At 50.7% G+C, this 57,671-nt stretch carries 49 protein-coding genes, 6 tRNA genes, 1 pseudogene and 1 riboswitch (1 of these 57 running past the window's edge); of the genes and pseudogenes, 16 read left to right on the plus strand and 40 right to left on the minus strand.

The features are described 5' to 3' along the window. Positions 1 to 1,239: pseudogene (locus SJI19_RS17035) on the minus strand (hypothetical protein); the annotation flags it as partial. A gap of 446 nt (positions 1,240 to 1,685) precedes the next feature. Here SJI19_RS17035 and SJI19_RS17040 point away from each other — a divergent pair. The 5 genes from SJI19_RS17040 to SJI19_RS17060 all read left to right on the plus strand — a co-directional run bounded on the left by SJI19_RS17040 (position 1,686) and on the right by SJI19_RS17060 (position 7,564). Further along, positions 1,686 to 2,759 (plus strand): DUF1176 domain-containing protein, encoded by a 1,074-nt coding sequence (locus SJI19_RS17040; protein WP_323479474.1) that lies wholly within the window; start codon positions 1,686 to 1,688, stop codon positions 2,757 to 2,759. A 387-nt stretch (positions 2,760 to 3,146) separates the two neighbouring features. Then, positions 3,147 to 4,079 carry an autoinducer 2 ABC transporter substrate-binding protein gene (locus SJI19_RS17045; RefSeq protein ID WP_416347558.1) on the plus strand — a complete coding sequence of 311 codons (933 nt, stop codon included), beginning with the start codon at positions 3,147 to 3,149 and terminating at the stop codon, positions 4,077 to 4,079. A 74-nt stretch (positions 4,080 to 4,153) separates the two neighbouring features. Then, positions 4,154 to 5,635 (plus strand): sugar ABC transporter ATP-binding protein, encoded by a 1,482-nt coding sequence (locus tag SJI19_RS17050; protein ID WP_323479476.1) that lies wholly within the window; start codon positions 4,154 to 4,156, stop codon positions 5,633 to 5,635. Further along, complete coding sequence (locus SJI19_RS17055; protein WP_323479477.1) at positions 5,628 to 6,605, plus strand: ABC transporter permease; 978 nt, start codon at positions 5,628 to 5,630, stop codon at positions 6,603 to 6,605. The genes SJI19_RS17050 and SJI19_RS17055 overlap by 8 nt, the downstream gene beginning before the upstream one ends. Beyond that, positions 6,602 to 7,564, plus strand: coding sequence for an ABC transporter permease (locus tag SJI19_RS17060; protein ID WP_323479478.1), 963 nt, complete (start codon positions 6,602 to 6,604; stop codon positions 7,562 to 7,564). Before SJI19_RS17055 ends, SJI19_RS17060 begins: the two co-directional genes overlap by 4 nt. A 108-nt stretch (positions 7,565 to 7,672) precedes the next feature. Here the strand turns inward: SJI19_RS17060 and SJI19_RS17065 are convergent, their stop codons facing one another. After that, positions 7,673 to 8,260 (minus strand): MT-A70 family methyltransferase, encoded by a 588-nt coding sequence (locus SJI19_RS17065; protein WP_323479479.1) that lies wholly within the window; start codon positions 8,258 to 8,260, stop codon positions 7,673 to 7,675. Between the two features lie 779 nt (positions 8,261 to 9,039). Here SJI19_RS17065 and SJI19_RS17070 point away from each other — a divergent pair. After that, on the plus strand, positions 9,040 to 10,005 hold the full coding sequence (locus SJI19_RS17070; protein WP_323479480.1) for an acyltransferase family protein: 966 nt from the start codon (positions 9,040 to 9,042) through the stop codon (positions 10,003 to 10,005). On the opposite strand, the gene SJI19_RS17075 is transcribed toward SJI19_RS17070, so the two are convergent. The 5 genes from SJI19_RS17075 to SJI19_RS17095 all read right to left on the minus strand — a co-directional run bounded on the left by SJI19_RS17075 (position 10,000) and on the right by SJI19_RS17095 (position 17,697). After that, the gene (locus SJI19_RS17075; RefSeq protein WP_323479481.1) at positions 10,000 to 13,104 is read right to left on the minus strand and encodes an efflux RND transporter permease subunit; all 3,105 of its coding nucleotides are present in this window, start codon (positions 13,102 to 13,104) and stop codon (positions 10,000 to 10,002) included. The two genes, SJI19_RS17070 and SJI19_RS17075, sit on opposite strands and share 6 nt — an antisense overlap. A gap of 11 nt (positions 13,105 to 13,115) precedes the next feature. Continuing rightward, on the minus strand, positions 13,116 to 14,207 hold the full coding sequence (locus SJI19_RS17080; protein WP_323479552.1) for an efflux RND transporter periplasmic adaptor subunit: 1,092 nt from the start codon (positions 14,205 to 14,207) through the stop codon (positions 13,116 to 13,118). Positions 14,208 to 14,528: 321 nt separating this feature from the next. Further along, positions 14,529 to 16,025 (minus strand): alpha/beta hydrolase, encoded by a 1,497-nt coding sequence (locus SJI19_RS17085; RefSeq protein ID WP_323479482.1) that lies wholly within the window; start codon positions 16,023 to 16,025, stop codon positions 14,529 to 14,531. 67 nt (positions 16,026 to 16,092) lie between these two features. Further along, positions 16,093 to 16,560, minus strand: a complete 468-nt coding sequence (locus SJI19_RS17090) for a glycine zipper 2TM domain-containing protein (RefSeq protein ID WP_323479553.1) — start codon at positions 16,558 to 16,560, stop codon at positions 16,093 to 16,095. A gap of 549 nt (positions 16,561 to 17,109) precedes the next feature. Beyond that, positions 17,110 to 17,697 carry a trypsin-like peptidase domain-containing protein gene (locus tag SJI19_RS17095; RefSeq protein WP_323479483.1) on the minus strand — a complete coding sequence of 196 codons (588 nt, stop codon included), beginning with the start codon at positions 17,695 to 17,697 and terminating at the stop codon, positions 17,110 to 17,112. A 906-nt stretch (positions 17,698 to 18,603) separates the two neighbouring features. On the opposite strand from SJI19_RS17095, the gene SJI19_RS17100 reads away from it, so the two are divergent. The 6 genes from SJI19_RS17100 to cspE all read left to right on the plus strand — a co-directional run bounded on the left by SJI19_RS17100 (position 18,604) and on the right by cspE (position 23,371). Further along, entirely contained in the window at positions 18,604 to 18,903 is a 300-nt protein-coding gene (locus SJI19_RS17100; protein WP_323479484.1) for a hypothetical protein, read from the plus strand. Between the two features lie 490 nt (positions 18,904 to 19,393). Next, positions 19,394 to 19,606 carry an RNA chaperone/antiterminator CspA gene (gene cspA, locus SJI19_RS17105; protein WP_323479485.1) on the plus strand — a complete coding sequence of 71 codons (213 nt, stop codon included), beginning with the start codon at positions 19,394 to 19,396 and terminating at the stop codon, positions 19,604 to 19,606. Positions 19,607 to 19,856: 250 nt separating this feature from the next. Beyond that, on the plus strand, positions 19,857 to 20,345 hold the full coding sequence (locus tag SJI19_RS17110) for a hypothetical protein (protein ID WP_323479486.1): 489 nt from the start codon (positions 19,857 to 19,859) through the stop codon (positions 20,343 to 20,345). Positions 20,346 to 20,695: 350 nt separating this feature from the next. Further along, the gene (lpxP, locus tag SJI19_RS17115) at positions 20,696 to 21,619 is read left to right on the plus strand and encodes a kdo(2)-lipid IV(A) palmitoleoyltransferase (RefSeq protein WP_323479487.1); all 924 of its coding nucleotides are present in this window, start codon (positions 20,696 to 20,698) and stop codon (positions 21,617 to 21,619) included. Positions 21,620 to 22,249: 630 nt separating this feature from the next. After that, positions 22,250 to 23,014: a DUF481 domain-containing protein gene (locus SJI19_RS17120; RefSeq protein ID WP_323479488.1), complete on the plus strand. Its 765-nt coding sequence runs from the start codon at positions 22,250 to 22,252 to the stop codon at positions 23,012 to 23,014. Positions 23,015 to 23,158: 144 nt separating this feature from the next. Beyond that, positions 23,159 to 23,371, plus strand: coding sequence for a transcription antiterminator/RNA stability regulator CspE (cspE, locus tag SJI19_RS17125; RefSeq protein ID WP_323479489.1), 213 nt, complete (start codon positions 23,159 to 23,161; stop codon positions 23,369 to 23,371). Between the two features lie 64 nt (positions 23,372 to 23,435). Here the strand turns inward: cspE and crcB are convergent, their stop codons facing one another. Next, the gene (crcB, locus tag SJI19_RS17130) at positions 23,436 to 23,828 is read right to left on the minus strand and encodes a fluoride efflux transporter CrcB (protein WP_323479490.1); all 393 of its coding nucleotides are present in this window, start codon (positions 23,826 to 23,828) and stop codon (positions 23,436 to 23,438) included. 75 nt (positions 23,829 to 23,903) lie between these two features. Next, positions 23,904 to 23,966: riboswitch (Fluoride riboswitch) on the minus strand. 154 nt (positions 23,967 to 24,120) lie between these two features. On the opposite strand from crcB, the gene SJI19_RS17135 reads away from it, so the two are divergent. Continuing rightward, complete coding sequence (locus SJI19_RS17135; protein ID WP_323479554.1) at positions 24,121 to 24,915, plus strand: deaminated glutathione amidase; 795 nt, start codon at positions 24,121 to 24,123, stop codon at positions 24,913 to 24,915. Positions 24,916 to 25,069: 154 nt separating this feature from the next. Continuing rightward, positions 25,070 to 25,276 (plus strand): twin-arginine translocase subunit TatE, encoded by a 207-nt coding sequence (tatE, locus tag SJI19_RS17140; RefSeq protein ID WP_323479491.1) that lies wholly within the window; start codon positions 25,070 to 25,072, stop codon positions 25,274 to 25,276. Between the two features lie 194 nt (positions 25,277 to 25,470). On the opposite strand, the gene lipA is transcribed toward tatE, so the two are convergent. From lipA to leuS, 13 genes are all read right to left on the minus strand, one after another. After that, a complete protein-coding gene (gene lipA, locus SJI19_RS17145; RefSeq protein ID WP_323479492.1) occupies positions 25,471 to 26,436 on the minus strand; it encodes a lipoyl synthase in 966 nt (321 codons plus the stop codon). Between the two features lie 167 nt (positions 26,437 to 26,603). Continuing rightward, on the minus strand, positions 26,604 to 27,272 hold the full coding sequence (gene lipB / locus SJI19_RS17150) for a lipoyl(octanoyl) transferase LipB (RefSeq protein ID WP_323479493.1): 669 nt from the start codon (positions 27,270 to 27,272) through the stop codon (positions 26,604 to 26,606). Between the two features lie 15 nt (positions 27,273 to 27,287). Further along, complete coding sequence (gene ybeD, locus SJI19_RS17155; protein ID WP_323479494.1) at positions 27,288 to 27,551, minus strand: DUF493 family protein YbeD; 264 nt, start codon at positions 27,549 to 27,551, stop codon at positions 27,288 to 27,290. Positions 27,552 to 27,737: 186 nt separating this feature from the next. After that, a complete protein-coding gene (gene dacA, locus SJI19_RS17160; RefSeq protein ID WP_323479495.1) occupies positions 27,738 to 28,949 on the minus strand; it encodes a D-alanyl-D-alanine carboxypeptidase DacA in 1,212 nt (403 codons plus the stop codon). Positions 28,950 to 29,283: 334 nt separating this feature from the next. Further along, positions 29,284 to 30,465 carry an endolytic peptidoglycan transglycosylase RlpA gene (gene rlpA / locus SJI19_RS17165; RefSeq protein ID WP_323479496.1) on the minus strand — a complete coding sequence of 394 codons (1,182 nt, stop codon included), beginning with the start codon at positions 30,463 to 30,465 and terminating at the stop codon, positions 29,284 to 29,286. Positions 30,466 to 30,474: 9 nt separating this feature from the next. Then, on the minus strand, positions 30,475 to 31,587 hold the full coding sequence (gene mrdB / locus SJI19_RS17170) for a peptidoglycan glycosyltransferase MrdB (RefSeq protein WP_323479497.1): 1,113 nt from the start codon (positions 31,585 to 31,587) through the stop codon (positions 30,475 to 30,477). A gap of 5 nt (positions 31,588 to 31,592) precedes the next feature. After that, a complete protein-coding gene (gene mrdA / locus SJI19_RS17175; protein ID WP_323479498.1) occupies positions 31,593 to 33,497 on the minus strand; it encodes a peptidoglycan DD-transpeptidase MrdA in 1,905 nt (634 codons plus the stop codon). A 37-nt stretch (positions 33,498 to 33,534) separates the two neighbouring features. Further along, positions 33,535 to 34,005 (minus strand): 23S rRNA (pseudouridine(1915)-N(3))-methyltransferase RlmH, encoded by a 471-nt coding sequence (rlmH, locus tag SJI19_RS17180; RefSeq protein WP_323479499.1) that lies wholly within the window; start codon positions 34,003 to 34,005, stop codon positions 33,535 to 33,537. A 3-nt stretch (positions 34,006 to 34,008) separates the two neighbouring features. Then, positions 34,009 to 34,326 (minus strand): ribosome silencing factor, encoded by a 318-nt coding sequence (rsfS, locus tag SJI19_RS17185; protein ID WP_323479500.1) that lies wholly within the window; start codon positions 34,324 to 34,326, stop codon positions 34,009 to 34,011. A gap of 161 nt (positions 34,327 to 34,487) precedes the next feature. After that, the gene (nadD, locus tag SJI19_RS17190) at positions 34,488 to 35,162 is read right to left on the minus strand and encodes a nicotinate-nucleotide adenylyltransferase (RefSeq protein WP_323479501.1); all 675 of its coding nucleotides are present in this window, start codon (positions 35,160 to 35,162) and stop codon (positions 34,488 to 34,490) included. Next, the gene (gene holA, locus SJI19_RS17195) at positions 35,159 to 36,196 is read right to left on the minus strand and encodes a DNA polymerase III subunit delta (RefSeq protein WP_323479502.1); all 1,038 of its coding nucleotides are present in this window, start codon (positions 36,194 to 36,196) and stop codon (positions 35,159 to 35,161) included. Before holA ends, nadD begins: the two co-directional genes overlap by 4 nt. Next, entirely contained in the window at positions 36,193 to 36,759 is a 567-nt protein-coding gene (lptE, locus tag SJI19_RS17200; protein WP_323479503.1) for an LPS assembly lipoprotein LptE, read from the minus strand. Before lptE ends, holA begins: the two co-directional genes overlap by 4 nt. 14 nt (positions 36,760 to 36,773) lie before the next feature. Beyond that, positions 36,774 to 39,356 carry a leucine--tRNA ligase gene (gene leuS / locus SJI19_RS17205; RefSeq protein ID WP_323479504.1) on the minus strand — a complete coding sequence of 861 codons (2,583 nt, stop codon included), beginning with the start codon at positions 39,354 to 39,356 and terminating at the stop codon, positions 36,774 to 36,776. A gap of 342 nt (positions 39,357 to 39,698) precedes the next feature. On the opposite strand from leuS, the gene SJI19_RS17210 reads away from it, so the two are divergent. Next, positions 39,699 to 40,178 (plus strand): zinc ribbon-containing protein, encoded by a 480-nt coding sequence (locus tag SJI19_RS17210; RefSeq protein ID WP_323479505.1) that lies wholly within the window; start codon positions 39,699 to 39,701, stop codon positions 40,176 to 40,178. Between the two features lie 104 nt (positions 40,179 to 40,282). Here SJI19_RS17210 and SJI19_RS17215 read toward each other — a convergent pair whose 3' ends face one another. From SJI19_RS17215 to miaB, 10 genes are all read right to left on the minus strand, one after another. After that, positions 40,283 to 41,008, minus strand: coding sequence for an amino acid ABC transporter ATP-binding protein (locus tag SJI19_RS17215; RefSeq protein ID WP_323479506.1), 726 nt, complete (start codon positions 41,006 to 41,008; stop codon positions 40,283 to 40,285). Next, the gene (gene gltK, locus SJI19_RS17220; protein ID WP_323479555.1) at positions 41,005 to 41,682 is read right to left on the minus strand and encodes a glutamate/aspartate ABC transporter permease GltK; all 678 of its coding nucleotides are present in this window, start codon (positions 41,680 to 41,682) and stop codon (positions 41,005 to 41,007) included. The genes SJI19_RS17215 and gltK overlap by 4 nt, the downstream gene beginning before the upstream one ends. Continuing rightward, a complete protein-coding gene (locus tag SJI19_RS17225) occupies positions 41,682 to 42,422 on the minus strand; it encodes an amino acid ABC transporter permease (RefSeq protein WP_323479507.1) in 741 nt (246 codons plus the stop codon). The genes gltK and SJI19_RS17225 overlap by 1 nt, the downstream gene beginning before the upstream one ends. Positions 42,423 to 42,779: 357 nt before the next feature. Further along, positions 42,780 to 43,676, minus strand: a complete 897-nt coding sequence (locus SJI19_RS17230) for an amino acid ABC transporter substrate-binding protein (protein WP_323479508.1) — start codon at positions 43,674 to 43,676, stop codon at positions 42,780 to 42,782. Between the two features lie 397 nt (positions 43,677 to 44,073). After that, positions 44,074 to 44,664 carry an MSMEG_1061 family FMN-dependent PPOX-type flavoprotein gene (locus SJI19_RS17235; RefSeq protein ID WP_323479509.1) on the minus strand — a complete coding sequence of 197 codons (591 nt, stop codon included), beginning with the start codon at positions 44,662 to 44,664 and terminating at the stop codon, positions 44,074 to 44,076. Between the two features lie 136 nt (positions 44,665 to 44,800). Then, entirely contained in the window at positions 44,801 to 46,330 is a 1,530-nt protein-coding gene (gene lnt / locus SJI19_RS17240; protein ID WP_323479510.1) for an apolipoprotein N-acyltransferase, read from the minus strand. 7 nt (positions 46,331 to 46,337) lie between these two features. Further along, positions 46,338 to 47,216 carry a CNNM family magnesium/cobalt transport protein CorC gene (gene corC, locus SJI19_RS17245; protein WP_323479511.1) on the minus strand — a complete coding sequence of 293 codons (879 nt, stop codon included), beginning with the start codon at positions 47,214 to 47,216 and terminating at the stop codon, positions 46,338 to 46,340. Between the two features lie 76 nt (positions 47,217 to 47,292). Next, a complete protein-coding gene (gene ybeY, locus SJI19_RS17250) occupies positions 47,293 to 47,763 on the minus strand; it encodes an rRNA maturation RNase YbeY (RefSeq protein WP_323479512.1) in 471 nt (156 codons plus the stop codon). Beyond that, positions 47,760 to 48,851 (minus strand): PhoH family protein, encoded by a 1,092-nt coding sequence (locus SJI19_RS17255; RefSeq protein ID WP_416347557.1) that lies wholly within the window; start codon positions 48,849 to 48,851, stop codon positions 47,760 to 47,762. The genes ybeY and SJI19_RS17255 overlap by 4 nt, the downstream gene beginning before the upstream one ends. Before the next feature lie 368 nt (positions 48,852 to 49,219). Further along, the gene (gene miaB, locus SJI19_RS17260) at positions 49,220 to 50,644 is read right to left on the minus strand and encodes a tRNA (N6-isopentenyl adenosine(37)-C2)-methylthiotransferase MiaB (protein ID WP_323479513.1); all 1,425 of its coding nucleotides are present in this window, start codon (positions 50,642 to 50,644) and stop codon (positions 49,220 to 49,222) included. Positions 50,645 to 50,814: 170 nt separating this feature from the next. Between miaB and ubiF the strand changes: the two genes are divergently transcribed. After that, the gene (gene ubiF, locus SJI19_RS17265; RefSeq protein WP_323479557.1) at positions 50,815 to 51,996 is read left to right on the plus strand and encodes a 3-demethoxyubiquinol 3-hydroxylase; all 1,182 of its coding nucleotides are present in this window, start codon (positions 50,815 to 50,817) and stop codon (positions 51,994 to 51,996) included. A gap of 240 nt (positions 51,997 to 52,236) precedes the next feature. On the opposite strand, the gene SJI19_RS17270 is transcribed toward ubiF, so the two are convergent. The 9 genes from SJI19_RS17270 to nagC form a co-directional block, all read right to left on the minus strand. Next, complete coding sequence (locus tag SJI19_RS17270) at positions 52,237 to 52,797, minus strand: PH domain-containing protein (RefSeq protein WP_323479514.1); 561 nt, start codon at positions 52,795 to 52,797, stop codon at positions 52,237 to 52,239. Between the two features lie 497 nt (positions 52,798 to 53,294). Beyond that, a tRNA-Gln gene (locus SJI19_RS17275) sits at positions 53,295 to 53,368 on the minus strand. Between the two features lie 6 nt (positions 53,369 to 53,374). Continuing rightward, positions 53,375 to 53,451: transfer RNA gene (locus SJI19_RS17280), tRNA-Met, on the minus strand. A 59-nt stretch (positions 53,452 to 53,510) separates the two neighbouring features. After that, a tRNA-Gln gene (locus tag SJI19_RS17285) sits at positions 53,511 to 53,585 on the minus strand. An 82-nt stretch (positions 53,586 to 53,667) separates the two neighbouring features. Beyond that, a tRNA-Gln gene (locus tag SJI19_RS17290) sits at positions 53,668 to 53,742 on the minus strand. 21 nt (positions 53,743 to 53,763) lie between these two features. Next, a tRNA-Leu gene (locus SJI19_RS17295) sits at positions 53,764 to 53,848 on the minus strand. Positions 53,849 to 53,854: 6 nt separating this feature from the next. Beyond that, positions 53,855 to 53,931: transfer RNA gene (locus SJI19_RS17300), tRNA-Met, on the minus strand. A gap of 707 nt (positions 53,932 to 54,638) precedes the next feature. Further along, positions 54,639 to 56,300 (minus strand): asparagine synthase B, encoded by a 1,662-nt coding sequence (asnB, locus tag SJI19_RS17305; RefSeq protein WP_323479515.1) that lies wholly within the window; start codon positions 56,298 to 56,300, stop codon positions 54,639 to 54,641. A gap of 389 nt (positions 56,301 to 56,689) precedes the next feature. Next, positions 56,690 to 57,671: the 3' portion of a DNA-binding transcriptional regulator NagC gene (gene nagC / locus SJI19_RS17310; RefSeq protein WP_323479516.1), read on the minus strand. Its footprint extends 242 nt past the window's final position; 982 of the gene's 1,224 nt are visible here — the last part of the coding sequence; its start codon lies beyond the right edge, outside the window — the gene reads right to left on this strand; its stop codon occupies positions 56,690 to 56,692.

Here is a 57,671-nt window from a genome sequence, read left to right on the forward strand (position 1 = left end):
TGTATGCTTGAATTGTTTACCGCCAGGAACCTTATCACTATTGATACCAATAGATTTTGAGTAGAAAAGGGTGGCGCCAGCCAATACCATAGGCCCCGCTTTCAAATAGGCAAGACGGTTTAATTCGGCTAATACTTTTGACCCTTCTACCAACGATGCTGATGGTGCCAATGTGGTGGTTCCCGCGATGGCGAGCGCTTGGCTGGAGGAAAATGCCACATTCTGACTGACCTGACTGGTTATCTGCGTGACTTCTTTCCCGACTTCACATGTTAATGTGTCGCAAACCTTCATCTCTTTTGCTTTGGCCGCTTGCTGAGACGTGCTTAAAAAACGCATTTTATCGGCTAAATCGCTGGCCTGTTTAGCCGCTTCATTAGCTATTCTTGCCGCCTCTTGTATCTGCTTTTGTTGTTCAATTTCTTTCACTCGAGCTAGATGATTTCTGACATTGACTACGTGATTTGCTGTCTCCGTCTTTCTGAATACAGCCTTACTGAATTGTTCAGCCCGCGTATCGGCAGCTTGTACGAGTAAGACCCGCCTATGCTTATCGAGGTTGAGTTGGTGTGCCCTACGGTAATAAGGTTCGTTAAATTCGGTAATATGTGTAGACCCCCGGGCTTTGTCTAATGCGGCCACTTCATGACTAAGGTTTTCAATGTGTCGGTCCGTATCAATGACTAATTGGTAGGCAATATTTCTTTTATGCTGAATATGTAAAATTTGGAGTCGCGTAAATTCGTCATTTGCTAAAGCACCTTCCACGGTCGTCGCACCAGGCACAGCATAATACGCATCATGTTCTTGTTGGCACTCGGCTTGGGCTTCATTTATTAATGCCTGCGCTGCATCTATTTGAGGCTGAAACCCTTGGCTAAGGGCATTCAAATCATTAATTCTCACAGATTCGAATTGTTGTACCCGAGCAGCAGCACTATTATTATAATTTGAGGGATATGTACTACTAGAACCATGATTTGGTTGCCCCGGCCCTCCGTTCCCACCATGAGTCATTTGGCTATGCGCACGAGATGTTGAGGAACCTGAACCGCCAGATCCGCCTTTATCACAGCCACCTCCTATACACAAGCGTGCTTGATTATTGCTAACAGACCGTGTATCGCTAATGCCACTGCTATTCCCTCCACCACCACCCCTATTACCACAATTGTTATTTGAATTCGTCTGACGCCCGCAGTTATTCCCTGGTGAAGGTCCACAAGATCCTATATTCATACCATCTCTTTTGTATTTAAATTTATATTATTTGAATTGAAATTAGATAGGTGTTCACATTTATATGGTGTTGAGTTTCATTTCATTTATGAATAAATAGAACATGGATAAAGTAAATGAATATTAAATGGTAATGTAATGGTCGGGTTATTTTAGAGTGTGAAAATATAATTTATTATTTAATGATTGCGGTATTTTACTACTATATTAATTAACCCCGCTGGTGCCGATACATAAAATTTCATCGTCCCTGCTTACGTATTATAGATGATTGAGCCGTGTTTTTATGAAGTCATATTTGAGATGTGATGCATTGTATCAACGGTATGCGAAGAAGGAAAGTCGATGATAAATCGGGAATTTTAGGGGTTCCCCTCCTTTAATGGTGCGCTTCACGTTAAAATGTAAATAATTTTGGCTCTTTCATATAGTTAAATGGATGAATTATGAAGAAATGGAATCATACTCCAGCAGTGTTCAGTAAACGCAGTGTCCAGTTACTTATGGCCGGTCTGGCGTTGGTGGTATCACCGGGCGTTCACGCCATCCCTTCTGAGCAATCAGTCAGTTTCTCTCACAAAGACTGGGATCTGATTTGCGATAACACCCTGACCTGTCGTGCGGCGGGTTATTCAACATCAGACAGTATTCCCGCAGCAACGGTCCTGCTGACCCGAAAGGCCGGTCCGGCTACCCCGGTAACAAACCAGGTCATGCTCGCAGACTATGATGGAGACACTGCCAGTAAACCCCCTGGTGTGCCACTTTTGCTGATAGATAACCATTCATTGGGCACGTTGCTGTCGGCCGATGAAGATGCCTGGAAAATGAACCGTGCTCAATTCACTGCGTTTATGCAGGCGCTGCGTCGGGACAGCGACATCAGGTTTAAAGACAATGTTAATGAATACATTTTTTCGGGTGCCGGCTCTAGTGCAGTATTGCTGAAAATGGATGATGTGCAGGGCAGAATAGGCACCACCGGCGCCCTGGTGAAGAAAGGGCACAACAGTGAGTCTGGCGTCAAACTGCCGGTACCAGAGCCCATTATTATCAAGGCTCCGGTACGTGATAAAAAAAGTCGGGATATGACCGCTCAGGAAACGGCGCGGATAAAACCTGTTTTAATGAAACTTATCGCAGGCGGTCATGATAGTTGTGATGAAGAACGACTCAAGGAAACTTGGCAAATTGCCAGGCTTGATGAAAAACAATCTTTGGTGAGTGCCTCATGCTGGATGGGGGCCTATAACAGTGGTGACGTGTATTTTGTCATTAATAACGATATGTCATCCATCCCGGTGATAGTGACGGACAGTGCAACATCCTACGACGATGGCATGGTTGATTTTGCCATGAAGGGGAGAGGGTTAGGTGATTGCTGGAGCTACAAATATTGGACATGGGACGGTAAACGTTTTGTACCGAGTGCTATCGGGGATTCGGGGCGTTGCATGCTGATTCGTGCGGGCGGTGCCTGGAACCTGCCGACACTCAAGACAAAAGTAATAACACACTGACAGGCTACAGATTGTGGGATGATATATGCTTTTCCCGCAGTCTGAACTAACTTTTTTGTATGAGATTTTGCATAAATTTTGAAATATTGTTTTGTTTTAACGTTTGATTGTGACCGTTATCTCAATTATCAATTTTATTAACGTTATCCATACCATATAGCCAATTTGTACATGGATTATATTCCATTTCCCCTCAATATTAACTTCAGTTGCGGCATAACTCTGTGCTCAACCGTGCATCGCTGCCAAAACCATCGCCATTTGGCGTGGTAGCCGCTAACGACCAATACCTGTTCCCTACAAATAACAATATAAATCGATTACGCGAGGCAACAAATGAATAAACATACCTTGCAACACTGGCTCACCGCGAGCTGTCTGGGGCTGATGATAAGCACATCGTCGGCATTCGCGGCTCCTCCCGAAATTGTCAATATCTCTAAAGTCGCTGGCATGCCGTGGTTCAACCGTATGGGCGAAGGTGTTACCCAGGCCGGTAAGGACTTTTCCGTCAATGCTTACCAGGTTGGCCCCGCCAGTACCGATGCTCCGCAGCAGGTCAAAATCATTGAGGATCTGATTGCCAAAAAAGTTGCTGCGATCTCTATCGTACCCAACGATGCGGATGTGCTTGAGCCTGTTTTCAAGAAGGCACGGGACGCCGGCATTGTGGTACTGACCAACGAATCGCCAGGACAGCCCAGCGCCAATTGGGACGTGGAAATCATCGACAATGAAAAGTTTGCCGCTGACTACGTGGAAGATGTGGCCAAGTCCATTGGCGGCAAAGGGGGATACGTTCTGTACGTGGGTAGCCTGACGGTGCCGCAACATAACCTATGGGCCGACCTGTTTGTGAAGTATCAAAAGGCACATTATCCCGATATGCATGAAGTTACCAATCGTATGCCGGTCTCGGAAAGCATTGATGACTCGCGTCGCACCACGCTGGATCTGATGAAAGCACATCCGGATTTGAGAGCCGTTGTTGCCTTTGGATCGCAGGGTCCAATAGGCGCCGGCCGCGCCGTGAAGGAAAAACGAGCCAAAGAAAAAGTGCATGTGTTCGGCATGATGATCCCTTCCCAGGCGGCGTCGTTGATCAGGAGCGGTGACATTACCATGGGCATCACCTACGATCCGGCGTCGGCGGGTTATGCGTTGGTCGCCGTAGCTGCCAAGTTGATCAAGGGTGAAACCATCGGTCAGGGGCTGGACATCCCGGGTATCGGTAAAGCTGACGTCGACACCGCACAGCGGGTGATCCGTTTCCACAAGGTGTTGCGTGTGACCAAAGATAACATCGATAGTCTTTATTAATTAATCGCGTATCGGGCGGCCGTTTTTTTTGGGCCGCCCGTCTTTGCCTGCTAACGTGGTAGTAAGAGGTGGCAATGAAGCCCTTAATTATTCTTGAAAACGTCAGCAAGACCTTCTATGGCGTCAAGGCACTAAATGCTGTCGAACTGACGCTGTTACCCGGTGAAGTCCACTGCCTGGTTGGCCAGAACGGTTGCGGCAAATCCACACTGATTAAAATTATCTCTGGCGTCTACCAGCCCGATCCCGGTGCGTCGATTAATATCGAGGGCAACCTCGTCAGTCATCTGACGCCCGGTGAATCAGTGCGACGCGGTATTCAGGTTATCTATCAGGATCTGTCGTTGTTCCCTAATTTGAGCGTGGCTGAGAATATCGCTATTAATCTTTATCATCAGCAGTTCTGGGTTAACCGATCGCAATTGCACGAACTGGCCGCGCGTACCCTGCGCGACATCGGTATCACGTTGGATCTGGATGCCACGTTGGAAAATCTCTCTATTGCTCAGCGCCAACTGGTGGCGATCAGCCGCGCACTGGCACAGGATGCGCGGCTTATCATCATGGATGAGCCTACCGCGTCACTCACCATGGCCGAGGTCAAAGGGCTTTTACGTTTGGTGCATCAGCTTAAGGCGCGCGGTATTTGTGTGGTGTTTGTGAGTCATCGGCTCAACGAGGTGATGGAGGTATCCGATCGTATTACCGTACTGCAGGACGGAGAGAAGATAGGTACCTTCCCGGCCGCGGATATGGGCAGCAAGCAGTTAGCGTTCCTCATGACCGGGCTGGCATTTGATTATCAGGTGTTGCCTCCCCATCCCGGCGACACGCCGGTGGTGCTCAAGGTTGAACAGCTTAGCCGTCAGCGTCAGTATCATGAGGTCTCTCTACAGGTTCGGCAAGGAGAGATCGTGGCAATTACCGGGCTACTTGGTGCCGGTCGTACCGAACTGTGCCTGAGTTTATTCGGCCTCACCCGGGCCGATAGCGGCCAGATTCAGATCGATGGTCATCCGGTCAAGCTACGCAGTAACCGGGACGCGATAGCTGTCGGCATCGGTTACGTGTCGGAAGATCGGATGAGTACCGGGTTGGTCATGGAGCAGTCCATCGCCGACAACATTATTTCTACGGTACTGCCGCAACTGCGCACGGCGATCCACTTGATTGACGAGCAACGCGTTAGCGAACTGGTTGATGAAATGATCGTTCGGCTGACGATCAAAGCCGATAACACCTCTCTGCCGGTCAATACTCTATCCGGCGGTAATGCCCAACGGGTTGCCATTGCCAAGTGGCTAGCCATCCGCCCGCGGTTGCTGATCCTGGATTCGCCCACGGTTGGTGTTGATATCGCCAACAAAGCCGGTATTTACCGTATTATTAATGAACTGGCGGCCCAAGGGCTGGCGGTACTGATGATTTGCGATGAAATAGAAGAAGCCTATTACAACAGTCATCGCATATTGGTGATGCGGGCGGGCCATCTGGTGGCCGAATTTCTGCCCGCACAGACCAGTGAAGCGCAGTTGGCGGAGGTGGTTAATGGTTAGCAACAAAATCCTGCGACCACATGAATGGCTGCTGGCGGTAACGATTATTGTGCTCGCGGCGGTATTTTCGAGCAGAAGCGCTGATTTTTTGACCTTGGGCAATCTGTACGATTTGGTCAATAACTACGCCATGCTGCTGATCCTTGCCTGTGGGTTGTTTATCGTGTTGATTTCGGGCGGCGTTGATATCTCATTTCCCGCGATCACCATCATTGCCCAGTATGTGATGGTGACGCTGTTGATGAAAGTGGGTGGCAACTTTCTGGTGGCATTCATGATTGCCGGAGGGGTCGGCATGATTTTAGGTTTGGTGAATGCGGTGCTGGTCAATCGTTTGCGGGTGCCCAGTATTATTATCACTATTTCCACGCTCAATATTTTTTATGGTTTGCTGCTGTATCTGTCAAAAGGCGTGTGGTTGTACCAATACCCCCGCTGGTTTGAGGGTGGTTTGGTACTGATGAATTTCAACGTTAATGGCTACGACTACCCGATCGGATTGCCGATGTTGACATTGCTGGTGGTATTGGTGGCGACGGGCGTACTGATGAACCGCACCCGCATTGGCCGACAGATCTATGCGATGGGCGGTAACCCTGAGGCGGCTTCGCGGCTGGGATTTAGTCTTTTCCGGCTGCAGTTATTTGTGTATGGCCTTATGGGACTGTTGTCCGGGGTTGCCGGCGTGGTGCAGTCCTATACCGTGATGACGGTGGCGCCCGATTCGCTGCTGGGCTATGAGTTAACGGTACTGGCCGCGGTGGTGCTTGGCGGCACCAGCATCGTCGGTGGTCGGGGCACCCTGACCGGCACCGTGCTGGGCGTGGTACTGCTGGCAATACTGCAAAACGGTCTTAACCTCCTGGGCATCTCCTCCTATTGGCATACGGTCATCATCGGTTTGGTCATAGTGGTTAGCATTAGCACCACTGCGTGGAGTCAGCGCAGTAAATTAGAGGTACTGTCATGAGCGGGGCAAAAATTAAAGACAATGTGGAGCGTTATCTGTTGCTGTTGATTGCTGTGGTGATCGTGGTATTTAGTCTACAGATCCCCGGTGTGTTCTGGTCGATCGCTAACTTTCAGTCGGTGGCGTCACAGATGCCCGTACTTGGGGTGCTGGCGTTTGCGATGGCTATCACCATGCTAACCGGCGGCATTAACCTGTCGATCATCGCCACGACTAACTGTTGTGCCCTGGTGATGGCTTGGGTAGCCACGCATATGGCGCCTTCGCTCGGCAGCGTATTATTGATGCTGTTGGCTGGTATGGCGATGGCGGTACTTATTGGTAGCGTTAACGGTGTCTTGATTGCCTTGATTCGGGTCTCGCCGATCTTGGCCACCCTCGGAATGATGACATTACTCAAGGGGGTGACCATTGTGTTGTCAAAGGGCAGTGCTATTTCCAATTTTCCGGAGTATGTGTTGTGGTTAAACCAAAGCAGTTGGCTGGGTATTCCGTTACCGGTGTTTCTGTTTGCCGCCGTGGCGCTGGTGCTTTGGGTGGTCCTGGAACGCTCTGCGTTGGGCCGACGTATCTATCTGATGGGTTCTAATCCGCGCGCGGCTCACTATAGCGGAATTAATACGCCGCGCACGCTGATCATGGTGTATATCATTTCCTCATTGCTCTGCGTGGCGGCGGCCTTACTCATGATGTCTAAGTTGAATTCGGCCAAGGCCGGCTACGGTGAGTCCTATCTATTAACCAGCATTCTGGCGGCGGTGCTGGGCGGCATCAATCCGGATGGGGGGTTCGGGCGGATTATTGGCATGGTGTTGGCGCTGGTGCTGCTACAGTTATTGGAAAGCGGACTGAATATGATGGGGGTCAGCAGTTATCTCACCATGGCGTTATGGGGAGGATTGCTGTTGGCGTTTTTGTTCCTAAAAGGGGAGCGGCTGCCATTTTTGGCGCGCGACTGAGTTGGATGACGCGCAGGTAGCCGGAAATGTAGCCAATATCATGACCTCCAGGTCGCAGATAAATAAACACCACGTTATCTATCCACGCCTTTTTAATCGTGGTGATAATCAATACCTGGCGTCATATTCCCTGGCGCCGGAGCGTGCTTGCCATAACTCTATGCTGTTTTCACACACATTACCCCACTGGGCCCAGCCGTCGTTACAGCTCCTGGCGAACAGTTCAATGCGTGGGACGTCGCCAAGCAACAGTTCCAGCATGTGGCGGGCCATCGGCGGTTTCGCACTATGTTCCATGCGCGGTGCAGTAAAATGTTGGCAAATTGATGCATCCATTCGTGCGGGCAACTGTCCGCGTACCCCAAATAGGCAATCCTCACTATTGGCACGCGTCATATGACCCATACCGATCGCTGAGTTACCTTTGTACTTATTGGTTTTGTGCCAGGTAAGCCCTTTCATGGTCATCAGCCTGAAGCCCCAAGCGTCAAGCACTTTTAGTGCCTCGGTGGGCATTGTTGGAACCCACCACATGGCCAGCAGGCACGCATGTGGGTCGGCTAAATCCCATACCGGAATCCGGCAGATTTCTTGTGTTGTCAACACCGGGTATTTGAACTCAACGCCTCGAGCGCCGTCCTTACATTTATCACGGTACCGCCACGGCGGGTCAGCAAGTATCAACGTATATTTCATGGCGGCTTTCCTTAAGCTCGTTTAAATGGCTTTATAATCATCCTTGGTTAAATATAGACAAGATTTGTCGCGGCGACCCCTGGTTCGAATCTTGTTTCTCTCCAGAGTGTGACTTGAATTCGGTTGGGAATATTACAGGGACGCTGCGGACCATACGTTGTAGATTGCGGAGATGGGACAAAAAAATGCCCGCAAGTGGATATACGGGCAAATAAATCAATACAATGAACGGCTTCATAGGGGAAGCCACAGCTAGAATAACAAAAATTAGGTTAAGTGAGTGTAGTAAAAACGTACCAAGTTGCTACAAAAGCTTGCTTGAGGAGATGACTCAAACCCGGTGCGAGTCAAACCTGCCCGTAGGACTCTTAAGGCTGAAGGAGGGCTGTTGTTGGTGTTGTTATCAGACTTGCATCCAGCACATGGCAATGGCTAACACAAAAAAAGCAGCAAAGCACAACGTTGTCACTTGGGAATAGCTTAACTCGCCGGTTTCACATGCCATATCGTAGCCTTGAGATGCTGGTAAAATCAATGTAATTATCTCTAGCATACATTTATTAAAATAGTGGGACTATTCGTGCTATTTTGCAAAATAAACGGGGTTTTATTCGCTGTGCCGGATCATTAAGCCAGTTTAGCAGAAGTAGATTCTTTATCGTTTGCCTGCAATGATAAAACTATGGGGGCGAGTTTAGCGGATCTAAATCACACACATTGCCGCTTCATCTGTGTTATGTTTATTGCTATAACTGGCCAATTAATGCGCATTGATAATTATGAACAATGTTAATCTTCATGCACTGAAAAGCTTGAGCTGTTTCACGGCGGTGACCTATTATTCTACGAGTCACATTTGTGGTTATGAGTGTTTCTTGCATGAAAAAACGCTTAGCGCATTCTATTACTTGTCAATGATAGCAAAACCGTTATTTTTCATTATCGTCGGTTACATTGATGAGGAACGTAAAATCACGTCGCGGTATATTTTTTTAAAGATAAAATCCATTTTTTTAATTGTAGCATTCTGGAATATATTATTTTTATTTGTGGATACCAGTTTGTTCAAACAAGGGTATTTGTTGCAAAATGGCATTCTATTAACTATTGCCATCATTTATATATGCCATCCTATAGTAAAAAAGATGTTGCATAATCTGATCACCACCTCCCTGGCCATGATGTTTTTGGTGGTGTTATCCGTACTATTGCATTTATCAACCGCATCGCGTGAGGCGTTTTATGCTATTCATCTTTATGATTATTATGGTATTTTTATCTCAATATCCTATTATTTATTTGGGCGTATTCTCGGTGGAACAAGAGGGCAGTGGTTAACAAAAAACCATGGCATGTTATGGGTAGCGAGAATGGGCATTGCACCCGCGGCGTTTTTGCTTATCATGTATGAAAAATTCATCTCAAATGATATGACTGGCCGCCCATTACCTTGGTACTTCCTTGAATCGTTAATTATTTTAATGCTATGTCTGTTACTGTTTGTGATTTTTGATAATCTCATTATTCGCCGGGCTTTTATTATAAAAACGGTCACTTTTATCAGCCCGACTATGGTGGGTGTCTATATAATACACTATAGCGTGTTTTATTTACTGTCGACCGCATATGATATTAACAACGTCAGCTTGAGTTTTACGTTATTAGTGGCCGTATTCATGGCCTCGGTCATCGTTTCGCGATTGCTGTTATTGAACAAATATACCTCTCAAGTGATTTCATTATAGCGGTGCTTTGGTTTTAATCCATTCCCGCAGTCGCTGAATATGCAAATACAATGCGGGGATCAAAATGATGCCTACCACCGTGGCCATCAGCATGCCGCCGAATACCGTTATGCCAATAATACGACGACTCATTGCACCGGCACCGGTCGCCAGTACCAGTGGCATCACCCCAAGAATAAATGAAATCGCCGTCATCATTACGGCGCGAAAGCGCTGTTGTGCGCCTTCGCGCGCCGCGTCTTCGATGCTAGCCCCTTCTTCGCGACGGGTTTTGGCGAACTCGACAATCAATATGGTGTTTTTGGCTGACAGCCCTATGAGCAGCACCAGGCCGATTTGCGCATAAACATCGTTGGCAAATCCCATTATACGCAATCCGGCTACGGCGCCGGCGATGGCAAAAATGACCGATAGCATCACCACCATCGGTATGCTCCAACTTTCATATTGTGCCACCAAAAACAGGTAGGCAAACACCAATGCGGCGGCATAAATCAACAAGGCCTGATCGCCGGCATGTTGTTCTTGCCACGACATACCGCTCCAAGAATAGCCGTATCCCGGTGGTAACTGTTTGGCCATTAAACGTTCCATCTCATTCATTGCCTGGCCGGAACTGACGCCTTCCACTGCTGATCCACTCACTGATACTGCAGGGAATTGGTTAAAATTGTTGATAAATGGTGCGCCCAAGGCGGGTGATAACCGCACCAAATTGCCCAGTCTTACCAACGTGCCGTTATCACTGCGAACAGTAATCTGGCGGATTTGTTCCTGACGTTGACGAAAATCCATATCATTTTGCAACTGTACATTATACATGCGATTGTTACGGATGAAGTCACCAATGTTGACCCCTCCCATGGCAGTTTGCAGGGTGGAAAAAATACGGCTGATAGGAATGTTCAGTAATGCGGCACGATCGCGGTCGATAGACAAGCCCACTTCCGGCACCGACGCACTAAAGGTGGTAAAGACTCGCGTTAGCAGCGGGCTCTGATTGGCTGCCAGGATCACTGCACCGGTCACCTGCGCCAGCGCCTGAGGCGATTGTCCATCCAGCGCCTGGATGCGTAAATCGAAACCGGAAGCATTGCCCAGTCCGCTAATGGCCGGTGGATTGAATGCGATGATCATCGCAGAGGGAATGGCGGAAAGCCGCGCTTGAATGTCCGTCAGCACGTGATCGATATGTTGGCGCTCACCCCAAGGTTTGAGCAATACAATAGCAAAGGCGCTATTGGTGGCACTGCCGCCGCTTAACAAGCTAAAGCCGGTGACTTTAATCACATCTTCCACGGCGGGATTTATCCTGATTACGGCATAAGCCCGATTGACCACCTGTTGGGTACGCTCAAGGGATGCGCCATCTGGCAACTGAATGTTAACGAAAAAGAATCCCTGATCTTCGTTGGGCAAAAATGAGGTGGGCAACCGGCTATAACCTAGCCAGGTCGCCGTGCCCACTATCAGCAAAGCGATTATGCTGACCATGGCGCGCCGGCTAACGTGTTGCGTGAGCCTGACATAATCATCCCTGACGCGATCCAATCCACGGTTGAACCCGCCAAAAAAACCGGTGGTGGCAAGAACACGGCGTTTGAGTAATACGGCACATAACGCCGGAGTCAGGGTCAGGGCGTTGATGCTAGAGAGCACCACCGCCGCTGAAAGCGTCACCGCGAATTGCCGATATAATTCGCCGGTTATGCCCGGCAAGACGGCGATGGGTACAAAGACCGCCATCAAGACCAGTGTGGTGGCGATGACCGGCCCGGCAATTTGCGTCATTGCCTGGGCTGTTGCCGCCGCCGGGGTTAAGGATGCGTCCTGGGCCAATATGCGTTCCACGTTCTCCACTACCACAATAGCATCGTCCACCACCACCGTCAGCGCCAGGATAATAGCGAATAAACTTAGCGTATTGGCGGAAAATCCGGCCATCAGCAACACAGCAAACGTACCGAGCAGAGAAACCGGGATGGTGAGTGCAACGATAAGCGTCGCGCGTAAGCTTTGCAGAAATAAATAGACCACCAAAAGCACCACGACCAGCGTCAGGGCCAGGGAAATGGCAATTTCATCGAGCGTCGCAGTGACGGTGACAGTGGAGTCATATTTGATTTCGTAGGTTAAATCATTGGGAAAGGCGAGAGCCTGACGTGCCATTTCCGCTTTTATGGCTTTGGCCACGTTCAGTGCGTTGGCACCCGGCGTGGGATAGATGCCCATAAACGCCGAGTCGGTAAGATTAAGTGCCGCATTAACCTGATAGTTTTGCGCGCCAAGATCGATTCGCGCCACATCTTTGAGGCGTACCATGCCGCCTTGTGCATTGGTCCGTATTATCACCTGGGCGAATTGTTGCGGGTCCTGCAGTCTTCCTTGACCACTTATCGTCAGGGTACGCTGCTGCTGGGCGGGGGCCGGTGGAGAACCGATTTGTCCGGCGGCAGCCTGAATATTTTGCTGTCGCAGTGACTGCACAATATCATCCACGCTGACGTTCAGCGACTCCATGCGGCGCGGATCAAGCCAAACTCGCATACTGTAATCCCGAGCGCCGAATATTTGCACATCTCCCACGCCATCGATCCGTGCCAGAGCATCGCGGATGCGCAGGCTGGCATAGTTACTGACAAACAACGGGCTGAGGGTTTGTTTCGGTGAAAAAACGCTAATGCCCAATAGGATATTCGATGAGCGCTTACGCACGGATACGCCGTTGTTATTGACCTCCGCCGGCAGTTGAGCGCTTACCTGGGAGATTCGATTCTGGACCTCCACCGCCGCCATATCCGGATCGGTGCCACTGGCAAAGGTGATGTTTAGCTGATAAGCGCCACTGTTGGCGCTATTGGAGTCCATATAAAGCATATGGTTGACGCCATTTACTTGAGCTTCAATGGGCGATGCCACCGCCTCAGAAACATCCCGGGCGCTGGCACCCGGATAGAGTGCGCTGACCGAGACTACCGGCGGCGCGATATCGGGAAACTGTTCAACCGGGATAATTTTCAGCGCGGTAAAACCCACGATAACGATCACTACCGCGATAACCATGGCGAATTTCGGGCGCCTAATAAAAAAATGCAGCATGTCCGCGCCCCTTATGGTGTTGACGTGGTGTTAGCGGTGGTGAGGGTTACCTCAACCTCCATGCCTGGGCTTACGCGCTGCAACCCTTCAACCATCACCCGATCGCCGGCGGTCAGACCGCGCTTAATCTCATATTCCTGGTCAAATTGAGTGCCTATCGTCACGCGTCTTATTTCAACCCGGTTTTGTTTATCGATTAATAAAACGAAGTAGCCGTCTCGGTCTTGCTGCAGGGCGGCGATAGGTGCCATAACCACCGGCTCGACCTGGTTGGATACCAATGAGACATTGACCACTCCGCCGGGGAGTAGAAGATGGCGTGGATTGGGAAAGCGCGCGCGCACCGTAACCGTGCCGGTCTGGCTATCAATATGGTTATCCACGGATTCAAAACTGCCCGGTTCCGGATACGCCTGTCCATTGGCTAAGCGTATTCGAGGAACATAACCCTGTGCGGAGAGATCGGCGAGTTTGCCGGCCTGGCGGTAGGCTGCAGCGATGTAATCCTGTTCATTGATGGCGATGGCGACCCGGATAGGATCCAACTGCACGATATTCGCCAACGAGCCGCTTGCGGGATTGATCAGGCTACCAACATTGAAATTGCTATGGCTAATCTGCCCGCCTATCGGCGCGGTAATCCGGGTAAAACCCAGTTGTAACTCCTGCATCTGCAGATTGGCCTTCGCTTGCGCCAGCGCTGCATTTGCGGTATCTCGCTGGGCGATTGCCGTATCGACGTCGGCTCGGCTGACGGTGCGCTGATCGCCCAGACGCTGAATGCGCGTTAAATTGACCTGCTTAAGACGGGCGGTGGCGGTGGCGCTGTCCACCTGGGCCTGCGCCTGGGCAACCTGAGCCTGATGCACTGCGGGATCAATATTGAACAGCAGGTCGCCGGCCTTGACCTTTTGCCCATCCGCGAACCCTCGGCTGGCAATAAAACCTTCTGTGCGGGTTGTCACGTCTACTGACTGGATGGCTTCTATGCGACCAAGGTAAGACAGCGCACGCTGTGGAATGCGTTGCTCGATAACCGCAGCGGTAACGGCAGGGAGCGGTGCCGCGCACAGGAGTGCGGGATAAAAAATAACACCCGCCATGAGTGCGGCATATCGGAACAATGATGATAATCTATATTCGGCTATCATAAGCCAACCCATTTATTATGAATCTTAATGTAAACTACATTCGCCTATTAACCTGCAGATTGAAATCATGTAGGCTCGCTTTTATCGCAATGTTTAACGACATGCGGAAGTCTTCATCATTCAGATATCTGAACATAATTAATAGACCTGTTCCATTGGTTAGCATTTGGATCTATACATAATAAATATTTTACTCATCGACCTTAGGATAAAATGACATGTTAAAACTCGATCGATTAATTCTATTAATGTGCTGACGTAAACCATAATGCGTTATTTCACTGGCAGTAACGTAGGCGTCGCCTGTTTTGGCGTTTCGTCGCCAATTTTGCTGTCGATCCTTTTTAGCATATAGGGATAAAAAGGATTGGACGAAAGACGCATCAGGGAATCCAATCCAACCACCAGTACTGCGCGCTCGCCGCGGGCGGCAAACGCGCCCAGACTAATACCATATTGATTGCGAGGTGCGGGATAACGTCCATAGAGCGAGTCGTTCATTGGAAATGGCAGCGCAACATGGGATAAGGAAAAAATATCGGCTGGATAGTCAATGCCTAAGCGCTCGGTGTGTTCCTCGGTTTGTCCGGCAGGGGTGGTTCTTGCTTCAGTGGCCAGACTGTCTGCAGCGATATTGGTGACGATAGTGAGCACGTAATGACGGGGTGGGGGCGTCACCAGGCGCGCGAGTGCCGTATACGAAGAGGTTCTTAACAGCGGGCCAAAGCTTTCCGCTTGATTTAAGTCGAATAACACCAGTTCGCTGCCATTCGCGGGCAGTCGATCATAAAGCGCGGTAATCACCGCCCGGGTGCTGACGGTAGAATCCATTACCGACTGAAAAGTGAGTATCGGTGGTAAGGCATCCAGTTTATTTTCATTGGCGTAGGTGGTAATTTGCTGTTGTAGCGCCTGGGTCAGTAGGAACGACTGACGTCCGCCGTTAACCGGGAATGAGTTATATTTAAAGGGGTTAAACTCCGGCACAATGCCCAGCCAGGCCGACTTGGCAAAGGCCGGAAAAAACGATGGCCAGCCAGCAACACCGGCGAAGCGCGCAAACCGGGTAACGCCGATCATCGGGGAAATCAAAACAATCCGGCTAGGTTTAGCCAGTTGAGGCGTGCTTAATGCGTCAAGGGCGTATTTCATCGCCAGCGCGCCACCGTTGGAAAATCCCACGATGTGCAACGGTAAATCTTCACCGATCAGCTGCTTAGCTTCACGTACCGCGAGCCGGGTGGCCGCCAACCAATCCTCCCATTTGACGTCGGTTAACGCCCCAGGGACTGTGCCATGAGCCGGCAGCCGGATGCCTAGCGCAACAAAACCGCGCTGGCGGTAGTTTTCGGCAATATGACGCAGGCTATAAGGGGTGTCGGTCAGGCCGTGCAGCAATACCACTGCACCTTTAGGCGTTCCCTCCGGCATCAGAATGTAGGAACGATTCCAATTGGTGGCAAAGTTATCTGGATAGATGACACTGCCAGAAAAATAGCGGTTCAACGGGGTTTGTTGTGCCGGGGCCAGCTTATCGGTAACATTTTCACGTACTGATTTGAATAGCAGATCTTCCGCTGCAAGATAACCGGCCCAATCGGTTTTATCAATGTCCTCTGCATGCATATCGTGGGGAACGTAGGTATGCCATAACTGAAGGTTTGGCCCGCGTTCAGTTTCTATTATCCTTAGTGTAAATGCACCGGCTGAAAAAAGTATAATAAACAATAAAATCCGTTTTAACCATCTGCGTATGCCGCTAAGTGACATAGGGCTTTACCTCGTAACATATACCCTGCAACGTGCTTCGTTTTTCCACAGCATCGGCTACCCGCGACTAGCGGGGCGAAACCGTAACCCTGCCGCCGCCTGAGGCGATAGCGACCCGTTGTCCAGGATGAAACTGACTGGTACCTAGCGCTTGGGCGACGATAATCGTGGAACCATCGTCCCGCCGAATCTCCAGCTCAACGCCGGCGCTACGATTGGCGGCGCTTTGGATACCACTGCCGGCAGCGGCCCCACCTACCGCGCCAGCGGCGGTTGCCAGACTGCGGCCCGACCCCCCGCCGATCGTATTGCCCAAAAATCCCCCTACGACCCCGCCGCCTATGGTGCCGGCAACATTTTGACCATTGCCGCCCTGAATGGTGATGGGACGAACGGAAACTACCGTACCATAGGTGACAGTTTGAATCTGTCGTGCCTCGGCAGCAGTAAACGTATCACCGGACGATGTTCGGTTATTAGCACACCCGTTTATCAGAGTGGCTACAATAGCTATAGCGATATAGGTTCTGATCATCATGGTCCCTCATTTATGTTATTAATAACAGAGGGCGCAAGCTTTTGGCCTGGCGCGTTATAATCACATTAAATAATAAATCGAGTGGGATAACGATATATTATTTAGGGTGTCCAGGTCGATTTAATTAATTTAATCATTGTTAAATATGGCCTGTTTGGGGTTGTAAATATGTCGCGTTACGCGGAAGTGAGATCAGGATCATGATTACAGAACTATATAATGCTAAAAATGAGCATTGATATTTTAACAGAGGAGAATTGATACTAATCTAATTGCAGGCTTATCATGTGCAGTAAACCGTGCTGGCGGGCAGTGCCGTTTGAGCGCCAAGCGCATCATGCAGTATTTTAGCATATGCCCAGAATAACTTGTGTTGCCCGACAGTGGCTGACGCCACGAATTCCCAGACGCTGGTTCAGGTAAAAAATTGACCTGAGCGAAAAAACCAGCGTTTCAGCAACAGGACCTAGGGGGTTCGCGGTCTGGATTAATCCGTACCAGATGAAGAACCTCGAATGGGTAACGAGCCTAGCAAAACGGGTAGCGTTAGCTTTTGATCTCGTTGTTAACCCAACCGGCAATTTCTTGGTAAGGCACAAACATGGTCTGGTTCCTTTTAGGATGTGTTGCGGTAAATACACCGACCACTGCGCCATCGTGACCATAGACCGGGCCACCGCTCATTCCCGGTACGCCGCCAGCGTCGCTTAGGCCGACTAGACAGCTGGTGCCAGGTTTATCCCACCAACCAAATTCTTTCAACACGCCAGTGGACGAGGTTGGCATGGCAGTATAGGCATTGTAGCCGTATAAGCTAAGGGTGTCCCCTTTATCGGCCGTTTCCATTTTGGGAAGTTTTCGTCCGGTATTGTCATGATAAATGATAGCCACATCACACACGGGATTGTAGGCTTTGACCCGTACCATCATCATTTTTGCCACATGACCTGCGGTGAGGCTGTATTTCCGGGTCAAGGGGAAACTTGAGCCGATAGCGCCGGCCAGCACCGGAATACCGATAAAATGAATATCTGCTTTCGATTCTGCAGTTTTATCCACTTTGTAATGTCCGACACCGGTACAAGCGGTTAAAAAAAATAAGGGTAGCAGGGTAAATAAACATTGAATTTTCATTTTTTTCCGCTTGGGTTAGTGTCTTTTATCAAATTGATCGCTTGTGAGATCAAACCCAGCTAATAGGGTTAGCTAGTAAAGTTAACGGACAAAAGTGAAAATTCTTTAGCCTTTATGGTGAAATTATTCACAAATAAATGATGTAGCGAATGGAGGCATTCTGTTCTTAACTGAAATTAGTAATGTATTATTTGTACTTAACGTAAATTTTATAGTTTATGTGATGGTTTGGGTTTGCATGTTCAAAATATTATTTTTTAAATTCAATAATATCAATAAGTAAGGATAATTATCTCATTGTCATGTGACTTTAGTGTTGTTCAATAAGCTTGATTTTAACCAAACGATGACAATCTCTGGTCGAAAGGCATGAATGAACATGAGTCAATACAGATGAGATAATTAAACGTAATGGTTAATTATTAAAGAATTTTTTATTATTACGGTAGTGAGGGTTATCACAGACACATTTATATAAATCACTGCCGCTTAAAAATAGAAACGAATATTACAAGGTTATAACAAATTGATAATATCTACGCATGGTCCAAGTGGATGATGGTGTACCAGTTCTTAACCCCTTTTCCGGCATCTTTCCGGCATCTTGGCATGTTTCACTATTCCCACCACAGGGTCAACTGTTCCACTATCCAGATACATTTTAGGGCGGATGATTTTCCGGTGCGGCCGATGCTGAAACCGAGGCGATTGTCCTCGGCCTGATGGAAAAATATCGCACTTAAGTGCAATTGGCGCGGCGGGTGTGTGCTGCCAACTGCTGGCGTTGTCCGTGCTATTACCCTAAATTGCGCGATACTTAAACAATTCCTCGCACAAAAGGTCAATAATCAGGTAAAATAGGAGATCGTTTCAGGCGATAATGAACAAAGCGGAGGTATACCTGTCATGAATTCGAGTCATCAGCAACGCACCGAAACCAACAGTAACCCGATAACAACAACGTTATCAGGTGTAATAACCAAGTCTCCAAGCCGGATTAAAGGCAATACCGGGCGGCCAATGGTCAAAGCAACCATTTTGGCTGAGAGCGACAAGCGCAGTTCTTATCCTCTCACCGTCGTCGGTTTCGACATTATGGCGCTTGAATTGATGGCGCATCTTCGCGGTGAACGCTTAACGATCACTGGGCGAATGGAATGGAATGGTGGGTATTCCATTGTAGCGGATCAAATTATCGCAGTTTAGTGTGTCGGCCTTCCTGTGGCCTTTTCCAGGTTTGCAAACAAGTTCTGTCGTGCCTACTGCGTCTGATTTTCCCGCAGCATTCTCAGTTCTACACTGCTAAAACATCGTAATCCGCTAAACGAAAGAAGCCGTCATTTCACGCCGGTCACCGAGTGCACCGGGATACGTACAGATAACGTATCTTGAATATCAATGAGTTATACGGCTTCTTTTCGATATCTATAGTACAAGTTGCGGCGTTTGTGAAGTTAACAAGATGAAAAAAAATTATAAAAATAAACCTTGCTATAACAATCTTCCTATGTGTAAATAGCGTCACCGGTTTGTAGTACAGACCTATTTATGAATGTCATTTTAGTAAAGTTGTTCCGGAAAGTGGTATATCAAGATATCATTTCCCTATGAATTTCCTTCTCTAGTGCTCCCATAAGTAAATCCTGACAAGCAGACCACAATCGCCTTATGGCGGCCCTATTAAAAGGAAACAACAATGTCTAACAAAATGACCGGTTCAGTAAAATGGTTTGATGCTGGTAAAGGTTTTGGTTTCATCACTCCTGCTGACGGTAGCAAAGACGTGTTTGTTCATTTCTCCGCTATCCAGAGCAATGATTTCAAAACCCTGGACGAAGGCCAACAGGTTGAGTTCACTATCGAACAAGGCCAGAAAGGCCCATCTGCAACTAACGTTGTAGCTCTGTAATATACAGATAAGGCAGATTAAGGCACCTGTGATAGCGACAATGGCCTAGGCCTAAGCAATCAAAATCCTCAATCTGACCTAAAAATTCTAAGCCTCGACCTAGTCGGGGCTTTTTTTTGGCTTTTTTTTGCCTGTGGGTGGCCACTATCGGCCTGCAATTCGGCATCTGTTGTGTATATCCCCAATATGCTTTTAACCCTTGTCAGGTTTTAATGTTAAAATTGCGCATCGACTGAATAAGGATATGGGTATGATAAAAAATATTTTCACTGGTTTGTTAGTGATTAACCTGGTCGGGTGTGCCGGTTACGCCGATTTCCCTCAGGTAGCACAAACGCCAGCCCCAGTGAATGTTGTCGGTGTCTGGATGTCTGATGGTCCACAAAAAAGCTTAGTAAACCCGGCGGTTATCGCCAGTTTAGTGGTGAATCGGGCCGGAGATACGCTGGATTGCCGTCAATGGCAGCGGACTATTGAACGACGGGGAAAATTGACCTGGCGCGGTGAGCAGCTCTACAACGTTAATGTTAAAAATGAATATCGGAAAATCACCGTAACCGACGATAAAATGCAGTACGGTAGCCTCACCATGCGCCGTGTAGCCAAGCCAACGCAGGCGTGTCAGGCATTTGTGGTGTATGCCAACGGTGATTATACTTTTACCGATAGACCTGTGCCGACAACAGTGCCGCAGGCCAATACCCACAAACAATCCAGCGTGATAAGCACTAATAAATAATACTATCGCCTTCGTTGCGTTTAAGGGTGAACGGGTAAAGCCATTTACCGGAGTTGATGGCGGTTGTACTGTTCCTTATGCCGGGCTGCGTACACTGGCTGCTTCCCGGTTTTCTGCCATTGAGACATCATGTCTTCCTTCCCGCAATCAATAATGTCACCATACACGAGTGATATCAACGCGCGGGACTCTCAGTATGTGAGAGTACGAGTGTCTACCCAGGCAAGTGATTCAGGTGAAAAGTCATGATGTCACATCAGCCGCCTGAATGAGTATGGGTAAATTGCCTAAATACCGGATGGTGAGTATCATCCCACCGCGCTTACGCGAATTTTATGAAGAATTGATAAATGGCACACCCTCAAAAATTTTCCCTAAAGTTGTTGCATCCCCGTTATTGGCTTACCTGGTTCGGTCTGGGTGTGCTGTTCTTGTTGGTTCAGTTACCCTATCCATGGTTACACGCTTTAGGCGGTTGGTTGGGGCGTCACTCCATGCGGTTTCTCAAACGCCGCGTTGCCATCACCCGCCGCAACCTTGAACTGTGTTTTCCTGATATGGAGAAAGGAAAACGTGAGCGCACAATTCTCAATAATTTTACCTCTGCCGGTATGGGATTAATGGAGACCGGTATGGCTTGGTTTTGGTCCGATGCGCGAGTTAGACGTTGGTTTGATGTCTATGGATTGCATAATTTGCAGCGGGCCAATGAGCATAACCAAGGCGTGATGGTTATCGGTATTCATTTTATGTCCTTGGAATTGGGGGGACGTGCGATGGGGTTATGTCAGCCCATGATGGCAATGTACCGGCCTCATAACAATAAAGTGATGGAGTTGGTACAAACGTGGGGCAGGATGCGCTCGAATAAAGCCATGCTGGATCGTAAAGATTTACGTGGCATGGTTCAGTCATTAAAACAAGGTGAGACGGTCTGGTTTGCCCCTGATCAGGACTATGGCCCAAAGGGCAGTATTTTCGCGCCTTTTTTCGCGGTTAATCAGGCGGCAACGACCCGTGGAACCTACACTCTGGCCAGACTGGCCAAACCCAAACTGGTCCCGGTGGTATTGATTCGTAAAAAAAATGGCAACGGTTATCGCCTATTGATCCAACCTCAGCTTGAGGGCTATCCGTTGGACAACGAGATGGCAGCAACCTGCTATATGAATAAAATAGTGGAACAGGAGATTATGCGCGCCCCGGATCAATATCTTTGGATGCATCGACGTTTTAAAACCCGGCCAGTGGGTGGGAGCTCTTTATACGTGTAGCCAGGTTACACCGAGTATGAGGTCTTTCTCTTCGTGGAGGGTAATCGGATGAAATAGGACTATTAATCGCTCTTGATCCAATGATCGTGCTATTGAATGTTTTTTATACTATCAGCCGTGAATGTATTTATATAGGATTCCTCGGAAATGAGTATAACCAGACATCAGGCTTGGATGGGAACATTCCTGTTAAGCAGTCTCTTTTGGATTGGGTTGGCCTATTTCATCACCCGGTTAATATAATGTTAAATTTACCCTGAGCCGTGTTTATGTCCATACCGCTAGCGGTGGCTATAAAGCAGTCATAGTTCAAGGTTTCGATCATCGTAGTATCAAACACAATTTTCAGAATAATCTTAAAATGTGTTTTTTGAGGCTTGTAAGGTTTTTTGCGGGAAAAGATGAGTGTTTTTTATCAAACGTGTCTTAAAAAATCATTGAAAAAAAACAGTATTTTTAATTTATCCCTCGATGCGTAGCAATACAGTGGCGCAGAACAGTATGATTTATTAAATCTTGTTACCAATATTACAAAAAATTACCAGTACACCGCCTGTCCCGATTCGCTACACTAACAGCCGTTCTATTTTCACTTGTTTAATAACCCCAAAATTATTTTATAGGCAAACTATGTTACGCAATGGCCGCTCTCGGGCAGTATCGCTTTTAGCTATCCTGGGAATGTCCCTGGCTAGTTTTTCGACTTTTGCTGATACCGATATCTTCACCGCGTTAGATGATCCGTCCACCGCAAAGAAAAGTTTCGATGGCAATGTCCTCGGTAGCTACAATGCCCAGCACGGCAACTCCACCAGTTCCGCGCTTGCTGCCAGTAGCACCATGACTTGGTTTCAGCCAACCAATGCGTACAGCATTTGGGGGGAAGCAACCAATAACTCGACCAATGATGAACGCTCGGCAGAAAAATACCAAGCCGGTGCCCGTGCCCGCCATAATATGGATGCTAATAACTTTCTGTTTACCCAAGGCAGTTGGTTGAGTGACCGTTATAATGGTTATCGCTCGCGCTCCACGCTAACCGCCGGTTACGGTCGTCAGGTTTTAAGTGGCCCGGTTGCCCGCTTGCGGTTGGAAGCCGGTCCTGGCGTTCGTCACGATGAGTTCTCAGATGGTGGACGGCAGACCAAAGCCTTGGCCTACGCAGCAGCGTCTTATTCCTATCAACTGACCGACTCTACAGAGTTTATCCAAGGTGTCTCGTTGCTGGGTAATAATGATTTGACGGCTAACTCCGAGACGGGTTTGAACGTGAAAATCAACAACCATTTCTCGTTGAAAGTGACCTATGACGTCACCTACAACAGTAATACACCGTCTACTGCGCCTAAACATACCGATACTAAAACGGCTGTTTCGCTGGTGTACGGCCTGTAATTACCGAGTGATTTTAGGCTAAAATATTATTTTAGCCTAATTTGTCACGTTTTAACGATCTTACACTGGACAAAGAGCTTACCAATTGCTGTACTAGTACCCGACACAGAATTTGTGTCTATCATTTATAGAAAGGTAAGTTTGATGTCTAAGATTAAAGGTAGCGTTAAGTGGTTCAATGAATCTAAAGGGTTCGGTTTCATTACTCCTGAAGATGGCAGCAAAGACGTTTTCGTTCATTTCTCCGCCATTCAGAGTAATGGTTTCAAAACGTTGGCAGAAGGTCAACGTGTGGAATTTGAAATCACTAACGGCGCCAAAGGCCCTTCAGCCGCTGACGTTATAGCTATACAATAGCATAGCCAGGTCTCTGAAAAACCCGCTTAAGGCGGGTTTTTTTTGCGCTGGATTGCCGGTTGTCTTACAGTATAACCGGGGGACCAAACAGATTCACCAGCCCCATGGCTAACATCGTCATGGCTAGCGAACCTACAAGGTTCAGCACAATATTCAGCCCTGCCCACAGCATTTGTCCACCCATCATCATGGTAACCGCTTCAGCGGAAAAGGTGGAAAAGGTGGTTAATCCGCCGCAAAATCCCGTAGTAATAAGCAATTTCCAGGCAGGATCGATATGCGTTGTGCGCATAAACAGCGCCAGGAACAGGCCAATAATAAATGCCCCGATGAGATTAACTGTCAACGTACCGATAGGGATAGGCAGACCGCTGCCACTTAACTTCAGACTAATGAACCAACGTAGCACACTGCCAAGCCCACCACCGATAAAGACCGCCGAAAATAAGTTAAACATAAAAACCTTTCGCTTTAAATAAGAGACAAAAACTCAGAAAGGCGAACATGATGCCACGTTCCCCTTGCCAAGCAGGATCACGTAGACATCATCAGCCAAAACGGCGGTTAAAGGAGGAATGCCATCTCCTATAATCATTATACAATATTTTGGCTTAACGCAAAGTGTCGTCATTTTGGTAGGTTAGTCGTAGCGTGTTGGCAAGGTATATTCTTGGGTGGTTTTATGCGCGATCATACAAGTGAGCGGCTGTTGCTGTCTTCCATAACCATAATGAACAGGAGAATCGATGATGAAAGTCGCATTAGGACAATTTGCCGTAGACCGGGACTGGGAAGTCAATTTGACCACTTGCCTCGATCTTATGGTGCGCGCCCAGAAGGGCGGGGCTGATTTGCTGGTATTGCCGGAGGGTATTTTGGCGCGGGATATTGCCGACCCCGATCTGGTGCTAAAAGCGGCGCAGCCTTTGGATGGCCCCTTTGTTAGCCGGTTGCTCGCCGCCAGCGCTGGCACAAACCTGACGACGATGATGAGTATCCATACGCCAACCGGCGATGGGCGAGCGTTCAACGTGCTAATAGCGATACGTAATAGTGAGATTATCGCTCAGTATCGCAAGCTACATCTTTACGATGCCTTTGCCATGCAGGAATCCAAAAATGTGTCCCCGGGTCACGACGTGCCACCTTTAGTGGAGGTGGCGGGAATGAAGGTGGGGATGATGACCTGTTATGATGTGCGTTTTCCCGAATTGGCCCGCCGGCTAGCCCTGGATGGCGCGCAGGTACTGGTTCTGCCCGCTGCATGGGTCAAAGGGCCGTTAAAGGAAATGCATTGGGACGTACTGGTCACTGCACGGGCACTGGAGAACACCTGTTATCTGGTGGCGGTGGGGGAGTGTGGCGAGCGCAGTATTGGTAATAGCATGGTGGTGGATCCGCTGGGCGTGGCTATAGCCCGTGCGGCCGAGGCTCCCGCACTGATATTTGTTGAACTTGACGCTGAGCGTGTAGCCCATGCCAGACGCGTATTGCCGGTTCTGGACAATCGCTGTTTTGCCACGCCGCAGTTGTTTACCAAGTGACGAGGCTGATTTGACCGATGCATTGGCTCAATTCCGGGCGCGGCAGGTAAAAGTGTTACAGATATCGTTTGTAATGCTGAGGGAATCGCGGTAAAAAGCGGTAAATGTTAATAACCGCTGTTTTTATCAGCAAGCGTTAATCAAGAAGGTGAGTATGGAAGGTTTAAGCATTACCAAACTGTTAGTCATCGGCGCCTTAATCGTGCTGCTGTTTGGCACCAATAAATTGCGTAGCCTCGGTGGTGACTTGGGTGCGGCCATCAAGGGTTTTAAAAAGGCCATGGCCAGTGATGATGCCCCAGTTCAGAAAACGCAAACTGACGATGCGCTAGCGCCAAAGATTACAGAACACAAAGACTAGTTTTGCTGCTCTGTCCGTTGGACTTGCTGCTGGGCTTGTAATATCAACGGATTTATCTGGCGATGGGGTGTGAAGGTGCCCCGCACAGGTTCGTTACGACTATAGCGAGAAATGGCTAAATAAAAAAAGGATGGTCAATAACACCATCCTTTTTTGCTGCACCGCCGTAAACATGTAACTAAATGTGTTAATGGTTATTTAACTTCAATTCCTTTTGCCTGCAGATCTGCGTGGTACGACGAACGGACAAACGGGCCGCAGGCGGCATGGGTAAAGCCCATAGCCAGCGCTTCGCCTTTCATATCATCAAACTCTTGCGGACTAACATAGCGTTTTACTGCCAAATGATGGCGACTCGGTTGTAAGTACTGCCCCAGTGTTAACATGGTTACACCGTGCCGGCGTAGGTCGCGCATGACCTCGACGATTTCGTCGTTGGTTTCCCCGAGTCCCACCATTAGCCCGGATTTGGTTGGCAATTCAGGATTGTCTTGCTTGAAACGCTCAAGTAATTTCAGCGACCATGCATAGTCGGCTCCTGGGCGCACCTGACGGTAAATCCGCGGTACATTTTCCAGATTGTGGTTAAATACATCGGGCGGTGCGCTGTTGATAATCTCCAAGGCCCGATCCATTCGACCACGAAAATCCGGTACCAGGGTCTCAATTTTAATTGAAGGACTCTTGAGACGGATGGCGCTGACGCAGTCGGCAAAATGCTGGGCGCCGCCGTCACGTAAATCGTCGCGATCTACCGAGGTTATCACGACGTAACGCAGCTCCATATCGGCGATGGTCTGGGCCAGTTTTTCCGGCTCATTGGCATCGGGAGCATTGGGGCGGCCATGGGCAACGTCGCAGAACGGGCAACGGCGAGTACAAATGGCGCCGAGGATCATAAAGGTGGCGGTGCCGTGATTAAAACATTCGGACAGATTGGGACAGGATGCCTCTTCACATACCGAGTGCAGGCCGTTTTTACGCATTGCAGCCTTGATCCCTTGAATACGCGTGGAATCCGACGGCAGTTTGATCTTCATCCATTCAGGTTTGCGCAATATATCTTGACGCTCAACCGCCACGGTTTTGATGGGTATCAAAGCCATTTTATCGGCGTCGCGGTATTTAACCCCGCGTTCCATTTGTATCGGTTTGCTCATAAGCTTGCTGGTCCTGTCCCGAATTGGACAAAATGAAGCTGAATGCCTTCACTTTGTTACGTGATTGTTCAATATATTTGATAAAACATCAAAAATTATAACATGTTTACTCTGCGCTTTTCAGCCCAAAAAAGCGATTATTACTAAAGCTTCACTGGCGGATCGCTTCACGGTTGAACTGAATAATCCTCTGCGTGCCAGGGTAATGGCTGATGTGGTGGGTTACCCAGTAAATCGAGCAGCGCCGTCACCAGTACTGGAGTCACGTCGTTCAGACCGGTGCCTGGGCGTAACGCGCTGACCTGAGTCATCCGCAGGCCGGCGTAGCCACAAGGATTGATACGCAGGAAGGGTTCAAGGTCCATCTCGATATTCAGCGCCAGTCCATGGAATGAGCAGCCCTTGCGAATGCGTAATCCCAACGAGCAAATTTTATCGTCGCCCACATAAACCCCCGGCGCGTCGGCGCGAGCACGGGCGTCGATCGCAAAGTGCCTGAGTGTGGTCACCACGGTTTGTTCGAGTAGCGTGACCAGTTGTCTGACGCCGAGTTTACGACGTTTGAGGTTCAGCAGCACGTACATAATCTGTTGCCCGGGGCCATGGAACGTAACCTGGCCACCGCGATCGCTCTGGATCACCGGAATATTGCCGGGTGCGAGGATATGTTCGGCTTTACCCGCCTGGCCTTGGGTAAATACCTGCGGATGCTGGACCAGCCAGATTTCATCCGCCGTGTCGGCGTGCCGTTGGTCGGTAAAATTATGCATGGCCTGGGAAACCGTGCTGTACGGTTGCAATCCAAGCTGGCGAATGATCAGTATATCGTGTGGCACCTGTGAACCTCCGGCTTAGAGAACCATGCGAACCCGTTCAATATTGCCCAATTCCTCATACAGCGTTTCAACTTGCTCGATATGCGTTGCGGTAATGGTGATGGATACTGCCTGGTAGTTGCCTTTGCTACTGGGTTTGACCTGCGGGCTATAATCACCGGGGGCATGGCGTTGTATGACTTCGACCACTTGATCGACCAGTTCCGGGCCGGCCATGCCCATCACTTTATAAGTGAACTCACAGGGAAATTCGAGCAGTTCATTAAGTTTGGTTTTCATTAGCGCTCCGGATAACTTGCGGACCCGGGCTTGGTGAGGATTGCGGGGCCGTAAAGATCACTCCCGCCTGGGCGGGAGTGATGATGGATGGGGTATTATAGGGGGGTGGGTTTACCCCTGACAAGCATCGGCTGCACTATGCTTCACTATGCTGCACTATGCTTCACTATGCTTCACTATTTAGCACTAGGCGAACCAATGATGGAACATCAGTTTAATATAATCAACCAAACGGCTGAAGATATTGCCTTTCGGCACTTCGTTTAATACTACCAGCGGGCGTTGATCTATGGTCTTGCCATCGAGCTGGAAATTAATCGTACCCACCTGCTGGCCCTTGGCCAAAGGTGCATGCAGCTCTTGGTTGTTAAGCGTGTAGCTGGCTTTTAGATCTTTCATCCGACCGCGGGGGATGGTCAGATAGACGTCGGCATCAACTCCCAGTTTTACGCTGTCGGTATCGCCAAACCATACCGGTTCAGTGGCAAAGTCTTTGCCGGCTTTAAGTGGCTCCACGGTTTCGAAAAAGCGAAAACCCCACGTCAAGAGCTTACGGGATTCATTTTCGCGTCCCTTGGCTGAATGCCCACCCATCACAGCGGAAACCAGGCGCATTTGGCCTTCGGTGGCTGACGCGACCAGGTTGTATCCCGCAGAACTGGTATGGCCAGTTTTGATACCGTCCACATGCAGGTTGGTATCCCACAGTAATCCATTGCGGTTCATCTGGCGGATATTATTGTAGGTAAACTCTTTTTCTTTATAGGTGGCGTACTCATTCGGAACATCACGAATAAGCGCTTTACCAATCATTGCCATATCATGGGCGGAGCTGAATTGGCCCGGCGCATCCAGACCATGGACGGTTTCAAAATGTGTGTTGGCCAGGCCCAGCGCCTTGACGTAGTTGTTCATCAGACTGACAAATGCGTCTTGACTACCCGCAACATAATCGGCCATGGCGACACAGGCATCATTGCCTGATTGCAGAATAATGCCGCGGTTAAGTTCCGAAACCGGCACCTTATCCCCGGGTTTGAGAAACATCAGTGACGAGCCTTTGAATACCGGATTGCCGGTCGCCCATGCGTCTTTATTTACCGTGACAATATCGTTCGGCGTGATCTTGCCCGATTTGATGGCCTGGCCGATGACATAACTGGTCATCATTTTGGTCAGGCTAGCGGGGTCACGGCGAGCGTCAGCATTCTGCTCTGCCAGCACTTTGCCGGAATTATAGTCAACCAGGTAATAGGCTTCAGCATCAATTTGCGGCACGCCGGGGATCATCGTCTTGATATTGACATCTTCAGCATGGCTATAAGATAAGGGAATTAGCGCGATAAAAGTGCTTAAAACTAAGCGCTTGAATAAAAGGTGGCTCATTACTTTATTCATGTCAGGACAATAGCATCCGTAGGAGTAAGTTGAAATCGTGCCACACTATAGCAGAACTAAAAAAGCGTCACATTAGGCAATCCGTTACCTAATGTGGGTTAACCTTTTAATAATGTTTCAGCGTGGCCGTGAAAATATACCTTAAATAATTCGAATTGCCGCCAGGCGGCAAACCCGTGACAAATCTGTCAGCAACAGATTTGTACAGCCCTCGCGCAGGTCCGCAGGGTGAACCTCAAGATGATGTTCATCAATTCCTGGCAGCAGAGATGACTATGTGACCAGGTGAGCGGGCGCAGCTAAGCTACCTGTGGCTTGACGTATGACGGGTATATCAGTTCGTCGCCGTGGTAATAAAGGATTGTTGCTGCTTGTCACTGAGTAAACGTTGCTGCAAGGTGCTCGCCTGCTGCTTGGAAGCGAACGGCCCTAGCTGTACCCGAAACAGGCTACCGTTGGTGGAGACTTTGCCCGGTACGCCGAAATGCTGGCTTAGGGTTTTTTGCCAGGTCAGTGCACGCTGTTTGTCACCCAGTGCACCGACTTGTACCATATAGTGGCCGGAAGCTGAAACGGCGGCGGTAGAGGCCACCACCGCGGGTGCCACCGCGCGGTTCGGGCTGGAGTGAACCCCCGTAGGCGGCACGGTATGGGCCGGTGTAGCGTGAACCACCGCCGGTGAAGGGGGGGGTTGTGAAACCGTGGTCGTGGGCTGACTGCTTTCAATCACCCCTGCCGGCAGCGCCGACGGAGCACCGAGAAAACCGCCACGACGAGTCTGGGTGTCGCTTGGGGCGGGTACCGGTGCTGCGTCGTCATCCAAGGCTGACGGTTGTGGCGATGGATCGGCCACCGGGCGTACCGACTCGCTATTTGGCGTCGGTGCCGACTGCAGCTCCGGTGTGCCCATGCCACCAGTGTCTAACGTGGGTCGGGACGGCAGGGCGTAGCTCTGCTTGGCCACCACAGTACCAACGGTACCCGGTCCCGATAGCGTGCCGTCCGGCGCAACCTGAATAAAGTCTACCCGCACCTTGGTGTTGTTGGAGATATTCAGCCGATCAGCAGCGGCACTGGAGAGATCAATAATACGGCCGGGCACGTAAGGACCGCGATCATTGACCCGGACCACTAACTGGCGACCGTTACTCAAATTGGTTACCCGCACATAGCTTGGCAACGGCAATGTCGGATGCGCGGCACTGAGTGTGCCGGCATCAAACGTCTCGCCAATTGCGGTTTTGTTGCCGCTGATTTCCGAGCTATAGGTGCTGGCAAGCCCGGTTTGCGAGAAATTTTGCGGGTCTTTAACGATGTGGTAGGTGTTACCGTTGACCTCATAATCCTGGCTGGTAGCCGGGTTATAAGGTTCATAGCGCGGTTGGACACCACTGATTTCCACTACCGGCCCGTTATAGGGCGCGGCCGATGTTGTTTGCGCCGGGGTGTTTTCCGTGGTGTTACATGCGGTGAGTGACAGCACCATGACGCCGACCCAATACCATTCCTTACGCATCGCTCACCTCTATAAATTTTTAGACAACATTTTCCGATGAGTATGTATCGACATTACGATACCAAACCCCGCCATCAGCACAATTAACGCTGATCCGCCATAACTGACCAAGGGTAGCGGGACGCCGACCACCGGTAAGATACCACTTACCATGCCGATATTCACGAAGACATAAACGAATAGAATCAGCATTAAACCGCCCGCCATGACCCGCCCAAAGGTCGTTTGCGCCCTGGCGGCGATCAATAGACCGCGCGTAATCACGCACAGGTATAGACCTAATAGCACCAGAACGCCAATCAGACCGAGTTCTTCAGCCAACACGGCGAAAATAAAGTCGGTATGCCGCTCCGGCAAAAACTCTAATTGAGATTGCGTGCCGTGCAGCCAACCTTTGCCGCTTAGTCCCCCGGAGCCAATAGCGATTTTGGACTGGATAATATGATATCCGGCACCTAGAGGATCGGTTTCGGGATTGAGTAACATCATGACGCGATCACGCTGGTAATCATGCATCAGGAAAAACCAGAGGATCGGTATAAAGGCGGCCACCAGCAACGCCGCCACGCCAATCAGCTTCCAGCTCATGCCCGACAAGAACAGGACAAACAACCCCGATGCCGCAATAAGAATAGCGGTGCCAAGGTCGGGCTGTGCCGCCACCAACAACGTGGGCAGGAAAATCAGTAGCAGGGCGATAGCGGTATTCTTTAGTGAAGGGGGGCAACTGTCCCGGTTGATAAAACGTGCCACCATCAGCGGCACCGCGATTTTTGCTATCTCCGAGGGCTGAAAACGCACAAAACCCAAATCCAGCCAACGCTGCGCACCCTTACTGACCTGGCCGAAGGCATCCACTGCCACCAGTAATATTATGCTAACAATATAGAGATAAGGTGCCCATGCCTCATAGACTCTGGGCGGAACCTGCGCCAGCACCAACATCACCATCAGCCCCATGAGTATCTGGCCGATTTTGCGCTCCATCATACCGACGTCCTGACCGCTGGCGCTCCACATCACTATGGCGCTATAGACTAATAGCAGCGTGATAAGAAAAAGAAAGGGTAAGTCGATATGGAGCTTATTCCAAAACGTGCCGTTTTGCTGATTATCGGTCATGATAGTTAATCACCCTCAACGCCGGGAGGAGCGGGTTGCTCGGCCGGTAAATCGGTTTTATTGTCACCCAGCATAATATGGTCCAGGATCTGGCGGGTAATCGTGCCCACAGACGGACCTACACCGCCGTTTTCCAGGATAACCACGACCGCCACAGTGGGTTTGTCATAGGGGGCGTAAGCCGTCATCAGTTTATGGTCGCGCAGGCGTTCGGCGATCTTATGCGCGTTATACACCTCGTTGGCTTTCAACCCGAAGACCTGAGCAGTACCGGACTTGGCCGCCACTTTATAGGGGGCGTCAGCAAAACTTTTCCGTGCGGTACCGTTGTTGCGATTGGCTACGCCATACATACCATCCTTGGCGACGTCCCAATAACCCGAATGTGGATCGCCAATTTGGGTACGTACCGGCGGAGAGTAAGGAACCAACTTGCCGTTTTCCCGTGTGCTATCGAGCAAATGTGGTATCCGCACCGCACCATCGTTTATCAGCGACATCAGCGCTTTGTCCATTTGGATTGGCGTGGCCGTCCAGTAGCCTTGACCGATACCTACCGGTATGGTATCGCCCAGGTACCAAGGTTTTTTAAAGCGTTTAAGCTTCCATTCCCGTGTTGGCATCACGCCGGCACGTTCTTCAGAGAGATCGATGCCGGTATAGGAGCCGTAGCCAAATTTGGACATCCATTCCGATAGCTTGTCGATTCCCATATCGTAGGCGACCTGATAGAAAAAAGTATCCGCCGACTCCTCCAGCGCCTTGGTAACATTGAGCTTGCCATGGCCCCATTTTTTCCAATCGCGATAGCGTTTTTCCGTACCCGGCAATTGCCACCAGCCGGGGTCGAACAGGGTAAAACTACGTGTGATGGTTCCCTGCGTCAGGGCCGATACCGCGATATAGGGTTTTACCGTGGAGGCCGGAGGATAAACCCCCTGAGTGGCGCGGTTGATCAGTGGCCGATCCGGATTCTGTAACAGGCTGCGGTAATTCTTTGAGGAAATTCCATCGACAAACGGGTTGGGATCGTAACTGGGGTTGGACACCAATGCGAGGATCCCGCCGTTACGCGGATCGCTTACCACGACCGCAGATCGGCTACCGACCAGTAGTTTTTCAATGTAGATTTGCAGTTGCAGGTCCAGCGTCAGGTAAATATCCTTGCCGGCCTGGGGAGGTTGCTCGTGGAGCTGGCGTATCACCCGACCGCGGTTATTGACTTCCACCTCTTCATAACCGGTTTTACCATGCAGGGTATTCTCATAGTAGCGTTCGATACCCAATTTGCCGATATCGTTGGTGGCGGCATAGTTGGCCAGTATACCTTCCTTATCAAGCCGCTCCACGTCCCTATCATTGATCTTGGATACATAGCCAATCACATGGGTTAACGCCGAGCCATACGGATAATATCGCCGCTGGTAACCTTTCACTTCCACGCCGGGAAACCTGAATTGATTCACCGCGAAACGCGCCAGTTGAACTTCGGTCAGGCCAACTTTTAGCGGCAGTGAGGTAAACCGGCGCGAGCGCTTACGCTCTTTTTGGAAGTTGGTTATATCCTCGTCGGTAAGATCGACAATGGGTGTCAGTGCTTTGATGGTGGCCGCTAAATCATCTACTTTTTCCGGTACCAGTTCGAGCTGGTATATGGTGCGGTTTAGCGCCAGCGGTATACCGTTGCGATCATAGATGATGCCGCGGCTCGGTGCGATGGGCACCAGCTTGATGCGGTTATCGTTGGAACGTGTGCGATAGTCTTCGAAACGGGTGATCTGCAGATGATACAGGTTAGCGACCAGCACTCCGCTCAACGCCAGGATACCGATAAACGCCACCAGTGCCCGGCGAACAAACAGTGCCGATTCAGCTGAATAGTCGCGAAAGGGGTTATGATCTATTTTCATTCCGCGGGATTATTTCACTCTGTATATCTTCACCGGTTTATTCCCGGTGATAAGGATGATTAGTAGTAATACTCCAGGCACGATACAGGCTCTCCGCGACTAACACCCGAACTAAAGGGTGAGGTAAAGTTAACGGCGATAACGACCAGCTTTGCTCAGCCGCCGCTTTACATGCTGGTGCCAGCCCTTCCGGACCACCGATCAGCAAGCTGACATCGCGCCCGTCCTGCTTCCAGCGCTCCAACTGTTGCGCTAGCATCGGTGTCTGCCAAGGGATGCCGGGAATATCCAGCGTCACGATGCGGTTAGCTTTGCCAACGGCAGCCAGCATCTGTTCACCCTCTTTTTCCAGAATACGTGTTATGTCAGCATTCTTTCCCCGTTTACCGGCAGGGATTTCAATTAATTCCAACGGCATATCTTTTGGAAAACGACGCAGATAATCCATAAATCCGGATTGCACCCACTCCGGCATGCGGGTGCCTACAGCAATCAGCTGAAGTCTCACCGGCTAACTCCAGAGCTTTTCCAATTCATAAAGCTGGCGGCTGTCCGCCTGCATAACGTGTACAATGACATCACCTAAATCGACCACGATCCAATCGGCGACTTTTTCACCTTCGACACCTAAAGGCATCATTCCGGCAGTACGGGATTCCTGTACAACGTGATCGGCAATGGACATCACATGACGACTAGAGGTGCCGGTGCAGATCACCATGCAATCCGTAATGCTGGATTTGCCGCGTACGTCGATGGAAATAATATCCTGGCCTTTCAAATCATCAATTTTATCAATGACGAACTCTTTGAGCATGTTACCTTGCAAAGATTCCTCCTTCGGTATGCTTTGCATGCGCGGACTGGGATGTCCACGCAAATATATGTGGGTTAGCGGACTGAATGAGCACCACCGGAATTGTTCAGGCTATTCCGCCGCAGGCGTCTCAACCGAAGAAATAAGCGGCGCAGTATAGCATGGGCCGCACACTAGCGATATAAACCCTGTTCGTCAATATAACGTTGTACTGATGGTGAGATCATATCATCGCACCGCCTGCCGGCGTGGCGGCGCTCGCGGATTGAGGAGGCCGAAATATCCAGCAGTGGCGTTTGCGCCAGATAGATAAGTCCGGCAGGTTGTCGGTGTAGCTGGCGCGCATCGCGCGTCAGCCTGGCTTCTAACCAGGATTGCAGCGCCGGGGTAGCCATAGTAGCGCCATATCCCGGTCTAGCGCAAACCAGTAGATGGCAGATATCCAGTAACTCCAGTCCCCGGTGCCACTGCGGCAGGCTGAGCAGCGAATCCTGTCCGATAATAAAACCCAAGGGTGCGTTTGCCCCCCGTTCGCGGCGTAGTGTTTCAAAGGTTTCTACGGTCCAGGAGGGGTTGGCGCGTCGAAGCTCCCGATCGTCTATATCTAACAGTGAACTCCCAACATCGTCGATGGCCAACTGGACCATGGTCAGCCGCTGTAGCGCAGTGGCTTCAGGCTGTGGGCGATGGGGAGGCACGTTATTGGGCAGCAAGGTTACGCGTTGTAAACCGACCAAACCGGCAAGGGCTATTACCGGTTTAATATGTCCGTAATGTATCGGATCAAATGTTCCGCCGAACAATGCGGCCAGCGCATTCTCTCGGGGTGAGGTGATGATTGTAGTCATTCCAGGGTCTCAAACAGGACACTATCATCCATTTTGTTACACAATAGCAGCGACAGGGCATCAAAATCGGTCCAAACCGGATAACCGTAGTCCTGTTTTAGCGTAATTTCCATTCGGGTCATTAACGCCACCGCCTGGTGGAGTTGCCGGGGTGACAGATGTTGTAATGCCAGGGTCAGCAATGAACGGCGATTTTGCCAAACCTTATGCTGATCGAACAAGGTGCGCAGCGGCACTGACGACGTTTGTCGTTGCAAGGTCAGCAGCATCAGGACTTCACGTTGCACGGTACGCAACAGGATCACCGGTTCGCACGCTTCTTGGCGCAGTTGTCGAAGAATATGTCCGGCTCGTTTACCCTTGGCCGCCAGCAGCGCATCAACCCAATGAAAGGGGGTAAAGTGGGCTGCATCATTGACTGATGTTTCCACCCGAGGCAAGGTTAGACTGCCATCGGGGTAAATCAGCGATAATCGTTCCAGCGCCTGGGACAATGCCAGTAGGTTGCCCTCATAGCAATAACACAACAGCTGATTGGCCGCATCGTCAAGCGTAAGCCCCATGATTTTGGCGCGCGCAGCCACCCAGCGCGGCAGTTGCGCCTGTTCAGGTGTCGTGCAGGTGACCAGCGCCGCGTCGCGGCCAAGGGCTTTGAACCAGGCGCTATTTTCCTGGCCCCGGGTGAGTTTGGTTCCACGCAGGATGAGTAGCAGATCCGCATGCAGCAACGTGGACAGCTGCAGCAGTTTTTCACCTATTGGTGCACTGACGCCATTTTCCGGCAAGATTAACTGCAGCGTCTGGCGATTGGCGAACAGGCTCATCGCTTGGCATAGACTGAAAATTTCATCCCAGTCCGTAGACGCGTCAAGGGACCGGGTGAAATGTTCGCTAAACTGCTGCGATTCAGCTTGGTGGCGTATCTTATCCTGACTTTCCTGCAGCAGTAGGGGATCATTGCCGAACAAGAGATAACAGGCGCGCAGCCCCTCTTGCAGTTGCGCGCCCAATTGCTCGGGGTAAAGCCTGATCATTGTATTTCCTGAACCGCCGGTTTAATCCCCAGTTTTGCGTCAACGGCGCTGCTGTCTTCCTCGGCAGTCTGCACCGCCACCAGCTTGCGCACGAGCTGTTGTGCAGCCTGCTCACGCAGTTCCTGGCGGATAATATCGCCTTCGTTATCCTTTGCCAGCGCGGTAAGCGGGTTATCAAAGAACGAACGGAATACCCGGATAGTAATAGGAAACAGATCCTTACCCGGAATCAGCACTTGGGCATTGACCTCAAGCACTAATTGATATTCGGCAGTTTTACCATCCCGGAATATCGAAATGGTTTGTCGGCCCTCAGACGAGCCGGTGATACGCAACGATGGCAGTTTTTTACTGCGTGGATCCTTGTCCTTGACAACAGTGACATCGCTTAGACGCAGCTGTTCACGCACCGAGCGGGTCAGAGGTCCATAGGGATCGTAACTGTTTAAGGTTAACGTTTTTAATTCTTTTGGCACGCTTGTGGTGCCGCGCAGATGATAACCACAGCCCGCGGTAACCAGTACCGCGAACCCCAGCAGCAACGCTATAGTACGATGATGCACAACGTCTCCTTGGCTTAACTCGCAACCAGATTAAGCAATTTTCCCGGTACATAAATCACTTTACGTATCTGGACCCCTTCAAGATGTTTCGCCACCAAATGTTCCTGCATGGCGCGTTCACGCACCAGCGCTTCATCAGCATCGGCGGGTACGGTGATCCTGCCGCGCAGTTTACCATTGACTTGTATCACCACCAGCTTGGCATCTTCAATCATCGCCGAGTCATCGGTTACCGGCCATGGCGCGTTATCAATATCCCCTTCGCCGCCCAGGGCGTGCCACAACTCAAAGCTGGCGTGTGGGGTAAACGGATAAAGCATCCGCACCACCGCCAGTAAGGCTTCTTGCAGCAAGGCACGATCCTGCACCGTTGATTGCGACACCCTGGCCAGTTTGTTCATCAACTCCATAATCGCGGCGATGGCGGTATTGAAGGTCTGGCGGCGACCGATATCATCAGTCACTTTGGCGATGGTTTTGTGCAGCTCTCGACGCACGGATTTTTGTGCATCGTTCAGCGTACCCGCATCCAATTTCCCGGCTGGGCCTTGGGACGTATGGTCAAATACCAGTTTCCAGACGCGTTTCAGGAAGCGGTTGGCTCCCTCAACGCCGGTTTCTTGCCACTCCAGCGTCATTTCAGCCGGCGAGGCGAACATCATAAACAGCCTGACGGTATCGGCACCGTATTTTTTCACCATAATCTGCGGGTCGATGCCGTTGTTTTTCGATTTTGACATTTTGCTCATGCCGGCATAAATCAGTTCACGACCTGTGGTATCGGTGGCTTTGGTGATACGGCCTTTTTCATCCCGCGCTACCTCGACATCCGCCGGCGAAACCCAAATTTGTTCGCCGCCGTCGCCGAGGTAAAAAAAGGCATCCGCCAGCACCATTCCCTGGCACAGCAGGCGTTTGGCCGGTTCATCAGAGGTTACCAGACCGGCGTCGCGCATCAGTTTATGATAAAAACGGAAATACATCAGGTGCATGATGGCATGCTCGATGCCGCCAACATATTGATCCACCGGCAGCCAGTAGTTGGCGGCGGCGGGATCCAGCATGCCCTGATCATAGTGTGGACAGGTGTAGCGCGCGTAGTACCAGGATGATTCCATAAACGTATCGAACGTATCGGTTTCACGCAGCGCCGGTCGGCCGTTAACGGTGGTTTTCGCCCATTCGGGATCGGCTTTGATCGGACTGGTAATACCATCCATGATCACATCTTCCGGCAACAGTACGGGTAACTGGTCGTCTGGAGTCGGAATGACGGTGCCATCTTCCAGCGTCACCATGGGGATTGGTGCTCCCCAATAACGCTGGCGTGATACGCCCCAATCGCGCAGACGGTAATTCACCTTACGTTCGCCCACACCGGTGGCCACCAGCTTGTCGGCGATGGCGTTGAATCCAGCGGTGTGTTCCAGGCCATCGAATTCACCCGAGTTAAACAGCACACCTTTTTCTGTCATGGCCTGATGCGTCAGATCCGGTGCTGTGCCGTCGACGGACAGGATCACCGGTTTAATCGTCAGACCGTACTTGGTGGCGAATTCCCAGTCGCGCTGGTCGTGGCCGGGTACCGCCATCACTGCGCCGGTGCCATATTCCATCAGCACAAAGTTGGCGACCCAAATGGGCACCGGAGCTCCGGTTAACGGATGGATGGCGAACAGACCGGTATCCATACCGCTCTTCTCCATGGTCGCCATTTCAGCCTCGGCCACTTTAGTATTGCGGCATTCAGCGATAAAATTGGCCAGGGCGGGGTTGCCAGCGGCGGCTTGCACGGACAGCGGATGGCCAGCGGCGACGGCCACGTAGGTGACGCCCATAAACGTATCGGGACGGGTGGTATAGACCGACAGTGTCTGATCGCTGTTGGCTACGTCGAAGCGGATTTCCACCCCTTCAGAGCGGCCGATCCAGTTGCGCTGCATGGTTTTTACCTGCTCTGGCCAGTGCTCAAGTTTATCCAGCCCGTAGAGCAGTTGATCGGCATAAGCGGTGATTTTCACGAACCACTGAGGGATCTCCTTGCGCTCAACCTTGGTGCCACAGCGCCAGCAGCCGCCGTCAATAACCTGTTCATTAGCCAGCACGGTTTGGTCATGAGGACACCAGTTCACCGCCGAGGTCTTTTTATAGACCAGGCCTTTTTCATATAAGCGGGCAAAAAACCACTGTTCCCAGCGGTAATAATCTGGCCGGCAGGTGGTGACTTCACGATCCCAGTCAAAACCGAAGCCCAACAGCTTAAGCTGAGTCTTCATGTAATCGATATTGGCATAGGTCCACGGGGCGGGGGCGGTCTTGTTTTTTACCGCAGCGCCTTCAGCCGGCAGGCCAAATGCATCCCAGCCGATAGGCTGCAACACATTTTTTCCCAGCATGCGCTGGTAGCGAGAGATCACATCGCCGATGGTGTAGTTGCGCACGTGGCCCATATGTAGGCGACCCGAGGGATAAGGCAACATGGACAGGCAATAGTATTTTTCCTTACCGGCATCCTCGGTGACTTTAAATGTTTGACGATCTTGCCAGTGAAGCTGGACGTTGGATTCTATCTCTTCCGGGCGATATTGCTCTTGCATGGCAGCCAGTGGTCCTTTAAGTGAATATAGCTATACCCGTCTTCTTGCAATGTGAAATCGTTTGGGTATGCGCTCGCATTACGTACCTGAGTGGGGTATCGAGCGATTATAAGTAAAAGATCCGCATAGCATAGCTGATAAGCAACGCTGGCAACAACACTCTGCGATGCCCACTCGCGTATTTATACCCCCAATCGGCCGGATCAGGCCTATTTATTCCGTTGCACCGAGTCTAATGGCGGGTGAGATCTCCTTTTTAGACTAAAATAATCAGTACGATATCCATAATGCGGCGTTGGGTAGGCCATTGTGGGTCATGCCGTCGAATTTCAGGAGAAGATAATGGACAAGGTTGCGCAATATTACCGTAAATTCGTGGCCTCGCTAAGCCAACAATTGGAGCAGGGCGAGAGGGATATTGATGTGTTGGTTGACGGTGCACGTAAACGCCTACAGGCTACCGGCGATCTTACTGCTGAAGAAGTGACCAACGTGATACATGCGGTGCGGCGCGATTTGGAAGAATTTGCCCTCAGTTATCAAGAAAGTCATGTTACCAATACAGACAGTGTTTTTACCCGGGTGATCAAGGAAAGTCTGTGGCAGGAACTGGCGGACATTACTGATAAAACACAGTTGGAGTGGCGCGAAGTGTTCAAGGATGTGAGCCATCACGGGGTGTATACCAGCGGCGAGGTGGTGGGTTTAGGCAATTTGGTCTGTGAACGTTGTCACCACTCGCTGGCGTTTTACACGCCGGAAGTCCTGCAGCTATGCCCGGAATGTGGCTTTGACCAGTTTCAGCGCCAGCCGTTCGACTAGCGGTCTGACCCAAGCTTCGTTAGCATCGCGCGTGGCGTGCATCGCCACGTGCCCTACGTCTAAGATCGCTGGCCCGCACGGGCCAGGCGGATGATCATCGGGGGTTAATGTAATATTTTGGCCAGGAAATCCCGAGCGCGATCGGTTTGCGGATGCTGGAAGAATGCCTCTTTATGCGTGTCCTCAACGATTTTGCCTTCATCCATGAAGATCACCCGGTTGGCCACTTTGCGGGCAAAACCCATCTCATGCGTCACCACCATCATGGTCATACCGTCCTGCGCCAGTTCCACCATTACGTCCAGCACTTCGTTAATCATTTCTGGGTCGAGAGCCGAGGTGGGTTCATCAAACAACATGGCCACCGGATCCATACACAATGCGCGTGCAATGGCGACGCGCTGTTGCTGTCCGCCGGATAACTGGCCGGGATATTTATTGGCCTGAACGGATAAGCCAACCCGCTCCAGGAGCTTAAGACCCTTATCGCGTGAGGCGTCTTTATTGCGCTTAAGGACTTTTACCTGTGCCAGCGTCAGATTATCAATGATGGATAAGTGTGGGAACAGTTCAAAATGTTGAAATACCATCCCCACTTTAGCCCGCAGTTGGGCCAGGTTAGTGTTTTTGTCATTGACGATAATATCGTTGACCATAATTTGCCCGCGCTGGATGGGCTCCAGTCCGTTGACGGTTTTGATTAGGGTGGACTTCCCCGATCCAGACGGACCGCATACCACCACGACTTCGCCGGTTTCCACCTCCGTCGAACAATCATTTAGAACCTGAAAATGGCCATACCATTTCGAAATATTTTTCAGGGAAATCATCTAACCGTCCTTTTTTTCAAATAATTCACCAGCAGCGAAGCGCTGAGACTCATCACAAAATAAACCGCGCCGGCGAACAGGATCATCTCAACCTGGGTTCCGTCTCGTTCCCCCACGGTCGAGGCAGCACGGAAAAAGTCCGCTAGGCTTAATACATAAACCAATGATGTATCTTGGAACAGTACAATACCCTGTGTCAGCAGTAGCGGTACCATGGCGCGAAACGCCTGCGGCAGCACAACCAATTGCATAGATTGCCAAGGGGTCATACCCAAGGCCAGTGCGGCGGCACCCTGTCCCCGGGAGATACTGATGATGCCTGCGCGGATAATTTCCGAATAATAAGCGGCTTCAAATAGCGCAAAGGCCACCATGGCGGAAATCAGGCGGATATCGGTTTTGGGCGATAGCCCCAGGACTTTTTGCAAAAAACTGGGCACCACCAGGTAAAACCATAGCAGTACCATCAATAATGGCACCGAGCGGAACAGGTTTACGTAAAGTTTGGCAAACCAGCTAATAGGCCGTAGTGGTGATAAGCGCATCACCGCCAGTAGCGTGCCCCAAATAATGCCGAAAAATACGGCGGTAATCGTGATTTTCAAGGTGACAGCCATGCCCTGCAGCATATAGGGTAGGCTGGGAATCACCGAACTCCAGTCAAATTGGTACATCATTTACCTCCCACATGACCGGGCAAACGAACCTTGCGCTCAACCAAATGCATAAAGAACATTATTACAGCGTTAATGATGAGATAACCGACGGTGATGGCAGTGAATGATTCATAGGCATGGGCTGAGTAATCCAACAGCCTGCCGGCCTGTGCCGCCATATCCACCAGACCGATAGTGGACGCCACTGCGGAGTTTTTCACCAGGTTAAGCATTTCAGACGTCATTGGCGGCACGATAACGCGATAGGCATTAGGCAACAATACGTACCGGTAGGTTTGGGGCAACGTGAGTCCCATAGCCAGGCCAGCGGCCTGCTGACCTGAAGGTAACGACTGGATACCGGCGCGTACTTGCTCGCAAACACGGGCGGCGGTAAACAACCCCAGGCAAATCATCGATGACACAAAAAATTGGATGTTCGGATTTAATTGCGATTTAAACCACATGCCAATATTGGTAGGTAACAGCTCCGGTACCACCAAATACCAAATAAAAAATTGCACAATTAAAGGTACGTTACGGAATAATTCGACATAACAGGTACCTAAACCGGAGAGGAAACGGTTTGGCACCGTGCGCAGCACGCCAAAGAGTGAACCGACCAGCAAGGCGATAATCCAGGCGCAAGCGGAAACGGCAACGGTCACTTTGAATCCCGACCAAATCCAGCCGAGATACGTCGTATTGCCAAATGGGGCGGCTTCAAAAAAAATGCCCCAATTCCAATCTATTGACATAAAAAACTCCGGTAAAAAAGGGTAGCATCGCTACCCTGAAAACAGATAAAGGCCTAAATCCGCCATGCCGCAGACCACGACTGCGTCGCATCTGACTCTCTTGGCCTGGGTCAATCGAAGGGTCGGGGTGTTCAACCTACCCTTACTGTTATTAGGCTATACCCGTCATACTTCTCGCTGTAGGTGCGAATACTCGGCCCTTTTCTGAGCTTCACCCCTAACGGGGCCACGACAGGTTGGGATCAAATCTGCTTGGCAGAATTGTCCTGGTCTATCTCAACCACTTCGCTCAGTGGCTGAGAATTCACTGTGTCGCCGCTTTAGTGCAACTCATATTATTTAGGGTATAAATCCAACCTAGTTAACGGCTTTATCGTTGGGGGCTTTGAACAATTGTTTGACGTCATCGGACATATCGAAATTCATATTCAGATTCTTTGGCGGAATAGGTTGTTTAAACCAGGTGTCGTACCATTTTGCCGCTTCGCCCGACGTTTGTATGGAAGCAATAGTGTCATCCACCAGCGTCTTAAACTGCGGATCGTCTTTACGCATCATGCAGCCGTAAGCTTCTTTTGACTGGGGAGTGCCGACAATAGCCCACTCAGCAGGATTTTTCGACTTGGCACGTTCGCCCGCCAGTAACGCATCATCCATCATAAAGGCCACTGCACGCCCGGTTTCCAACGTACGGAACGAGTCACCGTGGTCTTTAGTGGCGATAATGCGCATATTCATGTGCTTTTCGTCATTGAGTTTATGCAGCAACACTTCGGAGGTGGTGCCAGCCGTCACCACCACGGTTTTACCGGCCAGGTCGGCAAAGTCTTTAATGTCACTGCCTTTTTTTACCGCAAGACGGGTACCAATGATAAACAGAGTATTGGAGAACGCGACCTGTTGCTGGCGCTCAAGGTTATTGGTTGTTGATCCACATTCAAAATCATAGGTGCCGTTTTGCAGCAGCGGGATACGGTTTTGCGAGGTGATCGGCAGATATTTAACCTGCAGATTAGGCGCATCAATTTTTTTCTTGATAGCATCTACAATAGCATTTGAATAAGCTTGGGAATAACCCACCACTTTTTGCTGATTGTCATAATAGGAAAATGGAACCGACGATTCCCGGTGACCTACTACGATCACACCGTTATCTTTGATTTTCTTGAGAGTGCCGGTCAGATCTTCGGCATGAGCCATACTGCTGGCCATGCTCAGAACCAATAAAGATAAAGCCAATTTGCGTATTTGCATCTTCCATCTCCTTTGCTGTCACTGCGATGCTCAAGGGATAAGCGCACCGCAATTATGAGTATCACGTTAAGCTTTGGATCCAACCTAAAGCGTAAAATCAGAATGGGTCGTGTTAAAAAAGTAGTCGAATGTAAATAATTTGAAGTGAAAAAGTTTGCGTTCTGTGAGTTGCAGCGCACCAATAGATGACATTTAACCCTGGTATGCACAATAACAGTGCTACATATGCACCAAAACGGAGCGATGCGTGTGCAAACAGCGCGGCAAAAAACAGTCTATTACAACGTTTCTTACGTTATACAGCAAAAAACATGCCAGACAAATAATTTGCTAGGTAATAGGGTGCCGGCTTAGTAAAAGCGCCACGCCCTTGGTTCACCACCATCCGGTCGGGCAGTTACGCTGTTTTTTTTGCATTGACGGAGATGGCCACATGGGCTTTGAAAATATCCAGCGCCCTCGGCACCAGCGCGGGGTCGGCATGTTTGTCGGCATTCCATAGGTCGGCGAAGCTGATGGCCCGCCCGCAGTGGATGAAAACCTCCTCTACCTGAATGATAATGACGCTCTTGGCTGGCTGCTGGCTCAGTGGAAAACGGCAGCATAATGCCGGATCAATGGAGATGTGTGCCCGGCCGTTGACGCGAAATCCCTCGCTCCACCCTGGGATCAGGAACAGCATGCCGACCCACGGGTTTTGCAGAATGTTACTCAAGCCGTCGAGGCGGTTATTGCCCGACCTATCCGGCAGCAACAGTGTTTTTTCATCCTCCACGTGCACAAAACCCGGTTCACCACCTTTGGGCGAACAGTCAATGCCATTGGCGCCCTGGGTACCGAGAATAAGGAAAGGTGAGAGTGCTATCAGCCGCTGGGCATAAGTGTCTAAAGAATCGATTTGTTTTTGTACTACTGCTTTATTCGGTTGGGCATAGTGCTCGCGTAATTGGGCGGGCTCGTTGAGTAAATAACGGGCATCAGGGTTCATACAAGGCTCACCGGTCATATGTCACAAGGATGTTGCATGACGCACGATAACAGCAATGAGAATGATTAACAATAATTAGGATGGTCAGTGTTGGCGGGCCAACCGGAACAGCATCGATGTTCCGGTTGGGGATGGGTTAATGGCGACGGCGGCTGAATACCAGCGCAATAAACCCCAACAATAGCGTGACAACCCACAGCGGCCAGTCACCGAAGCGGGCATAGGGTGTCATGCCGGTGGTAGGTGTGACACGCGTGTTTAATACGCCACGGGTAAATTGCGGCAACATGGCGTCAACCGCGCCGTCGGCGCCGACTACCGCGGTAACGCCGTTATTGGTGCCGCGCAGCAGTGGCCGCCCCAATTCTAGCGCCCGCATGCGCGCCATCTGGAAATGTTGCCATGGGCCGATGGAGTGGCCAAACCAGGCATCATTGGAGATAGTGAGCAGGAAATCCGTATCGGGGCGGAAATTATCCCGCACCTGAGACCCCAGGATGATTTCGTAACAGATGGCGGCGGTCAATTTCATTCCCGCCGCCTTTAGCTGCGGCTGGATATAATTGCCGCGGCTAAATGAGGACATCGGCAGGTTAAACAGGGGGGCCAGCGGGCGCAGCAAGCTCTCAAATGGCACAAATTCCCCGAACGGGACCAAATGATGCTTCATGTAACGGTCTTGGGTTGGATAATGATAAGGGGTGGGCTCGCCCAGCACCAGGATGGTGTTAAAGTAACTGTAGCCATGGTGAGTGGGCCGGCTGTCGATGATACCGGTGATCAGGCTGGTATGCTGCTCGCGCAGCAGTTGATCCAACTGGCCAAGAAATTTCGGCTGATCGGTTTCGTCATCCGGAATGGCGGATTCTGGCCAGATAATCAGTTGCGCCTTGCCCAGTGCGGCGCGACTGTGATCAAGGTAGATATCAAGCGTAGGCCGTACCTGCTCGGGTTGCCATTTAAGTGATTGGGCGATATTGCCCTGTACCAGGGCCACATTAATCGCCTTTGCATCCTGCGGTGTGTACCAATGCAGCGTACGTAATGGCCAGGGCAGCAACAGTAACGCCAGTGCGCACACGCCGGTTAACGGGCGGCGAAGCGCCACGGCCGCCACGGCCAAACCGCTGATGGCCATCAGCATAAAGGTGATGCTTTCAATGCCAAACAGGGGTGCCAGACCTTTAAGGGGACCGTCGATTTGCGTGTAACCAAACTGCAGCCAAGGCAGACCGGTCATCACCCAGCCACGCAGGAACTCGGTTATCTGCCACAGTACCGGCGCGCCCAACGCCAGCCGCCAGAGGGATGTGCGAGGCCAAATACGTGCCAGCAGACCGCTAAACAGCATGGGATACAGCGCCAGATAAGCCGCCAGTAGCGCGACCAAGGCGACATTCACCGGACCGGGCAGGCCGCCGAACTGGGCGATACTGACATAAATCCAACTCATCCCGGTACTGAACAGGCCAAAGCCCCAGATAAAACCGAGCCAGCAGGCTTGGCGCGGCGTACGATTCAACGTCACCGACAGCAGGCCAATCAGTGACAGAATGGCCGCTGGCCAGACGTTATACGGGGAAAAAGCCAGGGTACCGCAAGCGCCGGTCAATAACGCCAGCAGTACACGTATCCACTGGCGTTCAAATCGCAGTGCATTCGCCATGTAAAATTTATTCTTCCATTATCGGTTGAGGTGAATCGTCGGGGATCTTAACATGAACCTGGATAATACGCCGACTATCGGCCATGGCGACCTTAAAGATATAACCATCTATTTCAATGGTTTCGCCACGAGCAGGCAGATGTCCGAACGCCTGCATGACCAGACCACCAATGGTATCCACCTCTTCGTCACTAAAGTGGGTGCCAAACGTATCATTGAAATCTTCTATGGGCGTCAAGGCGCGGATGGTGAAGGTATGGCGATTGAGCTGGCGAATATCCCGGTCTTCCTCATCATCGTATTCATCCTCGATTTCGCCAACGATCAGTTCCAGAATGTCTTCTATGGTGACCAGTCCCGACACGCCGCCGAATTCATCAATCACAATAGCCATATGATAACGCTGAGAGCGGAATTCCTTTAGCATACGGTCAACCCGTTTGCTTTCCGGTACCACAACGGCGGGGCGCAACACTTTATCCATACTGAACGGTTGGGAATTGCTGAGCATAAACGGCAGCAGATCCTTGGCCATCAGGATCCCCTCAATATGGTCCTTGTCCTCGCTTATCACCGGAAAACGGGAATGGGCGGACTCTATAATGACGTCTAGGCACTCTTCCAAGGATTGATTGTTTTTGAGGGTCACTATTTGTGAGCGGGGGATCATGATATCCCGGACACGTTGCTCGGCAATGTCCATAACGCCTTCGAGCATATCTCGTGTGTCGGGATCAATCAGCTCATTTTGTTCAGAATCGCGGATAAGATCCAGCAAATCGTTACGATTCTTAGGTTCTCCATGAAATAGCTGATTGAGGATAAGGGTAAAAAAGCCCTTTTTGGGACTGGGGCTGTCGTTGCTTTGCGAATGGTCGTCGCTCATGGCGTTTAGTTAATTTCACTCTTAGTGGATAGTGAGGAATAGTCGCCGACCCCAACGGAGGGAGCGGCATGTTTTATTACAAATCTTTTTCAGCAAGATAGGGATCTGGATAACCCAAAGATTGCATGATTTCGGCTTCTAGTGCTTCCATCTCTTCGGCTTCGTCATCCAGAATATGATCATACCCTAGCAGATGCAGGCAGCCATGGACAACCATATGCGCCCAGTGAGCGTCCAGGGCTACCGTTTGTTCCAGCGCTTCACGCTCAACCACCTGGCGACAGATCACCAAATCACCAAGCAGCGGTAGCTCAACCTGTGGTGGTGCCTCAAAAGGAAACGACAACACATTAGTGGATTTATCTTTACCCCGGTAAGTCAGGTTCAGTTCATGACTTTCCGCTTCATCCACCAGGCGAATCGTGACCTCAGCCTCGGGTTGGAACTGTGGCAGCACGCCTTCAAGCCAACGCATAAAGGTTGTTTCATCCGGCAAACCGTGGGTGTCTTCACAGGCTAGCTGCAGATCAAGAATGATGCCGCTCATTTTGACTGCTCCCCGTCACCGGCCAGCGGTGACCGCTCGACTGGCACGCTGTAGTGTGTTTGCCCTTCGCGCCGACGCTGTTCGCTAAGCGCGTCCTTGCGTTTTTGATCGGCGGCTTCCCAAGCTTCATAGGCAACCACAATACGGGCCACCACGGGGTGGCGCACCACATCTTCGCTATGGAAAAAATTAAAGCTGATTTCCTCCACGTCGGCCAGCACTTCGATGGCGTGACGCAGGCCGGATTTTGCATTGCGCGGTAAGTCAATCTGGGTAATATCACCCGTGATCACCGCTTTGGAATTAAATCCGATGCGCGTGAGAAACATCTTCATCTGTTCGATGGTGGTGTTTTGACTCTCATCAAGAATGATAAAAGCATCATTTAGTGTGCGGCCACGCATATAGGCCAGCGGCGCCACTTCAATCACGTTGCGTTCTATCAGTTTTTCCACGCGTTCAAAGCCTAGCATCTCAAACAAGGCATCGTATAACGGTCTGAGGTAAGGATCGACCTTCTGGCTGAGATCGCCAGGTAAAAAACCCAGCTTTTCACCGGCTTCCACTGCCGGTCGGGTGAGCAGTATGCGACGAATCTCTTGACGCTCCAGGGCGTCCACTGCCGCTGCTACCGCCAGATAGGTTTTCCCGGTACCGGCCGGGCCAACGCCAAAGGTGATATCGTGGTCGAGAATATGGGCAATATACTGTGCCTGATTGGGGGTCCGGGGCTTGATCATACCGCGCTTGGTCTGGATATTCACCGCTTTGCCAAAATCGGGCACGCTTTCGGCGGTCTGTTCCAGCACTCGGCTCTCTTTAATCGCCAGGTGAATTTTTTCCGGCTTAATATCGGTCATGACGCCGCGTACTGGCGCGGTATCTACATACAATGTGCGCAGGATATTGGCTGCGGCATCGACGCACAGCGTATTGCCGACCAGTTTAAAAGCATTGTCGCGACGATTGATCTCAATGCCCAACCGGCGTTCAAGTTGTTTGATATTGTCATCGAACGGTCCGCAGAGACTCATTAAGCGGGTGTTGTCAGCGGGCTCTAGCACGATTTCTTTAGTGTCGACGTTCAAGCTTTTCCTCGGGGCCTATTGGCCATGTTAGAGAATATCATTATCTACAGTCCGGCGCTTGGGGGGCAATGGCTGCCTATCATGCTTTATAAATGAAGCAAACCGCCGCCAGCGTCAAGGATACAGATCGTTAAAATCATATGGGGGCACAATAAGTGAAATGCAACCAAGAAGTGAAATGCAATCAATAATGAAACAAGTATAGGGGATACCCGTCATCCTTCGAACCGCAGATGCGTTGGCTGCGCGCATTCACCCGAGTCACTTACCTGAGTAAGCTCCTCGGGATTTTCTCGCTTGCCGCAGCTCGAAAGCTATAGGGTGTGCCCGTCATCGTTCACGCTGCAGATGCGTTGGTGCCGGGGGGATCATGGCTGCCAGGTTCCCACGCCAATGTCATTTTCCTTGCGGGTACGAGCAATCACCGAGGCCGGGGTTTCGTTAACCCGCAGTCCCATTTGATCTTCGGTGCGAACGACCACGCCGCGCAGTGAATTGGGGTTGACATCAACGATCTCGACATCGACGAACTTGCCAATCATATCCGGCGTGCCTTCGAAATTGACCACGCGGTTATTTTCGGTACGCCCTGCCAGTTCCATAAGGCTTTTGCGCGAGGTTCCTTCCACCAAGATGCGCTGCACGGTACCTTGCATGCGGCGGCTGAACTGCATGGCTTGTTGAATAATCCGTTGCTGCAGGATATGCAGTCGCTGTTTTTTCTCTTCTTCGCTCACATCGTCAACCATATCGGCTGCAGGTGTACCGGGACGAGCGGAGTAGATGAAACTGTAGCTGGTATCAAAATTCACATCGGCTATCAGCTTCATGGTTTGCTCGAAATCGGCCTGCGTCTCGCCAGGAAAACCGATGATAAAATCCGAGCTGACCTGAATGCCCGGGCGGGCCTGGTGCAGTTTTCGGATAATCGATTTATATTCCAATACGGTATGCGCACGTTTCATCATGGTCAGAATGCGATCCGAGCCGCTTTGTACCGGCAGATGCACGAAGCTGACCAGCTCCGGTGTGTCGAGGTAGACTTCGACAATATCATCCGTAAATTCAATGGGATGACTGGTGGTGAAACGGACCCGATCGATACCATCAATGGCCGCTACCAGGCGCAGCAGTTCGGCGAAGGTGCAAATATCACCGCCATAGCTGGCGCCGCGATAGGCGTTGACGTTTTGTCCCAACAGGTTCACTTCGCGCACGCCTTGTGACGCCAGTTGGGCGATTTCAAACAGCACATCGTCGCAGGGACGACTGACTTCCTCGCCTCGGGTATAAGGCACGACGCAGAAGGAACAGTACTTGTTGCAGCCTTCCATAATGGAGACAAACGCGGAAGGACCGTCGGCGCGCGGTTCCGGTAACCGATCGAATTTCTCGATTTCCGGGAAGCTGATATCCACCACCGGGCTGCGGTTGCCACGCACCTGGTTGATCATTTCCGGCAGGCGATGCAGGGTCTGTGGTCCGAAGATGATATCCACATAATGAGCGCGCTCGCGAATATGCGCGCCTTCCTGTGATGCCACGCATCCGCCGACACCAATGATCAAATCCGGATTGGCTTCTTTCAGTGCTCGCCAGCGGCCCAATTGATGGAACACTTTTTCTTGTGCCTTTTCGCGAATGGAGCAGGTATTGAGCAGCAATACGTCCGCTTCTTCAGCGTTATCCGTCAATTGATAGCCATGGGTGCTATCCAGTAAGTCGGCCATCTTAGATGAATCGTACTCATTCATCTGACAACCCCAGGTTTTGATATGCAGTTTTTTTGTCATCGGCTTGCCATTACTCGGTGCAGGGAAAAAGCCCTTGGGCTCATGCAGGGCGCATATTGTAATCCTTTGGCGTTGTTGTGACCAGTACGCCGCGCATCGGGTGCTCTTTCATAATGAAAAATTGCGTTACACTAAGCAAATGTTTAATGACTGTCATAAGCCTGGCCGAAATGAATATAAATAAAACGTCTTTTGATGCTGTGGTCGCGGGCGGAGGAATGGTGGGTGCCACCGAGGCGCTGCTGCTGGCTCAGGCCGGCCTGAGGGTCTTAGTCTTGGATCAGGCCCCCCCTCAATCGAGGGCAGCGGATTCCTCACCTGACCTTCGGGTCTCGGCTATTGGTCGCGCGTCAGTTGACCTGTTGCGTCAGGTCGGTGCGTGGCAACGTATGGATAGCCATTATTGTGTTCCTTACCGTCGGCTGGAAACCTGGGAGTGGGAACGGTCTCTGGTCTCGTTTGATTCTGCCTCCCTTAATCTGCCGGAACTTGGCTTTATGGTGGAAAATCACCGGCTACAGCAGGCATTGTGGCAGGCATTCACGGCGTGTGAATCCTTAACGTTATGTTGTCCAGCCTCGTTGCTGGACATGCGTTATGAAGGCGAACGCTGGCACCTGGCGTTGGATACTGGCGAAACTGTCGATACCCGGTTGCTCATCGGTGCCGACGGGGCGCGCTCGGTCGTCCGACAGCGGGCGGGGATCGGTAGCGACGGTTGGCAATATCGGCAGTCCTGCCTGTTAATCACGGTGGAATGTCCTTATGAGCAGCAGGATGTGACCTGGCAGGTGTTCACCCCAGATGGGCCTCGGGCGTTTTTACCGCTCTATGACCATTGGGCTTCGTTGGTGTGGTATGACAGCGCGGCGCGTATAGAGCAATTGCAGGCGCTTGGATTACCGGCACTTGAGCAGGAGGTACTAAAGCATTTTCCTCAGCGTCTTGGTGCGGTGAAGGTGCGCAGTGTCGGCGCGTTTCCCTTGACGCGCAGTCATGCACGGCAGTATGTCCAGCCCGGTTTAGCGTTAATTGGCGATGCAGCGCATACCATCAATCCGTTAGCGGGGCAGGGGGTTAATCTGGGCTTTCGTGACGCAAAAGAGTTGGCTGACGTGGTGATTGGCGCCCGGGATCATCAAGAACCCTGGGCCGATATGCGGATATTAAAGCGCTATCAGTATCGTCGTTATGGCGACAATATGCTGATGCAAAGTGGCATGGATCTGTTTTATTCCGCGTTCGGCAACAACCTGCCGCCGGTGCGGTTAGTGCGTAATCTCGGCCTCATGCTCGCTCAGCGTGCTGGTGGGCTGAAAAACCTCGCATTGCGGTATGCCTTGGGGCTATGAATCTATAGCGCATTGCACTAAATGAGCAAAGTCATTCCCATTTATTGGTCATTGCCTTATGCAACAAGCCCAGACTGGTGAGACAAACGAGGATGGGCTCTATCTGACGGGATTGACCAAGGGCGTCATTACCGTCATCTTTGGAGCCGCAGGTGTGGTGGTGATATTTAAACACCGATCGCTTTCTTGATTAAGTACATCTTACCACTTGCCCTGCAGCCCTGGTCTATATCCTTGCCGTTACATTGCTAGAATTTTCTCTTTCTGCGCGCTGAATTCCTGATCGTTTAGTATTCCACGTTCTTTCAGCGAGGCCAGTTTCTCCAACTGGGTGATCACGTCATGGGAAGACGGAGCGTTGCATGTTCTCGTGGCGTTCGGCTGTCTATGTAAATTTTCCCGTGCTGTGTTCACCATATTGGTAAACGGAGTGACTGCCCCTTTCATGACGTTTTCTATCATATAGTTTTGGTCGGCGGTACTGAGAGTGACGTTGCCGGTCATCATACGGGTTCTTCCACCTACCGAGACGATACTGGCCAGATCGAGGGTGACCTGCTTAAGACCGTTGACGAGGCCTTTATCTAAAAAGATGATGCGGTAGTTGGTCAGGGTAATCAGCCAGGTATTACCGCCCATCAGGCCGGATGCGACGGCCAAGGGGTATTCATCGTCGGCGAGGATGTCCGGCAAATGGTAGAATTCTTTTTTAGTGCCGAAGGGCATGTCCCCAACCAGTTTGGCCAGGCGTTTGTACTCAATTTTTAGCTCTTCGTTAGTCGCTGTCTTAAAGTTAATCATCGTTGATTCCCAATGAATAATTGTCAATTTTTTAATTAACTGCGTATGAATTTACCCTATAAATGGCACAAACAAAGGGTTGAACAACACCCAGTAATGTGGTCATTTTATCAACTAACATAAATTGCACAAATGGTAACGATCTCTTTGCCGCAGCCGACATGCCGTTTCCGAATTTGCATAACTGGGGATTGTGCACTTAATTTTGTGCGCGATACCATGATCTGGGAGTACTGAGCGAGCGTTTAGTTGCATGAAGGATGCAAAAACCCATTTTTTATTATACAGCGGGCTGCGGGTAATGATAGGGGGGGATATTTGAAAAGCTGTGCGTAACTAAGCTAAGCGGGTTAGGTTGACTGTAGGCAAGGAGCACGGTTAGTCGGGCGTCGTTTAGTGTTATGTAGTGCCATTTCGTCGCACCTAACGCACAAAAGAAAACAGGGCGATGTCTTTCGACAATCGCCCTGTTTTCCGCTGCTTACGCAGTCTTTATATGGCTGGGGTACCAGGATTCGAACCTGGGGTGGCGGAATCAGAATCCGCTGCCTTACCGCTTGGCGATACCCCAAAAATGTGGTGGCTACGACGGGAATCGAACCTGTGACCCCAGCATTATGAGTGCTGTGCTCTAACCAGCTGAGCTACGTAGCCGAATTATACTTAAAAATTCGGGACTTACAATACTTTTTGAAACTTTTTTCTTGCTGTTTTGGCTGGGATACCAGGATTCGAACCTGGGGGTGACGGGATCAAAACCCGCTGCCTTACCGCTTGGCTATATCCCAATTTCCCAACATAAAGCAACCGCTTAAAATCTTCGTTCCGTTAACATCAATCACGCTAACCGAGCTAACAATCTAAAACGAATGGCTGGGGTACCAGGATTCGAACCTGGGCATGGCGGGATCAAAACCCGCTGCCTTACCGCTTGGCTATACCCCATCCGTTGCGTAACCGAAATCATGGTGCGGGAGGCGAGACTTGAACTCGCACACCTTGCGGCGCCAGAACCTAAATCTGGTGCGTCTACCAATTTCGCCACTCCCGCAATGTATGGTGGCTACGACGGGAATCGAACCTGTGACCCCAGCATTATGAGTGCTGTGCTCTAACCAGCTGAGCTACGTAGCCATCTTTACGCGTGACCTTCATTCGGCGTTGCGGGGCGCATTATGCGTAGTTGCACAAATCCAGTCAACCCCTTTTTTCTGGAATCAGGCTTTGCGCATGTTGTTTGTCTGGCTTATGACCAACCTGATGATAAAAACGTCATAAGCGGGATTTTACCGACTTTTATGGGATGATAATAGGTCTGTTGGCATCCTAGGCCGTTGGGGCGGTATTGATGTGCGGTGCATCTAGCATCTGTGGGGGGCTCTAGCGACCGAGAAACGGCCATTTCGACGTAACCCGATAGGCAAGCTTGCTAATTGGGTTGGGTGTGTACCGGGGCCTAGCGGGCCAGGGGGCGCTCTGGCGGGCAGGAAAACCATGCCCGCGTCGACCCCCACGGCACACTCTCCCCGGTTCAACGTCAGCCGTTGGCACGCGTGCTCATTGGGTTGGGTGTGTACCGGGGCCTAGCGAGCCAGGGGGCGCTCTGGCGGGCAGGAAAACCATGCCCGCGTCGACCCCCACGGCACACTCTCCCCGGTTCAACGTCAGCCGTTGGCAAGCTTGCTAATTGGGTTGGGTGTGTACCGGGGCCTAGCGGGCCAGGGGGCGCTCTGGCGGGCAGGAAAACCATGCCCGCGTCGACCCCCACGGCACACTCTCCCCGGTTCAACGTCAGCCGGTTGGGCTAGGTCGTAGCGGGAGCCGAGTGTGCCAGTGGTCTTTTAGTACGCTGAGTTGTGCACGCCAACTGCACGTCCCGACGGATCGTCCATGTTTTTGAACGATTCGTCCCACTCGATGGCTTTTGCCGATGAGCAGGCGACAGATGGGCCGCCAGGTACGCATTCTGCAGCGCTTGGTAGCGGGAATAATTCTTCAAAGATCTGGCGGTAAAAGTAGCCCTCCTTGGAATTAGGCGTGTTGTAGGGGAAACGAAAGTGGGCGTTGGCGAGTTGTTGATCGCTGATTTGTTCACCGGCCACCACTTTTAATGTGTCGATCCAGCTATAGCCGACACCGTCGGAAAACTGTTCTTTTTGCCGCCAGGCGATGCTTTCCGGTAGGTAGGAGGCAAAACATTCGCGCAGCACGTGTTTTTCAATTTTGCCGTGGCCGCACATTTTGTCCTGAGGATTGATGCGCATCGCCACGTCGAGGAATTTTTTGTCCAGGAACGGTACGCGGGCTTCTACGCCCCAAGCGGACATCGCTTTGTTGGCGCGCGCGCAGTCATACATGTGCAGGGCCTGCAGCTTGCGCACCAATTCTTCATGGAATTCTTTGGCATTAGGTGCTTTATGGAAATACAGATAGCCACCGAAGACTTCGTCCGCACCCTCTCCGGATAGTACCATTTTGATGCCCATCGCCTTGATTTTACGTGACATCAGATACATCGGCGTTGAGGCTCGAATGGTGGTGACATCATAGGTTTCGATGTGGTAAATCACATCACGAATGGCATCCAGCCCTTCCTGAACGGTGAAATGGACTTCATGGTGTACCGTACCCAAATGGGTGGCGACTTCTTTTGCCGCGCGCAGATCCGGGGAGCCTTCCAGACCGACAGCAAAGGAGTGCAACTGTGGCCACCAGGCTTCGCTGCGTGCGCCGTCTTCTACCCGGCGGGCGGCATATTTTTTGGTAATAGCGGAAATAACCGAGGAGTCCAGACCACCGGAGAGCAGCACGCCATAAGGAACATCGGACATGAGATGACTTTTTACTGACTCTTCCAGTGCGTCGCGCAGGGCTTCTTTGTCGGTAACGTTGTCTTTAACATTGTCATAGGAGAACCAATCGCGGGTGTAGTATTCGCGAATTTCGCCGTCCTGGCTCCAAAGATAGCTTCCTGGGGGAAATTCTTTGATGCTGCGGCATATCGGCACCAGCGCTTTCATTTCCGAAGCCACGTACATTGTGCCGTTTTCGTCATAGCCCATATATAACGGGATAATACCCATATGGTCTCGGCCAATCAGGTAGGCGTCTTTTTCGGTGTCGTAGAGGATAAAGGCAAACATACCGCGCAGATCGTCTAAAAAATCGACACCTTTTTCCTGGTACAAAGCCAGGATAACTTCACAGTCAGAACCGGTTTGGAATGCATAACGATCGCCAAGTTCCTCACGTAACGCCTGGTGGTTGTAAATTTCACCATTCACTGCCAATACGTGGGTATGTGAGGCGTTATACAAAGGTTGAGCACCGGTGTTAACGTCAACAATGGAAAGCCTTTCATGGGCCAGGATAGCTTTATCGTTGGCAAATACACCAGACCAATCGGGACCGCGGTGACGCATCAACCGCGACATTTCCAGCGCAGTCTTGCGCAGTTCGGTCGGGTCGGATTTAAGATCCAGAACGCCAAAAATTGAACACATGTTGTTTTCCTTTACGACTGTCATCGGGCAATTGCCGTGCGAACCTGGCGCGGCAACGTTAAGTAATGTCATCGATTTAGCACTAAAATGGCACCAATATTCAATATCATTTAATAAAAAAAGCCATTGTCATGGAGATTATTCAATTTTAATGGCTTATTGCTGAGGATTGTTTAAAAAAAAGGGGAAGAAGGCGAGGTAATTTACATAATCCGTATTCGTGAAAATGTTGCTGTGGACGCAGTTGCCCCAAATTTGTGCCCTTAGGTGGGGCAGCGCCACTAAATGAGGCAGTATCTCCTTCATCTTTAGAGCCACTGGTGTGTTGGCGGCACTCATATACCGCCTTCCTGCCACTGGTATTATTTAGGGTATAAGACACCGGCAGGTTAGCTGGTCTCTAACAAACTTTGCAGCAATACGCCATTGAGCATGGCCCGTTTTACTAGAGCGAAAGCGCCAATAGCGGAGCCATGATCCAATGACGATATGACCACCGGCAGATTTTGCCGAAAGCCAATCAAGGCTTGATTTTCAATGCAGCGCTGTACGGCGGGCAGTAGTATTTTGTGGGCTTCGGTGATTTCACCGGCCAGCACGACTTTTTGCGGGTTAAATAAGTTAATGGCGATAGCCACCGCTTTACCCAACTGGTGTCCTACCTGTTCGATAACTTCGCAAGCCAGGACGTCACCACGGTTGGCGGCTTTACAAATAGCGCCAATTTGACAATCGTCTTGAGTCAGCTTGCTGGGGTAGCCTTGGCTCAGCAGGTGGCGAATCCGTTGTTCGATGGCACCATTGGCGGCAATGGTCTCCAGACAGCCGAAGTTGCCGCAGTAGCAGCGCTCACCCAGGGGATCAACCTGGATATGGCCAATTTCCCCCACATTGCCATTGCTGCCGAGAAAAATCTGACCATTCACGATGATACCTGCCCCGGTGCCTCGGTGAATGCGCACCAAAATAGCATCATCACAATCGCGGGTTGCCCCGAAGTAATGCTCTGCCAGGGCCAGGCTGCGAATGTCATGCCCGACGAAAGCGGGCATGCCGAAGCGTTTGCGTAAGTTTTCCACTAGTGGCCATTGATTAACCTTGATGTGCGGCATAAAACGTACCACCCCAGAGTAGGGATCAACCAGACCGGGCAGGATAACCGAGATAGCAATGAGTTCCCGGCTTTTGCGCTGTATTTGCTCGATAAAGCGGGTTATGGCGCTAAATAATACATCTTCCAGCGCCTGTTGGTTGGTTTCCGGTAGCGGGGTAAACTCTTCGTGCAGCGCTTTGCCAGTCAGATCGTAGAGCGTGATGGTGGTGTCATGGCGGCCAAGACGAACCGCAATGGCCTGGAATGCCTTGGTTTCC

The sequence above is a fragment of the Acerihabitans sp. TG2 genome, assembly GCF_035013185.1.
Lineage (GTDB): Bacteria > Pseudomonadota > Gammaproteobacteria > Enterobacterales > Enterobacteriaceae > Acerihabitans.

Coding starts and splice junctions, on each gene's coding strand:
- SJI19_RS17040 (WP_323479474.1), top strand. CDS start 1,686: ATGAAGAAATGGAATCATACTCCAGCAGTGTTCAGTAAACGCAGTGTC.
- SJI19_RS17045 (WP_416347558.1), top strand. CDS start 3,147: ATGATAAGCACATCGTCGGCATTCGCGGCTCCTCCCGAAATTGTCAAT.
- SJI19_RS17050 (WP_323479476.1), top strand. CDS start 4,154: ATGAAGCCCTTAATTATTCTTGAAAACGTCAGCAAGACCTTCTATGGC.
- SJI19_RS17055 (WP_323479477.1), top strand. CDS start 5,628: ATGGTTAGCAACAAAATCCTGCGACCACATGAATGGCTGCTGGCGGTA.
- SJI19_RS17060 (WP_323479478.1), top strand. CDS start 6,602: ATGAGCGGGGCAAAAATTAAAGACAATGTGGAGCGTTATCTGTTGCTG.
- SJI19_RS17065 (WP_323479479.1), bottom strand. CDS start 8,260: ATGAAATATACGTTGATACTTGCTGACCCGCCGTGGCGGTACCGTGAT.
- SJI19_RS17070 (WP_323479480.1), top strand. CDS start 9,040: ATGAACAATGTTAATCTTCATGCACTGAAAAGCTTGAGCTGTTTCACG.
- SJI19_RS17075 (WP_323479481.1), bottom strand. CDS start 13,104: ATGCTGCATTTTTTTATTAGGCGCCCGAAATTCGCCATGGTTATCGCG.
- SJI19_RS17080 (WP_323479552.1), bottom strand. CDS start 14,207: ATGGCGGGTGTTATTTTTTATCCCGCACTCCTGTGCGCGGCACCGCTC.
- SJI19_RS17085 (WP_323479482.1), bottom strand. CDS start 16,025: ATGTCACTTAGCGGCATACGCAGATGGTTAAAACGGATTTTATTGTTT.
- SJI19_RS17090 (WP_323479553.1), bottom strand. CDS start 16,560: ATGATCAGAACCTATATCGCTATAGCTATTGTAGCCACTCTGATAAAC.
- SJI19_RS17095 (WP_323479483.1), bottom strand. CDS start 17,697: ATGAAAATTCAATGTTTATTTACCCTGCTACCCTTATTTTTTTTAACC.
- SJI19_RS17100 (WP_323479484.1), top strand. CDS start 18,604: ATGAATTCGAGTCATCAGCAACGCACCGAAACCAACAGTAACCCGATA.
- cspA (WP_323479485.1), top strand. CDS start 19,394: ATGTCTAACAAAATGACCGGTTCAGTAAAATGGTTTGATGCTGGTAAA.
- SJI19_RS17110 (WP_323479486.1), top strand. CDS start 19,857: ATGATAAAAAATATTTTCACTGGTTTGTTAGTGATTAACCTGGTCGGG.
- lpxP (WP_323479487.1), top strand. CDS start 20,696: ATGGCACACCCTCAAAAATTTTCCCTAAAGTTGTTGCATCCCCGTTAT.
- SJI19_RS17120 (WP_323479488.1), top strand. CDS start 22,250: ATGTTACGCAATGGCCGCTCTCGGGCAGTATCGCTTTTAGCTATCCTG.
- cspE (WP_323479489.1), top strand. CDS start 23,159: ATGTCTAAGATTAAAGGTAGCGTTAAGTGGTTCAATGAATCTAAAGGG.
- crcB (WP_323479490.1), bottom strand. CDS start 23,828: ATGTTTAACTTATTTTCGGCGGTCTTTATCGGTGGTGGGCTTGGCAGT.
- SJI19_RS17135 (WP_323479554.1), top strand. CDS start 24,121: ATGAAAGTCGCATTAGGACAATTTGCCGTAGACCGGGACTGGGAAGTC.
- tatE (WP_323479491.1), top strand. CDS start 25,070: ATGGAAGGTTTAAGCATTACCAAACTGTTAGTCATCGGCGCCTTAATC.
- lipA (WP_323479492.1), bottom strand. CDS start 26,436: ATGAGCAAACCGATACAAATGGAACGCGGGGTTAAATACCGCGACGCC.
- ybeD (WP_323479494.1), bottom strand. CDS start 27,551: ATGAAAACCAAACTTAATGAACTGCTCGAATTTCCCTGTGAGTTCACT.
- dacA (WP_323479495.1), bottom strand. CDS start 28,949: ATGAATAAAGTAATGAGCCACCTTTTATTCAAGCGCTTAGTTTTAAGC.
- rlpA (WP_323479496.1), bottom strand. CDS start 30,465: ATGCGTAAGGAATGGTATTGGGTCGGCGTCATGGTGCTGTCACTCACC.
- mrdB (WP_323479497.1), bottom strand. CDS start 31,587: ATGACCGATAATCAGCAAAACGGCACGTTTTGGAATAAGCTCCATATC.
- mrdA (WP_323479498.1), bottom strand. CDS start 33,497: ATGAAAATAGATCATAACCCCTTTCGCGACTATTCAGCTGAATCGGCA.
- nadD (WP_323479501.1), bottom strand. CDS start 35,162: ATGACTACAATCATCACCTCACCCCGAGAGAATGCGCTGGCCGCATTG.
- holA (WP_323479502.1), bottom strand. CDS start 36,196: ATGATCAGGCTTTACCCCGAGCAATTGGGCGCGCAACTGCAAGAGGGG.
- leuS (WP_323479504.1), bottom strand. CDS start 39,356: ATGCAAGAGCAATATCGCCCGGAAGAGATAGAATCCAACGTCCAGCTT.
- SJI19_RS17210 (WP_323479505.1), top strand. CDS start 39,699: ATGGACAAGGTTGCGCAATATTACCGTAAATTCGTGGCCTCGCTAAGC.
- SJI19_RS17215 (WP_323479506.1), bottom strand. CDS start 41,008: ATGATTTCCCTGAAAAATATTTCGAAATGGTATGGCCATTTTCAGGTT.
- gltK (WP_323479555.1), bottom strand. CDS start 41,682: ATGTACCAATTTGACTGGAGTTCGGTGATTCCCAGCCTACCCTATATG.
- SJI19_RS17225 (WP_323479507.1), bottom strand. CDS start 42,422: ATGTCAATAGATTGGAATTGGGGCATTTTTTTTGAAGCCGCCCCATTT.
- SJI19_RS17230 (WP_323479508.1), bottom strand. CDS start 43,676: ATGCAAATACGCAAATTGGCTTTATCTTTATTGGTTCTGAGCATGGCC.
- SJI19_RS17235 (WP_323479509.1), bottom strand. CDS start 44,664: ATGAACCCTGATGCCCGTTATTTACTCAACGAGCCCGCCCAATTACGC.
- lnt (WP_323479510.1), bottom strand. CDS start 46,330: ATGGCGAATGCACTGCGATTTGAACGCCAGTGGATACGTGTACTGCTG.
- corC (WP_323479511.1), bottom strand. CDS start 47,216: ATGAGCGACGACCATTCGCAAAGCAACGACAGCCCCAGTCCCAAAAAG.
- ybeY (WP_323479512.1), bottom strand. CDS start 47,763: ATGAGCGGCATCATTCTTGATCTGCAGCTAGCCTGTGAAGACACCCAC.
- miaB (WP_323479513.1), bottom strand. CDS start 50,644: ATGACAAAAAAACTGCATATCAAAACCTGGGGTTGTCAGATGAATGAG.
- ubiF (WP_323479557.1), top strand. CDS start 50,815: ATGAATATAAATAAAACGTCTTTTGATGCTGTGGTCGCGGGCGGAGGA.
- SJI19_RS17270 (WP_323479514.1), bottom strand. CDS start 52,797: ATGATTAACTTTAAGACAGCGACTAACGAAGAGCTAAAAATTGAGTAC.
- asnB (WP_323479515.1), bottom strand. CDS start 56,300: ATGTGTTCAATTTTTGGCGTTCTGGATCTTAAATCCGACCCGACCGAA.